Annotated in this window: 46 protein-coding genes, 1 rRNA gene and 1 other RNA gene (1 of these 48 running past the window's edge); 28 read left to right on the forward strand and 20 right to left on the reverse strand. The window is 72.0% G+C overall.

Annotated features, from left to right (window positions below; all coding sequences use genetic code 11):
* Positions 1-92 (forward strand): 5S ribosomal RNA (gene rrf / locus ACFVGW_RS10910); the annotation flags it as partial.
* Positions 93-289: 197 nt separating this feature from the next.
* Positions 290-790, forward strand: a complete 501-nt coding sequence (locus ACFVGW_RS10915; RefSeq protein WP_385851728.1) for a hypothetical protein — start codon at positions 290-292, stop codon at positions 788-790.
* Between the two features lie 34 nt (positions 791-824).
* On the opposite strand, the gene ACFVGW_RS10920 is transcribed toward ACFVGW_RS10915, so the two are convergent.
* Genes ACFVGW_RS10920 through ACFVGW_RS10940 form a run of 5 tightly spaced genes read right to left on the reverse strand, consistent with a single transcriptional unit; the run spans position 825 to position 6,250 of the window.
* The gene (locus tag ACFVGW_RS10920) at positions 825-2,135 is read right to left on the reverse strand and encodes a DUF58 domain-containing protein (RefSeq protein ID WP_385851729.1); all 1,311 of its coding nucleotides are present in this window, start codon (positions 2,133-2,135) and stop codon (positions 825-827) included.
* Between the two features lie 12 nt (positions 2,136-2,147).
* Positions 2,148-3,131, reverse strand: a complete 984-nt coding sequence (locus ACFVGW_RS10925) for an AAA family ATPase (RefSeq protein ID WP_385851730.1) — start codon at positions 3,129-3,131, stop codon at positions 2,148-2,150.
* Positions 3,128-4,327 carry a DUF4350 domain-containing protein gene (locus tag ACFVGW_RS10930; RefSeq protein WP_385851731.1) on the reverse strand — a complete coding sequence of 400 codons (1,200 nt, stop codon included), beginning with the start codon at positions 4,325-4,327 and terminating at the stop codon, positions 3,128-3,130. Before ACFVGW_RS10930 ends, ACFVGW_RS10925 begins: the two co-directional genes overlap by 4 nt.
* Entirely contained in the window at positions 4,324-5,013 is a 690-nt protein-coding gene (locus ACFVGW_RS10935; protein WP_385851732.1) for a DUF4129 domain-containing protein, read from the reverse strand. Before ACFVGW_RS10935 ends, ACFVGW_RS10930 begins: the two co-directional genes overlap by 4 nt.
* Positions 5,014-5,017: 4 nt before the next feature.
* A complete protein-coding gene (locus tag ACFVGW_RS10940) occupies positions 5,018-6,250 on the reverse strand; it encodes a hypothetical protein (RefSeq protein WP_383227882.1) in 1,233 nt (410 codons plus the stop codon).
* A gap of 442 nt (positions 6,251-6,692) precedes the next feature.
* Between ACFVGW_RS10940 and mtrA the strand changes: the two genes are divergently transcribed.
* From mtrA to ACFVGW_RS10970, 6 genes are all read left to right on the forward strand, one after another.
* On the forward strand, positions 6,693-7,370 hold the full coding sequence (gene mtrA / locus ACFVGW_RS10945) for a two-component system response regulator MtrA (RefSeq protein WP_009333493.1): 678 nt from the start codon (positions 6,693-6,695) through the stop codon (positions 7,368-7,370).
* Between the two features lies 1 nt (position 7,371).
* Positions 7,372-9,393 (forward strand): MtrAB system histidine kinase MtrB, encoded by a 2,022-nt coding sequence (mtrB, locus tag ACFVGW_RS10950; RefSeq protein ID WP_385851733.1) that lies wholly within the window; start codon positions 7,372-7,374, stop codon positions 9,391-9,393.
* A 127-nt stretch (positions 9,394-9,520) separates the two neighbouring features.
* Positions 9,521-11,293 carry an LpqB family beta-propeller domain-containing protein gene (locus ACFVGW_RS10955; protein WP_385851987.1) on the forward strand — a complete coding sequence of 591 codons (1,773 nt, stop codon included), beginning with the start codon at positions 9,521-9,523 and terminating at the stop codon, positions 11,291-11,293.
* 135 nt (positions 11,294-11,428) lie between these two features.
* A complete protein-coding gene (locus ACFVGW_RS10960; protein ID WP_385851734.1) occupies positions 11,429-12,220 on the forward strand; it encodes a ComF family protein in 792 nt (263 codons plus the stop codon).
* 294 nt (positions 12,221-12,514) lie between these two features.
* On the forward strand, positions 12,515-13,195 hold the full coding sequence (gene hpf, locus ACFVGW_RS10965; protein WP_385851735.1) for a ribosome hibernation-promoting factor, HPF/YfiA family: 681 nt from the start codon (positions 12,515-12,517) through the stop codon (positions 13,193-13,195).
* Between the two features lie 208 nt (positions 13,196-13,403).
* Positions 13,404-14,159 carry a response regulator gene (locus ACFVGW_RS10970; protein WP_385851736.1) on the forward strand — a complete coding sequence of 252 codons (756 nt, stop codon included), beginning with the start codon at positions 13,404-13,406 and terminating at the stop codon, positions 14,157-14,159.
* On the opposite strand, the gene ACFVGW_RS10975 is transcribed toward ACFVGW_RS10970, so the two are convergent.
* Complete coding sequence (locus ACFVGW_RS10975; RefSeq protein ID WP_385851737.1) at positions 14,152-15,315, reverse strand: winged helix-turn-helix domain-containing protein; 1,164 nt, start codon at positions 15,313-15,315, stop codon at positions 14,152-14,154. The two genes, ACFVGW_RS10970 and ACFVGW_RS10975, sit on opposite strands and share 8 nt — an antisense overlap.
* 73 nt (positions 15,316-15,388) lie before the next feature.
* Positions 15,389-15,970 (reverse strand): GNAT family N-acetyltransferase, encoded by a 582-nt coding sequence (locus ACFVGW_RS10980; protein ID WP_385851738.1) that lies wholly within the window; start codon positions 15,968-15,970, stop codon positions 15,389-15,391.
* Between the two features lie 314 nt (positions 15,971-16,284).
* Between ACFVGW_RS10980 and secA the strand changes: the two genes are divergently transcribed.
* A complete protein-coding gene (gene secA, locus ACFVGW_RS10985) occupies positions 16,285-19,089 on the forward strand; it encodes a preprotein translocase subunit SecA (RefSeq protein ID WP_352187390.1) in 2,805 nt (934 codons plus the stop codon).
* Positions 19,090-19,158: 69 nt separating this feature from the next.
* On the opposite strand, the gene ACFVGW_RS10990 is transcribed toward secA, so the two are convergent.
* On the reverse strand, positions 19,159-19,641 hold the full coding sequence (locus tag ACFVGW_RS10990; RefSeq protein ID WP_385851988.1) for an Rv3235 family protein: 483 nt from the start codon (positions 19,639-19,641) through the stop codon (positions 19,159-19,161).
* A 381-nt stretch (positions 19,642-20,022) separates the two neighbouring features.
* Between ACFVGW_RS10990 and ACFVGW_RS10995 the strand changes: the two genes are divergently transcribed.
* Positions 20,023-20,529 carry a DUF6912 family protein gene (locus ACFVGW_RS10995; RefSeq protein ID WP_383227897.1) on the forward strand — a complete coding sequence of 169 codons (507 nt, stop codon included), beginning with the start codon at positions 20,023-20,025 and terminating at the stop codon, positions 20,527-20,529.
* 45 nt (positions 20,530-20,574) lie between these two features.
* The gene (locus ACFVGW_RS11000; RefSeq protein ID WP_352187393.1) at positions 20,575-21,234 is read left to right on the forward strand and encodes an HAD family hydrolase; all 660 of its coding nucleotides are present in this window, start codon (positions 20,575-20,577) and stop codon (positions 21,232-21,234) included.
* Positions 21,235-21,355: 121 nt separating this feature from the next.
* Here ACFVGW_RS11000 and ACFVGW_RS11005 read toward each other — a convergent pair whose 3' ends face one another.
* Positions 21,356-21,910: a DJ-1/PfpI family protein gene (locus ACFVGW_RS11005; RefSeq protein WP_383227900.1), complete on the reverse strand. Its 555-nt coding sequence runs from the start codon at positions 21,908-21,910 to the stop codon at positions 21,356-21,358.
* A gap of 384 nt (positions 21,911-22,294) precedes the next feature.
* On the opposite strand from ACFVGW_RS11005, the gene ACFVGW_RS11010 reads away from it, so the two are divergent.
* The gene (locus tag ACFVGW_RS11010; protein ID WP_385851739.1) at positions 22,295-27,250 is read left to right on the forward strand and encodes an NAD-glutamate dehydrogenase; all 4,956 of its coding nucleotides are present in this window, start codon (positions 22,295-22,297) and stop codon (positions 27,248-27,250) included.
* A gap of 57 nt (positions 27,251-27,307) precedes the next feature.
* Here the strand turns inward: ACFVGW_RS11010 and ACFVGW_RS11015 are convergent, their stop codons facing one another.
* The 3 genes from ACFVGW_RS11015 to ACFVGW_RS11025 form a co-directional block, all read right to left on the reverse strand.
* Positions 27,308-28,807, reverse strand: a complete 1,500-nt coding sequence (locus ACFVGW_RS11015) for a glycosyltransferase 87 family protein (protein WP_385851740.1) — start codon at positions 28,805-28,807, stop codon at positions 27,308-27,310.
* Between the two features lie 44 nt (positions 28,808-28,851).
* Positions 28,852-29,574, reverse strand: a complete 723-nt coding sequence (locus ACFVGW_RS11020; RefSeq protein WP_385851989.1) for an ABC transporter ATP-binding protein — start codon at positions 29,572-29,574, stop codon at positions 28,852-28,854.
* A gap of 136 nt (positions 29,575-29,710) precedes the next feature.
* The gene (locus ACFVGW_RS11025; protein WP_385851741.1) at positions 29,711-30,649 is read right to left on the reverse strand and encodes an ABC transporter permease; all 939 of its coding nucleotides are present in this window, start codon (positions 30,647-30,649) and stop codon (positions 29,711-29,713) included.
* 114 nt (positions 30,650-30,763) lie between these two features.
* Between ACFVGW_RS11025 and ACFVGW_RS11030 the strand changes: the two genes are divergently transcribed.
* Positions 30,764-31,369 (forward strand): TetR/AcrR family transcriptional regulator, encoded by a 606-nt coding sequence (locus ACFVGW_RS11030; RefSeq protein ID WP_385851742.1) that lies wholly within the window; start codon positions 30,764-30,766, stop codon positions 31,367-31,369.
* Positions 31,370-31,479: 110 nt separating this feature from the next.
* Here ACFVGW_RS11030 and ACFVGW_RS11035 read toward each other — a convergent pair whose 3' ends face one another.
* The 4 genes from ACFVGW_RS11035 to ACFVGW_RS11050 all read right to left on the reverse strand — a co-directional run bounded on the left by ACFVGW_RS11035 (position 31,480) and on the right by ACFVGW_RS11050 (position 38,968).
* On the reverse strand, positions 31,480-32,283 hold the full coding sequence (locus ACFVGW_RS11035; protein WP_383228020.1) for a carbohydrate ABC transporter permease: 804 nt from the start codon (positions 32,281-32,283) through the stop codon (positions 31,480-31,482).
* Between the two features lie 128 nt (positions 32,284-32,411).
* Positions 32,412-33,752: a carbohydrate ABC transporter permease gene (locus tag ACFVGW_RS11040; RefSeq protein WP_385851743.1), complete on the reverse strand. Its 1,341-nt coding sequence runs from the start codon at positions 33,750-33,752 to the stop codon at positions 32,412-32,414.
* Positions 33,753-33,756: 4 nt separating this feature from the next.
* Entirely contained in the window at positions 33,757-35,130 is a 1,374-nt protein-coding gene (locus ACFVGW_RS11045; protein WP_385851744.1) for an ABC transporter substrate-binding protein, read from the reverse strand.
* Positions 35,131-35,254: 124 nt separating this feature from the next.
* Positions 35,255-38,968 (reverse strand): FHA domain-containing protein, encoded by a 3,714-nt coding sequence (locus ACFVGW_RS11050; RefSeq protein ID WP_385851745.1) that lies wholly within the window; start codon positions 38,966-38,968, stop codon positions 35,255-35,257.
* A 431-nt stretch (positions 38,969-39,399) separates the two neighbouring features.
* On the opposite strand from ACFVGW_RS11050, the gene ACFVGW_RS11055 reads away from it, so the two are divergent.
* The 4 genes from ACFVGW_RS11055 (at position 39,400) to ACFVGW_RS11070 (ending at position 44,798) form a co-directional block, all read left to right on the forward strand.
* Positions 39,400-41,097, forward strand: coding sequence for a serine/threonine-protein kinase (locus ACFVGW_RS11055; RefSeq protein ID WP_385851746.1), 1,698 nt, complete (start codon positions 39,400-39,402; stop codon positions 41,095-41,097).
* A gap of 107 nt (positions 41,098-41,204) precedes the next feature.
* Positions 41,205-42,443, forward strand: a complete 1,239-nt coding sequence (locus tag ACFVGW_RS11060; RefSeq protein WP_385851747.1) for a serine/threonine-protein kinase — start codon at positions 41,205-41,207, stop codon at positions 42,441-42,443.
* A gap of 167 nt (positions 42,444-42,610) precedes the next feature.
* Positions 42,611-43,717 carry a peptide chain release factor 2 gene (gene prfB / locus ACFVGW_RS11065; RefSeq protein ID WP_385851748.1) on the forward strand — a complete coding sequence of 369 codons (1,107 nt, stop codon included), beginning with the start codon at positions 42,611-42,613 and terminating at the stop codon, positions 43,715-43,717.
* Between the two features lie 418 nt (positions 43,718-44,135).
* On the forward strand, positions 44,136-44,798 hold the full coding sequence (locus ACFVGW_RS11070) for an LPXTG cell wall anchor domain-containing protein (RefSeq protein ID WP_383227925.1): 663 nt from the start codon (positions 44,136-44,138) through the stop codon (positions 44,796-44,798).
* A gap of 103 nt (positions 44,799-44,901) precedes the next feature.
* Here the strand turns inward: ACFVGW_RS11070 and ACFVGW_RS11075 are convergent, their stop codons facing one another.
* Positions 44,902-45,087, reverse strand: a complete 186-nt coding sequence (locus tag ACFVGW_RS11075; protein ID WP_352187405.1) for a hypothetical protein — start codon at positions 45,085-45,087, stop codon at positions 44,902-44,904.
* A gap of 247 nt (positions 45,088-45,334) precedes the next feature.
* On the opposite strand from ACFVGW_RS11075, the gene ftsE reads away from it, so the two are divergent.
* The 5 genes from ftsE to ssrA all read left to right on the forward strand — a co-directional run bounded on the left by ftsE (position 45,335) and on the right by ssrA (position 49,314).
* Positions 45,335-46,024: a cell division ATP-binding protein FtsE gene (gene ftsE / locus ACFVGW_RS11080; RefSeq protein ID WP_215071052.1), complete on the forward strand. Its 690-nt coding sequence runs from the start codon at positions 45,335-45,337 to the stop codon at positions 46,022-46,024.
* A gap of 21 nt (positions 46,025-46,045) precedes the next feature.
* Complete coding sequence (ftsX, locus tag ACFVGW_RS11085) at positions 46,046-46,963, forward strand: permease-like cell division protein FtsX (protein WP_385851749.1); 918 nt, start codon at positions 46,046-46,048, stop codon at positions 46,961-46,963.
* A gap of 78 nt (positions 46,964-47,041) precedes the next feature.
* On the forward strand, positions 47,042-48,238 hold the full coding sequence (locus ACFVGW_RS11090) for a S41 family peptidase (RefSeq protein WP_385851750.1): 1,197 nt from the start codon (positions 47,042-47,044) through the stop codon (positions 48,236-48,238).
* Between the two features lie 18 nt (positions 48,239-48,256).
* A complete protein-coding gene (gene smpB, locus ACFVGW_RS11095; RefSeq protein ID WP_385851751.1) occupies positions 48,257-48,796 on the forward strand; it encodes an SsrA-binding protein SmpB in 540 nt (179 codons plus the stop codon).
* 125 nt (positions 48,797-48,921) lie between these two features.
* Positions 48,922-49,314: a transfer-messenger RNA gene (gene ssrA, locus ACFVGW_RS11100) on the forward strand.
* Positions 49,315-49,343: 29 nt separating this feature from the next.
* Here ssrA and ACFVGW_RS11105 read toward each other — a convergent pair.
* Entirely contained in the window at positions 49,344-50,687 is a 1,344-nt protein-coding gene (locus tag ACFVGW_RS11105; RefSeq protein ID WP_385851752.1) for an MFS transporter, read from the reverse strand.
* A gap of 28 nt (positions 50,688-50,715) precedes the next feature.
* Between ACFVGW_RS11105 and ACFVGW_RS11110 the strand changes: the two genes are divergently transcribed.
* From ACFVGW_RS11110 to ACFVGW_RS11120, 3 genes are all read left to right on the forward strand, one after another.
* A complete protein-coding gene (locus ACFVGW_RS11110) occupies positions 50,716-51,738 on the forward strand; it encodes a LysR family transcriptional regulator (RefSeq protein WP_385851753.1) in 1,023 nt (340 codons plus the stop codon).
* Between the two features lie 194 nt (positions 51,739-51,932).
* Positions 51,933-53,297 carry a nitrate/nitrite transporter gene (locus tag ACFVGW_RS11115; RefSeq protein ID WP_385851754.1) on the forward strand — a complete coding sequence of 455 codons (1,365 nt, stop codon included), beginning with the start codon at positions 51,933-51,935 and terminating at the stop codon, positions 53,295-53,297.
* A gap of 75 nt (positions 53,298-53,372) precedes the next feature.
* Positions 53,373-54,509, forward strand: coding sequence for a uroporphyrinogen-III synthase (locus ACFVGW_RS11120; protein WP_385851755.1), 1,137 nt, complete (start codon positions 53,373-53,375; stop codon positions 54,507-54,509).
* 27 nt (positions 54,510-54,536) lie between these two features.
* Here ACFVGW_RS11120 and ACFVGW_RS11125 read toward each other — a convergent pair whose 3' ends face one another.
* Together ACFVGW_RS11125 and ACFVGW_RS11130 are read right to left on the reverse strand one after the other, a co-directional pair.
* Positions 54,537-55,019 carry a DUF1772 domain-containing protein gene (locus ACFVGW_RS11125; protein ID WP_385851756.1) on the reverse strand — a complete coding sequence of 161 codons (483 nt, stop codon included), beginning with the start codon at positions 55,017-55,019 and terminating at the stop codon, positions 54,537-54,539.
* Positions 55,020-55,127: 108 nt separating this feature from the next.
* Entirely contained in the window at positions 55,128-55,799 is a 672-nt protein-coding gene (locus ACFVGW_RS11130; RefSeq protein ID WP_385851757.1) for a hypothetical protein, read from the reverse strand.
* A gap of 173 nt (positions 55,800-55,972) precedes the next feature.
* On the opposite strand from ACFVGW_RS11130, the gene ACFVGW_RS11135 reads away from it, so the two are divergent.
* The 3 genes from ACFVGW_RS11135 to ACFVGW_RS11145 form a co-directional block, all read left to right on the forward strand.
* Entirely contained in the window at positions 55,973-56,524 is a 552-nt protein-coding gene (locus tag ACFVGW_RS11135) for a CGNR zinc finger domain-containing protein (protein ID WP_385851758.1), read from the forward strand.
* Positions 56,525-56,619: 95 nt separating this feature from the next.
* Positions 56,620-57,207, forward strand: coding sequence for a sigma-70 family RNA polymerase sigma factor (locus tag ACFVGW_RS11140; protein WP_352187529.1), 588 nt, complete (start codon positions 56,620-56,622; stop codon positions 57,205-57,207).
* Positions 57,204-57,671 carry the 5' portion of a zf-HC2 domain-containing protein gene (locus tag ACFVGW_RS11145; protein ID WP_385851759.1) on the forward strand. The gene runs 405 nt beyond the window's last position, so only the first 468 of its 873 coding nucleotides appear in the window; the start codon lies at positions 57,204-57,206; the stop codon falls past the right edge of the window. Before ACFVGW_RS11140 ends, ACFVGW_RS11145 begins: the two co-directional genes overlap by 4 nt.

A 57,671-nucleotide genomic window follows, 5' to 3' on the forward strand; every position in this document is an offset into this window, starting at 1 on the left:
CGCCCGGTTACATTCCGAACCCGGAAGCTAAGCCTTTCAGCGCCGATGGTACTGCAGGGGGGACCCTGTGGGAGAGTAGGACGCCGCCGAACAATTTTTAGCCTCAACCCCCGGACCAGGTCCGGGGGTTGAGGCATTTTTGCGATCAGCTACTTTTGGCCAAGAGTTGACCGGGCCATGACATCTCATGATCGTCGTGTCACCCTTCGTGGCGCACTCCGAATCCGGGCGGCTCCGCCAGGCGACTCGGGTTCCCCCCACCCACAACGCAGTGGCAAGGAGGAGCGACATGAAGTACACCCCCACACTGAGTGGACTGGCCGCGCTGGTGATCGCGGCCGGCATCGGTGCGTCCACATCGGCGTATGCCGACACCACCGCGGACCTCAAGGTCGACGGCGTGATCGTCGTGGCTGGCAACACCTGCAGCTGGACCAATGCCAGCAGCAGCGCCAACCCGCCGAGCGCGCTCACGGTCGACCGGGCCACGATCAACAAGCCGGGCGGCAATTTGGCCTGCGGCGGGGGCATCACCGCCTCGCTCAACAACAACCCGGCCTTCACCTTCGACGATGCTGCCGGTACCGCGACGACCGACGCCATCGACATCACCGGAAAGCAGTCGTTCGTCTCCTGTCGCTACAAGGCGACCAACATCGTCTGGAACCGCGACGGGGCGACCAGGAAGTATCTGAACAGGCCGTTCACGGCGAGCAAGGTCTCGGGCTCGTTCCTCTGCCCGGGCTCCTTCAGCGCGGCGGCCGGGGAGGCCTCTGTCCTGTTCCGCTGATCCGCGGAAAGAATCGGTGGCCGGTCGCCGGGTGCTACAGGCGGCCGGCCGCCTTGAGCGCGAGATACGCGTCCGCCAGGGCCGGTGGGAGGTTCTCCGGGGTGGCGTCGACGACCGTGACGCCATGCCGGCGGAGCTGGTCCGCGGTGCGGTGGCGCTGGGTCTGAGCCTGGGTGGCGGCTGCCGCCTCGTACACGGCGTCGATTGTGCCGCGGCCGGCGGCCATGCGGTCGGTGTGCGGGTCGGCGACGGATGCCACCAGGACCGTGTGGCGCTGGGTGAGCTGCGGGAGGACCGGGAGAAGGCCCTCCTCGATCGGGGCGGCGTCGAGGCTCGTGAGCAGGACGAGGAGCGAGCGGCGCGGGGCTCGGGCCAGGGCCGTGGCCGCGAGGCCGCGGGCGTCCGTCTCCACGAGTTCGGGCTCGACGGTGGCGAGGGCGTTCACCACGGCGGGCAGGACGTCGCCTGCGGAACGGCCCTGTACGTGGGCGCGGAGACGGCGGTCGTAGGCCAGGAGGTCGACCCGGTCGCCGGCCCGTGAGGCGAGGGCCGTGAGGAGAAGGGCCGCGTCCATGGCGGCGTCGAGACGGGGCACGTCTCCGACGCGGCCGGCCGACGTGCGACCCGTGTCGAGGACGATCAGGATGTGCCGGTCGCGCTCGGGGCGCCAGGTGCGGACGGCGACGGTGTTCTGGCGTGCGGTGGCCCGCCAGTCGATGGAGCGGGTGTCGTCGCCCGGGACGTATTCGCGGAGGCTGTCGAACTCCGTTCCGTCGCCGCGGGTCAGGACGCTGGTGCGGCCGTCGAGTTCGCGGAGGCGGGCCAACCGCGACGGCAGGTGCTTGCGGCTGGTGAACGGCGGCAGGACGCGGACCGTCCACGGCACCGTGTGGTTGCCCTGGCGGGCGGCCAGTCCGAGGGGGCCGTACGAGCGGACGGTGACGCGTGCGGCGTGGCGGTCGCCTCGGCGCGTGGGTCGGAGCGCTGTGGTGAGCGCCCGGCGTTCGCCCGCTGGGACGGTCAACCTCTGTCGGGAGGCGGTCTGTTCGGTGCCGGGGAGCCAACTGCTGGGCGGCCAGGCGTCGCGGAGTTGGGCGCGGAGGCGTCGGCGGGACGGGTTGGTCACGGTGAGCTGTACGAAGGCGCCGTCACCCAGTCGAACTGTTGTGTCACCACTTCGGGTGAACTGGAGCTTTCGCACTGGCGCGGCCATCACGTAGTCGCACAGAATTGCGAGTGAGAGGGGCGCGTTGACCGCGAGCATCCCCGTCCAACTGGGGACGAGGATGCCCACGGGGAGCGATCCGAGGGCGGCGAGCAACGCGGTTCGTCCGGTGAGGGCCATGGGGCGCCGTTCTCAGCGGGGTACGGGGACGTGGGCGAGGATCGAGTTGATGACGGAGTCGGCGGTGACGCCCTCCATCTCGGCCTCGGGGCGCAGTTGGACGCGGTGGCGGAGAGTGGGGAGCGCCAGGGCTTTCACGTCGTCCGGGGTGACGTAGTCCCGGCCGGTGAGCCAGGCCCAGGCGCGGGCGGTCGAGAGCAGGGCGGTGGCGCCTCGGGGGGAGACGCCGAGAGTGAGCGAGGGGGATTCACGGGTGGCACGACAGATATCGACGACGTAGCCGGCGATCTCGGGAGAGACCGAGGTCTTGGCGACGGCATCGCGGGCGGCCTCGAGTTCGGCGGGGCCGGCGACCGGTCGGACTCCGGCGGCCTTGAGGTCGCGGGGATCGAAGCCGTTCGCATGCCGGGTCAGGACGTTGATCTCGTCCGCACGGGAGGGCAGCGGGACCGTCAGCTTGAGCAGGAAGCGGTCGAGTTGGGCCTCGGGGAGGGGATAGGTGCCCTCGTACTCGACGGGGTTCTGGGTGGCGGCGACGAGGAACGGGTCGGGCAGGGGACGGGGGGTTCCGTCGACGGTGACCTGACGTTCCTCCATGGCCTCGAGGAGGGAGGCCTGGGTCTTGGGGGGCGTGCGGTTGATCTCGTCGGCGAGCAGCAGGTTGGTGAAGACCGGGCCCGGCTGGAAGGAGAACTCCGCGGTGCGGGCGTCGTAGACGAGGGAGCCGGTGACGTCGCTCGGCATCAGGTCGGGGGTGAACTGGACGCGCTTGGTGTCCAGTTCGAGCGTGGCCGCGAGCGCGCGGACCAGCAGCGTCTTGGCGACGCCGGGGACGCCTTCGAGGAGGACGTGGCCCCGGCAGAGCAGGGCGACGACGAGTCCGGTGACGGCGGGGTCCTGGCCGACCACCGCCTTCGCGATCTCGGTGCGCAGGGCCTCCAGGGAGGCGCGGGCGCTGTCCGAGTTCGTGGCGGTCTCGGGGGTCGGGGCGCTCATGAGGTGCGTACCTCTCTTTCGAGGGCGTCGAGTTGGTCAGCCAGGCGGATGAGAGCGGCGTCGTCGGCGGGAGCCGGGCCGAAGAGAAGGTCCCTGGCGTCCGTGGTGGTCCCGGAGAGCCGGGCCGAGAGTGCGGGGAGCAGGGTCTCGGGCGCGTGGGCGTCCTGAGCGGCGACGCCGAGAAGAGGGGCGACCCGGGTGCGGGTCGCGGTGCGCAGGACGGTGGCGGCGCGGTCGCGCGCGTTGCCCTTGCGGTAGAGGCGGGCGCGGCCCTCGGTGGCTTCGGATGCGCGGACGGCCACCGGGAGGGGTTCGGTGACCAGCGGGCCCAGGCGTCGGCCTCGCCAGACGGCGACGAGGACGGCGGCGAGGGCGAGTTGGAGTGTGCCCCAGAGCCAGCCCGAGGGGACGAGTGCGAGGAAGCCGCCGGTGGTGCCCTCGGGGGTCTCGCCCTCGGTGGCGGAGGCATCGGAGAGGGAAGGGAGGTACCAGACGAGATGAGGGCGGGAGCCGAGGAGTTGCAGGGCGAGCGAGGCGTTGCCCTGCTGGTCGAGACGCTCGTTGAAGAGGATGTCGGGGGAGCCGAGGAGGACGGTGTCGCCGCCTTCGGGGGCCGGGAGGACGACCAGGGTGGCCAGGCCCCCTCCGGGGTAGCAGGCGGTCGCGCCGGTGGCGTCCGTGATGTATCGCTCGCCGCCGATGTCGACGGGGCCGGCGCTGACGGCGGCGGGGAGGGCGCAGGCGGGTTCGCGGCTCGTCACCGATGTGCTGGTGTCGGCGGTGACGCCGGGAGCAAGGGTGTCGAGCGAGGGACGGCCGGCGCCGACGAGGACGGTGCGGCCGTCGGAGGTGTTCATGGCCTGGCGCAGTGTGGACTGCTGATGGCCGGTCAGCAGGTCCGGTGTCGTGACCAGGAGGGTGCTGTCGCCTCCGGTGGCGGCGGTGACCTCGTCGAGGGTCGTGACCACCTGGAGGGTGACGCCCTGGGCCTTGAGGATCTCGGCGACGGCGCGGCTGCCGTTGGGGTCCGCGGAGCGGGGATCGAGGTGGCCGTGGTGGTCGGTGGAGCGCACGGTCGCGAGGATGACGCCGCCGATGACGACCAGTCCGAGGATGAGGAGGACGACGCGGGCCCGGCCCCAGATCTGGCGGGGACCGAGCGAGGTCGATGTGGTGCTCGTGGGCGGCCGGCTCATGCGGGGGCTCCCGCGGCGTCGGTGTCGAGGGTCGGCCTGGTCCGCTCCAGGGCGGTGTCGAGTTCCTCGACGCGGCGGTACGCGGACTCGTCGGCGGTCCGGCCGCCGTATGTGACGTCGTCGAAGGAGCGGGCCGCGGCGCGGAGTTCGTCGGTGTGCGAGGGCAGGCTGCGTGCCGCCTCGGCGGCTGCCTCGTCGGCCGTGCGGCCGGGGCGGGGGTCGAGGAGGGCGCGCTCCTCGAGGGAACGGACGATCGCCCGCATCCGCTCCTGGAGCGCCTGGTTCCAGCGTCCGGCGGCGGCGTGCCGGGCGGCGCTCGTCCGGTGCTCGTCGGCGGTGCGGGGGCCGTCGTCGAAGAGGGAGTCGCCGGTGGAGGATGCGGGCTGCGGGGTGCCGAGCCGCCACCACAGCGCACCGACCAGGGCGAGCACGACGACGACGATCGCGAGAAGCCCGAGCAGGCCGCCCGGGGTTGCCCCCGAGGCGGCGTCGAAGAGCCCGCCGACCCACTTCCAGAAGCGGTCGAGGCCCCGTTCGAGCAGGCTCGGGTCGTTCTCGTGGTACATCGGCTTGGACAGTTCCCGCTCCGCCGCCTCCCGGGCGGGGACGCGAGGTACGTCCACCGGTACGTCGTCGGCGCCGCGTAGCGGCAGCCGCGCCGTGGTCGTGCCCCCCGTGTGGATCACCCCGTCAGCCTCCGGTGGCGGGGTCGCCGGGGGCGGGTCCGTAGCCGGGGACACCGGCGGCGCGGGCGAGTTCGAGGTCCAGGGCTTCGCGGCGGATGCGCTGGTCGATGTAGAGGAGGACGGTCACCCCGGCCGAGATCGGGTACGCGATCGCGTTGGTGATGACGCCGCCGATGCCGGTGACGATCAGGAAGGTCCAGCCGAACTCGGGGGTGGAGCCCGAGACCAGGCCGCTGAATCCCTGGCCGTCGGCGGCGATCCCGATGATCGCGAACGGGATCGCGATGATCATCGCCATGATGAAGAGCAGCAGCTGCGTGAGCAGCGTGATGCCGAAGATGCGCCACCAGGAGCCCTGGACGAGCTTCGCCGAGCGCTTCAGGGAGGAGACGATGCCCTGCCGCTCCAGCATCAGGGCGGGGGAGGCCAGGCTGAAGCGGACCATCAGCCAGACGACCGCCACCAGGCCGCCGAGAGCGCCGAGGGCGACGAGCGCGCCGCCGGCCTCGTCACCGAGCAGGGTGCCGGGCAGCAGTGCGACGAGCATGACGGCCGCGCCGATCAGGGGCAGCAGCAGGGTCAGCCCGAACAGCTGGAGCAGCCGGGGGCGGGCTTCCCGCCAGGCGGCACCGATGGAGACCGGCCGGCCGAGGACGGCGCGGCTGATGACCACGGTGAGCAGGGCGGCGCTCACGAGGGTGGCCATCAGAAGGATGAGGATCGCCGGGACGGAGGCGATGAGACTCGTCTGCAGCGTGTCGCCGAGCTGAGCCATGGCCTCGCTCGGGCTCGCGTCCGGGTTGATCTCGGGCGGCGTCGGGACGAGGTAGCGCTGGGCGAGGATGTCGGCGACCTGGGAGATCACCGCGACGGTGACCGTGATCGTCAGGACCGTGCGCCAGTAGGTGCGCATCGTGGAGACCGCGCCGTCGAGGATCTCGCCCAGGCCCAGGGGGCGCAGGGGGATCACTCCGGGCTTGGCGGCCGGCGGCTTGCCCCAGTTCCCGTACGGCGGGCGGCCGCCCCAGTTCTGGGCCGGTCCGGGGGCGGGCGGTCCGCCCTGGCCGGGGACGGGGGCGGTCGGCGGGGACCACTGGCCGGCGGGCGGCTGATCCTTGGACCACTGGGGGGCGGAGCCGTTCGCGTCACCGGGCGTGGTGGGCCGGGGGACCCCGGAACCGTCCTGGCCGTCGGAGGGAGCAGATCCGGGCGAGGTCCAGCCCGGAGTGTCGTTCACGGTCGTCCACCTCGAGGAATGGTCGCGGGGCCGGCTCGGAGAGCCGGCGCGGTCTCAGTGGCCGATCCCCGTGCGGGGCGGCGGGCCGTGAGCCATCGTGCCACGAGGGGCCCGCCGGTGGGCCGGGGCCGGTACCACCTTCTGACCTTGGTTTCGGGAGGGCCGGGGCGCAGAAGGGGCGGATGGCCGGTCAGTGCCACAAACGGGGCGCGGAACCCGCCTTTCGGTGGCGGTGAGGGGGTGGGGCCGGATTCGGTCATGGGCCAGGGGAGGGTGCTCGGGGTACGGTTCAGGACGGCCGACGGGGGCTACGGGTCCATGTCTGACATCAACGCCCACGCACAGGGGTGACCTGCGGTGGACGATCACCGACGTTGCCGCTGGTCAGTGAGGTATCTCACCAGCCGCCTTGAGACTGATACGGAAATGGGATGATGTCGATATGAAGGGACGCGTTCTCGTCGTCGACGACGACACCGCACTGGCCGAGATGCTCGGCATCGTGCTGCGGGGTGAAGGGTTCGAGCCGTCGTTCGTTGCGGACGGCGACAAGGCGCTCGCCGCATTCCGCGAGGCCAAGCCGGACCTGGTGCTGCTGGACCTGATGCTGCCCGGCAGGGACGGCATCGAGGTGTGCCGGCTGATCAGGGCCGAGTCCGGCGTGCCCATCGTCATGCTGACCGCCAAGAGCGACACCGTCGACGTGGTGGTGGGGCTCGAGTCCGGGGCCGACGACTACATCGTCAAGCCGTTCAAGCCGAAGGAGCTCGTCGCCCGTATCCGGGCGCGGCTGCGGAGGTCGGAGGAGCCCGCGCCCGAGCAGCTCGCCATCGGCGACCTGGTCATCGACGTGGCCGGCCACTCCGTGAAGCGGGACGGGCAGTCCATCGCCCTCACGCCGCTCGAGTTCGACCTGCTCGTCGCCCTGGCCCGTAAGCCGTGGCAGGTGTTCACCCGTGAGGTCCTGCTCGAGCAGGTCTGGGGCTATCGGCACGCTGCCGACACCCGGCTGGTGAACGTGCACGTCCAGCGGCTGCGCTCGAAGGTCGAGAAGGACCCGGAGCGGCCGGAGATCGTGGTGACCGTCCGCGGTGTCGGGTACAAGGCGGGGCCGAGCTGACATGAGCGTTGGCAGTACTGCTCCGAAGCCCGGGGACCCGGGAGTCCGGACGGGGCGGGCTGCCGGACCGGGACGGGGGGGCTCGCGATTCGGCCGTCTGCTTCAGGACGCGGCGCCGGGTGGGTCCGCCCTCCGGCTCCTCGCGCGTTGGGTGCGGCGTCCGCTGCTCCCCGCCGTACGGCTGTGGCGGCGGAACATCCAGCTCCGCGTCGTCGCGGGCACCCTGCTGATGTCGCTGGGTGTCGTGCTGCTGCTCGGCCTGGTCGTCATCGGCCAGGTGCGTAACGGTCTCCTCGACGCCAAGGAGAGGGCCGCCCAGAGCCAGGCCGCCGGCGGGTTCTCCGCCGCCCAGGACAAGGCGGCGACCACGCCGTCCGGGCCGGGCGGGCAGGAGGGCGGGCGCGCGGGTTCCTCGCTCACCTGGCGTTCCACGCTGGTCGAGCAGCTCGCCAGTGGTGGCCAGAGCGCGTTCAACGTGGTCGCGCTCTCCATGGAGGACTCCGACGGGCCCGCGAGCCGTGGCGCGCGCGCCTCCGGCGAGGTCAACCCGGACACCAGCATCCCCGGCGACCTGCGGCACTCCGTCGCCCAGGGCGCGGGCACGTTCCAGAAGTACACGCGGATCCACTACACCAACGGCAAGGAAGCCGAGTCCGCGCTGGTGATCGGCAAGCGGCTCAACGACGCCGAGGGCACCCAGTACGAGCTGTACTACCTCTTCCCGCTGGCGCAGGAGGAGGACTCCCTCACCCTGGTCAAGGGCACCCTGGCGACCGCCGGGCTCTTCGTGGTCGTCCTGCTCGGGGCCATCGCCTGGCTCGTGGTCCGCCAGATCGTCACCCCCGTGCGGATGGCCGCAGGGGTGGCCGAGCGGCTCTCCGCGGGCCGGCTGCAGGAGCGGATGAAGGTCACCGGCGAGGACGACATCGCCCGGCTCGGTGAGGCCTTCAACAAGATGGCGCAGAACCTTCAGCTCAAGATCCAGCAGCTGGAGGAGCTGTCGCGGATGCAGCGGCGGTTCGTCTCGGACGTGTCGCACGAGCTGCGCACGCCGCTGACGACGGTCCGGATGGCGGCCGACGTCATCCACGAGGCCCGCGTCGACTTCGATCCCGTCACCGCGCGCTCCGCCGAGCTCCTCGGCGACCAGCTGGACCGGTTCGAGTCGCTGCTCGCCGATCTGCTGGAGATCAGCCGCTTCGACGCGGGGGCGGCGGCCCTGGAGGCCGAGCCGATAGACCTGCGCCAGGTGGTACGGCGGGTGATCGGCGGTGCCGAGCCGCTCGCCGAGCGCAAGGGCGGCCGGATCGTCGTCGTCGGCGACGAGCAGCCGGTCGTGGCCGAGGCCGACGCCCGGCGGGTCGAGCGGGTGCTGCGCAACCTGGTGGTCAACGCGGTCGAGCACGGCGAGGGCCGGGATGTGATCGTCAAGCTGGCCGCGGCCGGCGGGGCCGTCGCGGTGGCCGTGCGGGACTACGGGGTGGGACTCAAGCCGGGCGAGGCGACCCGGGTGTTCAACCGGTTCTGGCGGGCCGACCCGGCGCGGGCGCGTACCACCGGCGGGACGGGCCTCGGCCTGTCGATCGCGGTGGAGGACGCGCGGCTGCACGGCGGCTGGCTCCAGGCCTGGGGTGAACCCGGTGGCGGCTCGCAGTTCCGGCTCACCCTGCCGCGCACCGCGGACGAGCCGCTGCGCGGATCCCCGATACCCCTGGAGCCGGAGGACTCGCGGCGCAGCCGTGAGCAGGCTCAGGTCCGGACCCCGGCCCAGGGGCGGACCGAAGGGCGGACGGGGGACGGCGACCGGCGTCAGGTGGCGCTGCCGGTGCAGACCGCGGGCGACCGCCCCGCCCTGCCCGTACCGCCGCGGATGCCGCCGGTGCCGCGGGCCACGGCGGATCCGACGGCGCTGCCGGGCAGTGGCGCCCGGGTCGTCGCCCGGGCGACGACCCAGGCGGAGAGCAGCAGCGAGGCGAGGGCGTCGACGCACGCCGAGGGGGAGGACGGGACACGTGGGCGCTGACTTCCGAGGAGAGCGGAAGGCGGCCGTCGACAGCGGGGCGGCCGCTGCCGCGCGCTCGTCCGCCCGCCCGGTGCGGACGAGCCTGCTGCTGGCGTGCGGGGGGCTGCTGGTGGCCGGCTGCGCGACGATGCCCGACAGCGGGGACGTACAGCAGGTGAAGGCGTCCAATCCGGGCGACTCGCAGGTCCGGGTCTACGCCGTGCAGCCGCGGGAGAACGCGCAGCCCGACGAGATCGTCGACGGCTTCCTGGAGGCGATGACCAGTGACGATCCGGGTTTCGCCACGGCCAGGAAGTATCTGACGAACCAGGCGGCACGGGCCTGGAAGCCGGAGCAGAGCATCACCGTGCTGACGACCGCGCCGGACCGTGAGCAGGCGGACCGGCTCGCCGACGCGGAGAACGAGGGCCGGTCCTATCCGATCCGCGGCCGGCAGATCGCGACCGTGGACGCCCGGCACGCCTACCAGCCGAGGAACCCGGCCGAGTACAAGGACTTCATCCACGTCGTGCAGCAGCCCGCCGCGGACGGCAAGGGCCGGGAGTGGCGCATCGACCACCTGCCGTCCGGGCTCGTCCTCAGCGAGGCCGACTTCCAGCGCAACTACCGTTCCGTCAACACGTACTACTTCGCCTCGGGGGAGGACTGGGTCGTCGCCGACCCGGTGTACATCCGGCAGCGGCAGGACCCGGTGACCCGGATGGATCCGGTGACCCAGACGGTGAAGGCGCTCCTGGAGGGGCCGACGAACTGGCTGAAGCCGGCCGTCGATTCACGCTTCCCGTCCGGTACGGAGCTGAAGGAGGGCGTCACCACGCTCGCGACGGACGACCAGTCCACGCTGAAGGTGCCGCTCAACGCCAAGGCCGACCGGGTGGGCGGGGAGGTGTGCCGGCGGATGGCGGCACAGCTGCTCTTCACGCTCGGCGATCTGACGTCCGTACGGGTCGAGCAGGTGGAGCTCCAGCGGGGTTCCGACGGCGGGCGGCTGTGCGTGCTCTCCAAGGCGCAGGCCGAGGAGTTCGCGCCGGTGCGCGATTCGGGCCTGGCGGAGAACCCGTTCTTCGTCGACGAGCACGGCTCGCTGAAGACGCTGCCGGTCGGTGGCAAGGAGGACGCGGAGGCGGACGTGTCGCCGGGGCCGTTCGGGAAGGGCGCGACGCCGCTGCGGTCGGTCGCGGTCGACCGGGACGAGAGCCGCGCGGCCGGGGTCGGCAAGGACGGGCGCGAGCTGCGCGTGGCGTCGATCCTCACCGACCACGAGCTGCGCCCGGCGCTGGTGACCAGCACCGCGGCCCGGCCCGACGACCGGCTGTCCGCGCCGAGCTGGGACGGCCGCGGGGACCTGTGGGTCGCGGACCGCAACCCCGTGAAGCCGCGGCTGTGGATGGTGCCGGACGGCGAGGGCACACCCGTGGAGGTACGGGCTCCCTGGCTGACGGACGGCGCGCGCGTCCAGTCGCTGCGGGTCTCGGCGGACGGCGTGCGGATGGCCCTCGTCCTGAAGGAGAAGGACGGCAGCACCGCGCTGAAGATCGGGCGCGTGGAGCGCGAGGCCGACGGGGCGGGGGTGACCGTGTCGGTCGCGGACCTGCAGCCGGTGGCGCCGCGCATGGAGGCCGTGACGGCCGTGTCCTGGGCCGGGCCGAGCAGGCTCGTGGTCGTCGGCAAGGAGGCCGGCGGGGTCCAGCAGGTCCGGTACGTCCAGACGGACGGGGCGACCTCGGCGACCTCGGTGCTGCCGGGGCTCAACGGGGTGACGGCGGTGGCCGCGCCCAACGACGACAAGGCCCCGGTGGTGGCCGACTCCGGCAACGACGGCATCGTGCGGCTCGTGCCGGGCGCGAACTGGCAGCGACTGGTCAAGATCGCGGGTTCCTCGCCGGTCTACCCGGGGTAGTCGCCCGACCGGGTGAGCCCGGGGAAAGCCGCACCGTGCCGTGCGTGCGGCACCGTGCCGCCCCTTGTCCACAGGGGGCCGGGGCCGTTGTCCACAGGGGTGGCCGGGCCGGTCCCGCAGGAGGACAGTGGAGCCATGCGGGGGTGGTGGCGCGAGATCGCCGGACTGGTGCTGCCGGTCGCCTGCGGAGGCTGCGGCAGGCCCCGTACGGAGTTGTGCCCGTCCTGCCGGGCGGAGCTGACCGGCCGGGGGCCGCGCCGGGTCCGTCCGCTCCCGGAGCCGGCCGGGCTGCCGCGCGTGCATGCCGCCGCTCCGTACGCCGGCGCCGTGCGTTCCGTGCTGCTCGCGCACAAGGAACGTGGCGCGCTCTCCCTGGCGGGACCCCTCGGGTCCGCGCTCGCGGGCGCCGTGGAAGCCGCTGCCGGGCACTGTGACGGCCCGGGGGCCCTCCCCCTTCTCCTCGTACCGGTGCCCTCGTCCCGTCGCTCGGTGCGGGCGCGTGGCCACGATCCGACCCGGCGCATCGCGCTGGCCGCCGCAGGCCGGTTGCGCCGTCGGGGGCGGGCCGCTCGGGTGATTCCCGTGCTGCGCCAGCGCCGCGGAGTCGCGGACCAGTCGGGGCTCGGCGCGCCTGCGCGGTTCGCCAACCTGGCCGGGGCGCTGGAGGTCGTGGCGGGCGGCGCGCGGCTCGTCGAGCGCGGGCGGGTGGTTCTGGTGGACGATCTGATGACCACGGGAGCCTCGTTGGCGGAGGCGGCGCGGGCACTCGGTGCCGTACACCCGCCGTTCATACCGGGTTTGGACGAAGGCGGAACGGAGAGCCGATTCGTACGGCCCGCGGCCGCGGTGGTCGCCTGTTCGCCACTGTCGTTCGATATAAACCGGAACCGACTGGCGAGTTGCATCGTTGCAGGTGATGAGAGGTGAAAACACCCGTACGGAGGTATGTGGCTGCAGCGGGTGCCGACACCCGACCGAACGAGCTATGTTCGGTTGTGAGGAGTGGCGAATGCTACGCCTCACCGAATGCACGGGTGCGCCTTCAGGACAGGAGTTCAGGGCGAATTAACCTCAGATTGGTGGGGTGGGGATCTCCCCGGCTGGGGAGGAGGAGGTGAACGTCGCCAAGTCCGAGGCTCCGGCATTCACCGGAGTCTGGTGCAAAGGGAGAAGCTCAGCGGCCTAGGAGCCGATCTGAGCGATCCGGGAACGGAGTTCTGCGTGGACATCGTCGTCAAGGGCCGCAAGACCGAGGTGCCCGAGCGGTTCCGCAAGCACGTGGCCGAGAAGCTGAAGCTGGAGAAGATCCAGAAGCTCGACGGCAAGGTGATCAGCCTCGACGTCGAGGTGTCCAAGGAGCACAACCCGCGGCAGGCCGACCGGTCCGACCGTGTGGAGATCACCGTCCATTCCCGAGGCCCGGTCATCCGGGCGGAAGCGGCGGCAGGCGACCCGTACGCAGCGCTCGACCTCGCCCACGGCAAGCTCGAGGCGCGACTGCGCAAGCAGCACGACAAGCGGTACACGCGCCGCGGCAACGGAAGGCTGTCCGCGGCCGAGGTGGCCGACGTGGTGCCGGGCGTGGCCCAGCTCAACGGGAACGGCCAGCTGGTCGCCGAGGAGACCGGTGAAGTGCCCACCACGATGATGGGCTCGATCGAAGTGCAGGGCGAAGGCCCCCTGGTGGTCCGGGAGAAGACGCACAGGGCCGCCCCGATGACCCTCGACCAGGCGCTCTACGAGATGGAGCTCGTGGGACACGACTTCTATCTGTTCGTCGACTCCGACACGAAGCAGCCGAGTGTCGTCTACCGGCGGCACGCGTACGACTACGGCGTCATCCATCTGGAGAGCGACCCGCTCGCCGAGGGTGGCGGCGCCGGTGGTGCCCTCGGCGGCTGACCCACAGCCGCAGGACCACACCCATATCTGTCCGTCACGGTGCCCCTGGAGCGCCCCATGCGCCCCCAGGGGCACCCCCGTGCTCCCACGGGATCACCGCGTCGTCGCCCGGGCATGAAATCATGGCGTGCACGCCAACCTCTGGTCCGAGAGCAGAGGTTGAAGGACCGAACACGAATTCAGGCCACGGCCTTCAGGGGGAGGAACGATGGCGGACAGCTTCGGGCCGGTGCACAGCGGGCGGGAGTCCGATGGCGCGGCCATCCCCGGGGGATCGGAATCGGACAGCGGGGAGTCCCGCAAAGAGCCGATCCGGGTCCTTGTGGTGGACGACCATGCCCTCTTCCGCCGGGGCCTGGAGATCGTCCTCGCCCAGGAGGAGGACATCCAGGTCGTCGGAGAGGCCGGTGACGGGGCCGAAGCCGTCGACAAGGCGGCGGATCTGTTGCCCGACATCGTCCTGATGGATGTCCGGATGCCGAAGCGGGGCGGCATCGAGGCCTGCACCTCCATCAAGGAGGTGGCTCCCAGCGCGAAGATCATCATGCTGACGATCAGCGACGAGGAGGCCGATCTCTACGACGCGATCAAGGCGGGGGCGACCGGATATCTCCTGAAGGAGATTTCCACCGACGAGGTCGCGACCGCGATTCGCGCGGTGGCCGACGGGCAGTCGCAGATCAGCCCCTCGATGGCGTCCAAGCTCCTCACCGAATTCAAGTCGATGATCCAGCGCACGGACGAGCGCCGGCTCGTCCCGGCGCCGCGGCTGACCGACCGCGAGCTGGAGGTCCTCAAGCTCGTCGCGACCGGGATGAACAACCGGGACATCGCGAAGGAGCTGTTCATTTCCGAGAACACGGTGAAGAACCACGTGCGGAACATCCTGGAGAAGCTGCAGCTGCACTCCAGGATGGAGGCCGTCGTCTACGCGATGCGGGAGAAGATCCTCGAGATCAGGTGAGGGCCGCGGTCAGGGCGGGGGTCAGGTCCGGGCGGTTCGTGCGCTCGATCCGTACGGCGTCGCAGCCCACCCACTCGGCCGCCTCGCGCAGCGCCTGCGCCATCGGGCCGACCGCCTTGGGGGTGTCCAGCGACACCTGGCGGGCCACCAGCGTGCTGCCCTCGCGCGCGGGGTCGACCCGGCCCAGCAGCCTGCCGCCCGAGAGCAGCGGCATCGCGAAGTAGCCGTGCACGCGCTTCTGCTTCGGCACGTACGCCTCCAGGCGGTGCGTGAAGCCGAAGATCCGCTCCGTCCGCGCCCGCTCCCAGATCAGCGAGTCGAACGGCGACAGCAGCGTCGTACGGTGCCGGCCGCGCGGCTCGCTCGCCAGCGCAGCCGGATCCGCCCAGGCCGGCTTGGACCAGCCCGCCACCGCGACCGGGACCAGACCCGACGCCTCCACGACCCTGTCGAACTGCTCGCTCTTCAGCCGGTGGTAGTCGGCGATGTCCGCGCGCGTGCCCACGCCCAGCGCCTCACCCGCCTGCCGTACCAGGCGCCGGAGGCACTCGGTGTCGTCCAGGTCGTCGTGGAGCACGGCGCCCGGGATCGCCCGCTCGGCCAGGTCGTAGACCCGCTTCCAGCCGCGCCGCTCGGTGCACACCACCTCGCCGTACATCAGCGCCCGCTCGACGGCGACCTTCGACTCGGACCAGTCCCACCACTCGCCCTTGTTCTTCGCGCCGCCGAGCTCCGTCGCCGTCTGCGGCCCCTCGGTCCGCAGCTGCTTGATCACCGCGTCGTAGGCACCGTCCGGGAGGTGGTGGTACCACTGCGGACGGGAGCGGTAGGCGCGGCGCCGGAAGGCGAAGAGCGGCCACTCCTCGACGGGCAGGATGCAGGCCGCGTGCGACCAGTACTCAAAGGCGTGGACGTCGGTCCAGTACGCCTTCTCGACCGTCGTACGGCCCACGGCGCCCAGGCGGGCGTACGGGATCAGCTCGTGCGAGCGCGCCAGGACGGAGATCGTGTCGAGCTGGACCTGACCCAGGTGGCGCAGGACGCCCCGCACTCCCGCGCGGCGGTCGGGGGCGCCCAGGAATCCCTGGGCGCGCAGGGCGATCCGGCGGGCTTCGTCCGCGGACAGTTCGGCGACGGGCGGCGGCACAGTGGTCATGATCCGCACCCTAGAGGGCGGCACCGACACTCGGGCCCGGACCGGACAGGTCCGGGCGGGCCCGGGGTGGCGCTCAGGCCTCGGAGCGGGCGGCCGGCAGGTAGGGCAGGGGGCTGGGGAGGCCCAGGTCCGAGGGGAGGAGAGCGCCGACCCAGGCGTCCCTGAGGACTCCCTTGTTCGGCAGCGCGGACCGCAGGACGCCCTCGATCCGGAACCCGGCCTTCTCGGCCGTCGCCCGCGAGCCGGTGTTGCCGACCTCGGCCCGCCACTCCAGACGCGTACAGGCCAGGTCGGTGAAGGCCCAGCGGGCGAGGGCGAGGACGCTCTCCGTCATGTAGCCGCGGCCCCGGTGCTCCTTCGCCGTCCAGAAGCCGACCTCCCAGCTCCCCGCGCGCGGGTTGTGCAGGGAGATGGCGGCCAGGATCGGGCCGCCCTCGTGCAGCCGCACGGCGAAGGGGTACTCGGTGTCGTTGCGCCAGCCGTCCGGGACCATGCGGTTCAGGAAGAACTCGGCGTCCTGGAGCCCGTACGGCGACGGAATCGTCGTCCAGCGCTGGATGTCCGGGTCCTGGCAGATGGCGTGGACCTCGGCGGCGTCCTCCGGGCCGAACGGGCCGAGGGTGAGGCGTTCCGTGGTCAGTGTCGTGGGCTCCATGGACGAATTTTGGCCTCGGGGCCCCCATGGGTCGAACACTTTTCGCATCCCGGAAGTCCCACGCCCGGAGCGGACACTTCCGGATCCCGGATACCCGGACCCGCAAACGAACGCTTTTCGGGCCCGGCGGCACCTTCGGAGCGTCTCGTGCGTTCTCATTCCGGGCAGCGGTGACGCTCCGGCCCTTCGGGCCTCCCGACGCGGCGGCGGTCTCGCTTACGATGGCCGTTGCGGTGGGGACCACCTGCCGTGCCCGCGCCCGAGTCCATCACACGACCCAGTGCCAGGCCCGACCGGCAAGGAGACCAGCCTCAGTGTCCGTCTTCAACAAGCTCATGCGTGCAGGCGAAGGCAAGATCCTGCGCAAACTGCACCGCATCGCGGACCAGGTCAACTCCATCGAAGAGGACTTCGTCAACCTCTCCGACGCCGAGTTGCGGGCGCTCACCGATGAGTACAAGCAGCGGTACGCCGACGGTGAGAGCCTCGACGACCTGCTCCCCGAGGCCTTCGCGACCGTCCGCGAGGCCGCCAAGCGCGTCCTCGGCCAGCGTCACTACGACGTGCAGCTGATGGGCGGCGCCGCCCTCCACCTCGGCTACGTGGCCGAGATGAAGACCGGTGAGGGCAAGACCCTCGTCGGCACGCTCCCCGCGTACCTGAACGCGCTGTCCGGCAAGGGCGTGCACCTGATCACGGTGAACGACTACCTGGCCGAGCGCGACTCCGAGATGATGGGCCGCGTCCACAAGTTCCTGGGCCTGAAGGTCGGCTGCATCCTGGCCAACATGACGCCGGCCCAGCGTCGCGAGCAGTACGCCTGCGACATCACGTACGGCACGAACAACGAGTTCGGCTTCGACTACCTGCGCGACAACATGGCGTGGTCCAAGGACGAACTCGTCCAGCGCGGCCACAACTTCGCCTGTGTCGACGAGGTCGACTCCATCCTGGTCGACGAGGCCCGTACGCCGCTGATCATCTCCGGCCCGGCCGACCAGGCCACCAAGTGGTACGGCGACTTCGCGAAGCTGGTCACCCGCCTCTCCCGCGGCGAGGCCGGCAACCCGCTCAAGGGCATCGAGGAGACCGGCGACTACGAGGTCGACGAGAAGAAGCGGACCGTCGGCATCCACGAGTCCGGCGTCGCCAAGGTCGAGGACTGGCTGGGCATCGACAACCTCTACGAGTCGGTGAACACCCCGCTCGTCGGGTACCTGAACAACGCCATCAAGGCCAAGGAGCTGTTCAAGAACGACAAGGACTACGTCGTCATGGACGGCGAAGTCATGATCGTCGACGAGCACACCGGCCGTATCCTCGCCGGCCGCCGCTACAACGAGGGCATGCACCAGGCGATCGAGGCGAAGGAAGGGGTGGACATCAAGGACGAGAACCAGACGCTCGCCACGATCACCCTGCAGAACTTCTTCCGCCTCTACGACAAGCTCTCCGGCATGACCGGTACGGCCATGACCGAGGCCGCCGAGTTCCACCAGATCTACAAGCTGGGTGTCGTCCCGATCCCGACGAACAGGCCGATGATCCGCAAGGACCAGTCGGACCTGATCTACCGGACCGAGGTCGCCAAGTTCGCCGCCGTCGTCGACGACATCGCGGAGAAGCACGAGAAGGGCCAGCCGATCCTCGTCGGTACGACGTCGGTCGAGAAGTCCGAGTACCTCTCGCAGCAGCTCTCCAAGCGCGGCATCCAGCACGAGGTGCTCAACGCCAAGCAGCACGACCGTGAGGCGACGATCGTCGCCCAGGCGGGCCGCAAGGGCGCCGTCACCGTCGCCACGAACATGGCCGGCCGAGGCACCGACATCAAGCTCGGCGGCAACCCGGACGACCTCGCCGAGGCGGAGCTGCGCCAGGCGGGCCTGGACCCGGTCGAGCACGTCGAGGAGTGGGCTGCGGCCCTTCCCGGCGCCCTGGAGCGTGCCGAGAAGGCCGTGAAGGCGGAGTTCGAGGAGGTCAAGGACCTCGGCGGGCTGTACGTGCTGGGCACCGAGCGCCACGAGTCGCGCCGGATCGACAACCAGCTGCGCGGCCGTTCCGGCCGTCAGGGCGACCCGGGCGAGTCCCGCTTCTACCTCTCCCTCGGCGACGACCTGATGCGGCTGTTCAAGGCCCAGATGGTCGAGCGCGTCATGGCCATGGCCAACGTGCCGGACGACGTGCCGATCGAGAACAAGATGGTCACGCGCGCCATCGCCTCCGCGCAGTCCCAGGTCGAGACCCAGAACTTCGAGACGCGTAAGAACGTCCTGAAGTACGACGAGGTCCTCAACCGCCAGCGTGAGGTCATCTACGGCGAGCGTCGCCGCGTCCTGGAGGGCGAGGACCTGCACGAGCAGATCCAGCACTTCATGGACGACACGATCGACGACTACATCCGCCAGGAGACCGCCGAGGGCTTCGCGGAGGAGTGGGACCTCGACCGGCTCTGGAACGCGTTCAAGCAGCTCTACCCGGTGAAGGCGACCGTGGACGAGCTGGAGGACGCGGCCGGCGACCGCGCGGGCATCACGGCCGAGTTCATCGCCGAGTCGGTCAAGGACGACATCCACGAGCAGTACGACGCCCGGGAGAAGTCGCTGGGCTCAGACATCATGCGCGAGCTGGAGCGTCGCGTGGTCCTCTCCGTGCTCGACCGCAAGTGGCGCGAGCACCTCTACGAGATGGACTACCTCCAGGAGGGCATCGGCCTGCGCGCGATGGCGCAGAAGGACCCGCTGGTCGAGTACCAGCGCGAGGGCTTCGACATGTTCACCGCGATGATGGAGGGCATCAAGGAGGAGTCCGTCGGCTACCTGTTCAACCTGGAGGTCCAGGTCGAGCAGCAGGTCGAGGAGGTCCCGGTGCAGGACGCGGCTCCCTCCCTCACCAAGGACGCGGTGCCGGCTCCCGCCGGACGTCCGGAGATCCGCGCCAAGGGCCTGGAGGCTCCGCAGCGCCCGGACCGGCTGCACTTCACCGCGCCCAAGGTGGACGGTGACGGCAGCGTCGTCGAGGGCGACTTCGTGAGCGAGGACGCCGGCGCCGGAGACGGGCTGACGCGCGCGGAGCGTCGCAAGGCGCAGAAGAGCAGCGGCGGGCGTCGCCGCAAGAAGTAACCCCCCTGGTGGGGAGGAGGGGCCGGGCACCTGGTGAGGTGGCCGGCCCCTTCGTCTTGGCCGGGACGGTCATCGACCGGCCGTCCGGGACTGGGCGGGCACGCGCGCGTGGAGGCCGTCCAGTTCGACGGCGGCGCAGCGCCAGCGGCGGTCGGCGCCGAGTTCGAGGCGGAAGGCCATGGCGCGTACGCCCCGGTCCGTGGCGATGCTGGCGAACGCCTCCAGGGCGTCCTGGGCGGGCTGGGCCCGGCAGCTGCGGAGCACGGGGCGGATGCCCGGACCTCCGAAGGGGGTCGTGGGGGCGAGCTGGACCAGCTGCTCGTACGCCTCTCCCACGGTCTGGCCCAGCATCCAGTGCACGGGCCGCTGACCGCTCAGGACGAGCAGCAGGCGCTCGGCGAAGTGGGCGTGGGTCGGGAGGACGCGCGGTGCCGTACGGGCGGGTGGGGACGCCGTTCCGGGGCGGGTGCCGGCGGCGCCGCGGGGGCGGGTGCCGGCAGGTCCGCGGGGTGCGGAGCGGGGGCGGGGCGTCCGGGGGCGGGTCGCGGCCAGGGCAGTGGCCAGGGCCGTAGCCGGGGCCGTAGCCGTAGCCGTAGCCGGGGCCGTGGCCATGGTCGTGGCCTCGGGCGTACGGGTCGTCGTGGTGGCGATGTCCATGAGTGGTCCCCGATCCCTCGCGCCCGGTGTTCTACCGGGCGGTAACTTCTGTTGGGGATCTTGTACGGGTGCGGTTCGCGGCCTCGCAAGGCGGCGGGGACGTCCGCGCGGCCGTTCGGCGGATTCACCTATCAGAGTGAGGGAGCGGCTCTCCGGGTCTTCCGGCGCGGGGTGCGGGGATGCCTCGGGTGGACCGGCGAGACGGCCTCCTGGGGACCCCGAAGGGGGACTCCGCACGTATCCTGAGGGCGTTTCCGACTACGAAAGCGGCCAGCCATGCGCGTGTACGTCCCCCTGACCCTCCCCGGTCTCGCACAGGCGCACAAGGCGGGCGAACTGGGCCCCGGCCCGCTGACCGCCTACGCCGTGACCCCCGCGCTGCGCGAGTGGTACGTCTCCGACGACATCGAGGAGCTCGAGTACGCGGCGCTGAGCCGGGCCGCGGCCGCATCGCTGCGGCAGCTCGCCGGGGACCCCTCGGCCGCGCGGCGCCGGATCGTCGTCGCCGTCGACGTGCCGGACAAGGACGCCGTCGTGGACCCGGACCGCGGGCTGGACGCGAGCTCGCTGGGCGAGGTCCGCGTCGCCGGAGCCGTACCGCTGGCCAAGGCGGCCGCCGTGCACGCCGACGCGGACGACGCGGAGGCGGACGTCTCGGCGGCGGCGGACGCGCTGGGCGCGGCGGACCAGGGCGACGACGACGCTCAGTTCACGGTGGACGGGGCCGAGGACCACGAGCTGCTCTGGTTCGGGATCCAGGAGATCCCGGGGCTGCTGGGCTGAGGCCGGACCGGGGGTTCTGTCGGTGGGGCCCGGTACCGTCTTGGCATGGGGAAGCACGGGAAGCACCTGGTCTGGGACTGGAACGGCACGCTGCTCGACGACATCGAGGCGGTCATCGGCGCGACGAACGCGGCCTTCGCCGAGCTGGGGCTCGAACCGATCACGCTGGCGCGGTACCGGGATCTGTACACCGTTCCCGTGCCGAAGTTCTACGAACGGCTGATGGGGCGGCTGCCCACGGACGCCGAGTGGGTCCTGATGGACGGCGCCTTCCACCGGCACTACTGGCAGCGGGCCGAGGCGTGCGGACTGACGGCCGGGGCGGCGGAGCTGCTGGCCGCGCGGCAGGAGTCCGGGTTCACACAGTCGCTGCTCTCGCTGGCGCCGCACGCGGAGCTGGTCCCGCTGGTGCGGAGGCACGGGATCGAGGCGCGGTTCGTGCGGGTGGACGGGCGGATCGGGTCGTCCACGGAGGGGAAGTCGGCGCACATGGTGCGCCACCTGGCGGCGCTCACGGGCGTGCCCCCGGAGCGGGTCGTCGTCATCGGTGATGCCGCCGACGACGCGCGGGCGGCGGCGCACGTGGGGGCGCGGGCGGTTCTGTACACCGGGGGGTCGCACAGCCGGGCGTCGCTGGAGGCGGCGGGGGTGCCGGTGGTGGACTCGCTGGCGGAGGCGGTCGCGGTGGCGGAGGAGCTGGTCTAGGGCGGCCGGATGGGCTGCGGGGGCGCGTGACCGCCCGGTGCGGGTGCGCCCGGCCTTTCGGCCGGGCTGATCGCTCCCACCACCCTCACCACCCGCAGCCCTCCCGCGGGCCGGTCTGCGGTCAGGCCGTCTCGCGCAGGACCTTCAGGAACTCTCGCATCCAGGCCGGGTGGTCCGGCCAGGCCCGGGAGGAGATCAGGGTGCCGTCCACGACCGCCTCCGTGTCCTGGAACGTGGCGCCCGCCGCCTGCATGTCCAGTTCGAGCGCGGGGTACGACGTGACCCTGCGGCCCTCCAGGCCGCCGATCGCCGCCGTCAGGAGCGGACCGTGGCAGATCTGGGCCACCGGCTTGTCCGCGTCGAAGAAGGACTTCAGGATCTTGCGGAGCTCCGGGTCGTTGCGGAGGTACTCCGGCGCCCGGCCGCCGGGGATCACCACGGCCACGTAGTCGCCCGGGTCCACCTCCGAGAACGCCAGGTCCGCGGGCCAGCTGTACCCCGGCTTCTCGGTGTACGTGTCGTAACCCGGCTCGAAGTCGTGCACCACGAACCGCAGCTGCTTGCGCGCCGGGGCCGCGATATGGACCTCGTACCCCTCCTCGAGGAGGCGCTGGTAGGGGTACATGACCTCCAGCGACTCCGCCGCGTCCCCGGTCACGATCAAGATCTTTGCCATGGCGACTCCCGGATCTCGGATCTCGGCTCCCTGCCACAGGACACTGTGTCGCTGTCCATAACGTCAAACTTCCACCCCCTCTTTTGTACACATACGGACCATGACGATCGGGGGGGCGGGAGCGATAGGCTTTTCCCGTGATCAGCGCGATACGCCGAGGGGGCAGCGAAGCCCCCGGCCATCGCCCGGAGCGCCACGGCGTCCGGGCGGACATGGCGTTCGCCGATTCTCCCGTCCTGGGCACGGCGCCAGAAATGGCCGATAACGGCTCGGACATCTCTCATCGCGGCATAACGTCGACTCCGACCGGTAACACCGCGTCGTGGCGTTGTGTCCTTTCTTCCACCGACGTCACGCAACGGCGCGCGACAGGAGCCAGAGGACATGCAGACCAAGCTGGACGAAGCCAAGGCCGAGCTGCTCGCACGGGCCGCCCGGGTAGCTGAGACCGGCCCGGTCGGGGGGCAACTTCCGACGGGGCCCGAGAACGGGAAGCGCCCGGACGGGGACACCGTGCTCGACTACCTCCAGCGCTACTACCTGCACACCGCGCCCGAGGACCTCACCGACCGGGACCCGGTGGACGTCTTCGGCGCCGCTCTCTCGCACTACCGGCTCGCGGAGACCCGACCCCAGGGCACCGCGAACGTCCGCGTCCACACCCCGACGGTCGAGGAGAACGGCTGGACCTGCAGCCACTCCGTCGTCGAGGTCGTCACCGACGACATGCCCTTCCTCGTCGACTCCGTGACGAACGAGCTGTCGCGCCAGGGCCGCGGCATCCATGTCGTGATCCACCCGCAGGTCCTGGTCCGCCGCGACCTGACCGGCAAGCTCATCGAGGTCCTGACCACCGAGCCCAAGGGCGATCTGCCCCACGACGCGCTCACCGAGTCCTGGATCCACGTCGAGATCGACCGCGAGACCGACCGCGCCGACCTCAAGCAGATCACCACCGACCTGCTCCGCGTCCTGAACGACGTCCGCGAGACCGTCGAGGACTGGGAGAAGATGCGCGACGCCGCGCTGCGCATCGCCGAGGAGCTCCCCGGCGAGCCCACCGCCGACGATCTGCGCCCCACCGAGGTCGAAGAGGCCCGCGAGCTGCTGCGCTGGCTCGCCGCCGACCACTTCACCTTCCTCGGCTACCGCGAGTACGAGCTGGTCAACGGGGACGCGCTGGCCGCCGTCCCGGGCACCGGCCTCGGCGTCCTGCGCTCCGACCCCCAGCACGGCGGCGACGAGGTGCACCACGCCCCCGTCTCGTCCTCCTTCAGCCGGCTGCCCGCCGACGCCCGCGCCAAGGCGCGCGAGCACAAGCTGCTGATCCTCACCAAGGCCAACAGCCGCTCCACCGTGCACCGCCCCTCGTACCTCGACTACGTGGGCGTGAAGAAGTTCGACGCCGACGGCAACGTGGTGGGCGAGCGGCGCTTCCTCGGCCTGTTCTCCTCGGCCGCGTACACCGAGTCCGTCCGCCGGGTTCCGGTCATCAGCCGCAAGGTCCAGGAGGTCCTGGACGGCGCCGGCTTCTCGCCGAACAGCCACGACGGCCGCGACCTGCTCCAGATCCTGGAGACGTACCCCCGCGACGAGCTCTTCCAGACCCCGCCGGACGAGCTGCGCGAGATCGTCACCAGCGTCCTGTACCTCCAGGAGCGGCGCCGGCTGCGGCTCTACCTGCGCCAGGAGGAGTACGGCCGGTTCTACTCGGCCCTCGTCTACCTGCCGCGCGACCGCTTCAACACGACGGTCCGTGAGCGGCTGACCGACCTCCTCAAGGAAGAGCTCCAGGGCACCAGCGTGGACTTCACGCTGATGAGCACCGAGTCGGTGCTCACCCGGCTGCACTTCGTCGTCCGTGTCGCCCCCGGCACCGAGCTGACCCAGCTCACCGACTCCGACCGGGAGCGCATCGAGGCCCGGCTCGTCGAGGCCGCCCGTTCCTGGGCCGACGGCTTCGCCGAGGCGCTCAACGCCGAGACCGGCGAGGAGCGCGCCGCCGAGCTGCTGCGCAAGTACGGCAACGCCTTCCCCGAGGGCTACAAGGCCGACCACTCCCCGCGCGCCGCCGTGGCCGACCTGGTCCACCTGGAGCAGCTGCGCCACTCCGGCAAGGAGTTCGCGCTCTCGCTGTACGAGCCCGTGGGCGCCCGTCCCGGCGAGCGACGCTTCAAGATCTACAAGTCCGGCGACCAGATCTCCCTCTCCGCCGTCCTGCCGGTGCTCAACCGGCTCGGCGTCGAGGTCATCGACGAGCGTCCGTACGAGCTGCGCTGCTCCGACCGTACGCACGCCTGGGTCTACGACTTCGGTATGCGCATGCCCGCCCCGACCGCCAACGGCGCCTCGTTCAGCGACGACGCCCGTGAGCGGTTCCAGGAGGCGTTCGCCGCGACCTGGACCGGAGACGCCGAGAACGACGGCTTCAACTCGCTGGTCCTGAGCGCCGGGCTGACCTGGCGCCAGGCCATGGTGCTGCGCGCCTACGCGAAGTACCTGCGCCAGGCGGGCGCGACGTTCAGCCAGGACTACATGGAGGACACCCTCCGCAACAACGTCCACACCACCCGGCTGCTCGTCTCGCTCTTCGAGGCCCGGATGTCGCCGGAGCGCCAGCGCGCCGGCGTCGAGCTGATCGACGCGCTCCTGGAGGAGCTGGCCGCCGCCCTCGACCAGGTCGCGAGCCTGGACGAGGACCGCATCCTGCGCTCCTTCCTCACCGTCATCAAGGCGACCCTGCGGACCAACTTCTTCCAGGACGCGGCGGACGGTGCCCCGCACTCCTACGTGTCGATGAAGTTCGACCCGCAGGCCATCCCCGACCTCCCCGCGCCCCGCCCGGCGTACGAGATCTGGGTGTACTCCCCGCGTGTCGAGGGCGTCCACCTGCGGTTCGGAAAGGTCGCCCGAGGCGGCCTGCGCTGGTCCGACCGCCGTGAGGACTTCCGTACCGAGATCCTCGGCCTGGTCAAGGCGCAGATGGTGAAGAACACCGTCATCGTGCCCGTCGGTGCCAAGGGCGGCTTCGTCGCCAAGCAGCTCCCGGACCCGTCCGTAGACCGCGACGCCTGGCTGGCCGAGGGCATCGCCAGCTACAAGACCTTCATCTCGGCGCTGCTCGACATCACCGACAACCTGGTCGCGGGCGAGGTCGTCCCGCCCGCGGACGTCGTCCGCCACGACGAGGACGACACCTACCTCGTCGTCGCCGCCGACAAGGGCACCGCGACCTTCTCCGACATCGCCAACGAGGTCGCCGTCTCCTACGGCTTCTGGCTCGGCGACGCCTTCGCCTCGGGCGGCTCGGCCGGCTACGACCACAAGGGCATGGGCATCACCGCCCGCGGCGCCTGGGAGTCCGTCAAGCGGCACTTCCGCGAGCTCGGCCACGACACCCAGACCGAGGACTTCACCGTCGTCGGCGTCGGCGACATGTCCGGCGACGTCTTCGGCAACGGCATGCTGCTCTCCGAGCACATCCGCCTCGTCGCGGCCTTCGACCACCGCCACATCTTCATCGACCCCACCCCGGACGCGGCCGTCTCGTACGCCGAGCGGCGCCGTCTCTTCGAGCTGCCCCGCAGCTCCTGGGCCGACTACGACACCGAGCTCCTCTCCGCGGGCGGCGGCATCCACCCCCGTACCGCCAAGTCGATCCCGGTCAACGCGCAGATGCGCGCGGCCCTCGGCATCGAGGCCGGCGTCACCAAGCTGACCCCGGCCGAGCTGATGCAGGCGATCCTCCACTCGCCCGTCGACCTGCTGTGGAACGGCGGCATCGGTACGTACGTCAAGGCGTCCACCGAGTCGAACGCGGACGTCGGCGACAAGGCGAACGACGCCATCCGCGTCAACGGCGAGGCCCTGCGGGTCAAGGTCGTCGGCGAGGGCGGCAACCTGGGTCTGACCCAGCTCGGCCGCATCGAGTTCGCCCGCAAGGGCGGCGCGGACGGCGAGGGCGGCAAGGTCAACACCGACGCGATCGACAACAGCGCCGGCGTGGACACCTCCGACCACGAGGTCAACATCAAGATCCTGCTCAACGGACTCGTCACCGACGGCGACATGACCGTGAAGCAGCGCAACAAGATCCTCGCCGAGATGACCGACGAGGTCGGCGCGCTCGTCCTGCGCAACAACTACGCGCAGAACGTCGCCCTGGCCAACGCGGTCGCCCAGTCGCCGTCCCTGCTCCACGCCCACCAGCGCTTCATGCGCCGCCTGGGCCGCGACGGCGCCCTCGACCGCTCGATCGAGTTCCTGCCCAACGACCGGCAGATCCGCGAGCTGCTCAACAACAGCAGTGGCCTGAGCCAGCCGGAGATCGCGGTCCTCCTCGCGTACACCAAGATCACGGTGGCCGACGAGCTGATCGGCACCGAGCTGCCGGACGACCCGTACCTGTGCGGACTGCTCCACGCGTACTTCCCGACGCAGCTGCGCGAGAAGTTCACGGACGCGGTGGACAGCCACCCGCTGCGCCGCGAGATCATCACCACGATCCTGGTCAACGACACCGTCAACACCGGTGGCTCGACCTTCCTGCACCGTCTCCGGGAGGAGACCGGCGCGTCGATCGAGGAGATCGTCCGCGCGCAGACCGCCGCCCGCGCCATCTTCCGGCTGGGCGAGGTCTGGGACGCCGTCGAGGCCCTCGACAACCGGGTGCCGGCCGAGATCCAGACCCAGATGCGGCTGCACTCCCGCCGACTCGTCGAGCGCGGTACCCGCTGGCTGCTCGGCAACCGGCCGCAGCCGCTCCAGCTCGCCGAGACGATCGAGTTCTTCGCCGAGCGTGTGGGGGAGGTCTGGGGCGAGCTGCCGCAGCTGCTGCGCGGCGCGGACCTGGAGTGGTACCAGTCGATCCTGGAGGAGCTGACCTCCATGGGCGTGCCGGAGGAGCTCGCCCTGCGGGTCGCCGGCTTCTCCTCCGCCTTCCCGACGCTCGACATCGTCGCGATCGCGGACCGCACGGCCAAGGAGCCGATGGCGGTCGCCGAGGTCTACTACGACCTTGCCGACCGGCTGCGGATCACCCAGCTCATGGACCGCATCATCGAACTGCCGCGCGCCGACCGGTGGCAGTCGATGGCCCGTGCCTCCATCCGCGAGGACCTGTTCGCCGCGCACGCCGCCCTCACGGCCGACGTGCTCGCGGCGGGCAACGGGACCTCGACGCCGGAGGAGCGGTTCAAGGCCTGGGAGGAGAAGAACGCGGCGCTCCTGGGCCGGGCGCGCACCACGCTCGAGGAGATCCAGGGCTCGGAGACCTTCGACCTGGCGAACCTGTCGGTGGCGATGAGGACCATGCGCCAGCTGCTGCGCGCACACAGCTAGCCGTCGTCCGCAGGTACGTGTGAAGGGCCCCGCCGGTCGTCCGGCGGGGCCCTTCGCTCATGACTCCTGTGAGTGTGAGTGTGAGTGCGAGTGCGAGGGTGACTGTGAGGTCGGCGGCGGTGCCGCCCGCATGGTCGAGACCCACAGCCGGCGCGCGGCCAGCAGGGCGCAGGCGAGCAGCAGCCCGTTGCGGACCACCATGACGGCGACGCCCGGGAAGGAGCCGGCGACCACGTCGTCGTACAGGACCGGGTACGCGAGCGAGCTCAGTCCGGCGGCCGGAAGGAGCAGCAGCGCGACGGGCCGCATCACGGTCCGGCGCGAGGTCAGACAGACGGCGGCGAGCCCGAGCAGCCAGATCAGGTACTGCGGGCTGATCACCCGGCTCGTGACGGTGAAGAGCAGGACGGCGGCGAGCGCCGCGTCCAGCGGGGTCGCCGCCGTCCAGGTGCGCGCCCGCAGCCGCCAGACCAGCAGCCAGACGAAGGCGAGGACGGTCAGGAGCAGCGCGATCCGGCCCACGGTGGAGACGTACGGGCCGACGTACTCGAAGGCGCCGTACCGGTACTGGGCGCGGCCCGGCCAGACGCCGGCCGACTGGGCGAGCGCGAGCGCGGTGCCGCCCACCGACTCGATCTGGACACCCCGGCTGCCCTGCTGGCGCAGGAAGCCGAGCGAGTGCGAGAAGAAGAGCGCGAGGGTCGCGAGGAGCACGGCGGCCGTGGTGGCGGCGGAGGTCCAGGCGTCGCGGGTGGTACGGCCCCGGGGCGTGCCGATCAGGGTGAGCGCAGGCCACACCTTGACGAGCGCGCCGAGCCCCGCGAGGACGCCGCCGAGCAACCCGCCGAGGCGGGGGACGGCGGGCGTGCGGGAGGTCAGCGCGAGCAGGGCGAGGACGGCGAGGGCGGTGACCTGGACGTCGTACCGGGCCAGCGGGATGTGCAGGAGCAGCGGGAGGCCGCAGACCCAGATCCAGGCCCCGTGCGTGACGCGGCTGCTGTCGGCGCGGGCGAGGGCGAGCGTGACGGCGGCGTCGGCGAGGAGCGTCAGGGCGACGAAGGCCTGGAAGTAGGTGAGCCAGGGCAGCAGGCCGGGGGACATGATCACCAGGCCGGCGCCGGGCGGGTACTGCCAGGTGACGTCGTTCACGGGGAAGGTGCCGTGGCCGAACTGCCGGTACCAGTGCTGGTAGAGGACGTACACCTCGCGGCCGACCCCGCCGACGCCCAGGCTGTCGCGCGCCAGGAGCAGCAGCATGCCGGCGCGGGTGAGGGTCCAGACGACGGTGAGGGCGAGGGCGGGTCCGCGGCCGACGTTGACGAAGCTGGCCGAGGTGAAGGTGTCCGAGTCGAAGGGAGAGCCGGTGAGGGAGGGGGGTGGCGGGGCGCAGGTGGCCTTGACGGCCGTGCCGGAGCTCGGTCCGGCCTGCGGGCCGGAGACCGAGCCGGAGGCCACGCCGGGGTCCAGGCCGGAATCCAAGCCGGAGTCCGGGGCGGAGTCCGGGGCGGCGTCCGGGCCGGGCGGGGGCGGCGGGGTGCGGTCGCGATGCGTCGTCATCGAACCGCACTCTATTGCCGTTTGGGGTGATTCCAGATGTTTTGTCAGCCCTTCTTGGTGAACGCCTCGTACGCCGCCACCACCTCCTTCGCCGGACCGTCCATCCGCAGCGTGCCCGCTTCCAGCCACAGCGCCCGGTCGCAGGTCTGGGTGATGGTGGAGTTGGAGTGGGAGACCAGGAAGACGGTGCCCGCCTCGGCCCGCAGCTCGTCGATCCGCTCCTGGCTGCGGCGGCGGAACCGGGCGTCGCCCGTGGACAGCGCCTCGTCGATCAGCAGGACGTCGTGACTCTTCGCCGCCGCGATGGAGAAGCGGAGCCGGGCGCCCATGCCGGAGGAGTACGTCCGCATCGGCAGCGAGATGAAGTCGCCCTTGTCGTTGATCCCGGAGAAGTCGACGATGTCGTCGTAGCGGGCGTCGACCTCCGCGCGCGTCATGCCCATCGCGAGCCCGCCCAGGATCACGTTCCGCTCGCCGGTCAGGTCGTTCATCAGGGCCGCGTTCACCCCGAGGAGGGAGGGCTGGCCGCGGGTGTAGATCCGGCCCCGGTTGACGGGCAGCAGGCCCGCGACGGCCTTGAGGAGGGTGGACTTCCCCGATCCGTTCGAACCGATCAGGCCGATCGCCTCGCCCCGGTACGCGGCGAAGCTGACGCCCTTGACCGCGTGGACCGTGCGGGCGCCGGGGGAGGCGCGGCGGGTGAAGATCCGGTTGAGCGCGGAGGTGGCGCTGCCCTTGCCGGTACGGGCGCCGTTGACCGTGTACATGATGTGGACGTCGTCGGCGACGACGGTGGGGACGCGCTCGGGCCGCGCCGGCGTCGGGGTCGGGGCCGGGGCCGGGGCTGCGGCCTCGGCCAGGGTCGGGGTCGGGGTCGGGGTCGGGGTCGTCGTCAGGGTCTGTTCAGCCACGGCCGTACGTCTCCTCTGCCTTCCAGAAGTAGATGAACCCGCCCACGAAGGCCACCAGCGCCCAGCCGGCGCCGAGTGCCCAGATGTGCGGCGGCAGGCGGTCCGCGGTGAAGCTCTCGATCAGCGCGAAGCGCATCAGGTCGATGTAGACGCTCGCCGGGTTGCACTGCAGGACCGTGATCGCCAGGTCGGGGATCCGGCCGCTCCGCGCCAGATGGTCGAGGGACCACATGACCCCGGAGGCGTACATCCAGGTGCGGAGCAGGAACGGCATCAGCTGCGCGAGGTCCGGTGTGCGGGCGGCGAGCCGGGCCATGACGAGCGCGACCCCGGCGTTGAAGAGTGCCTGGAGGAAGAGCGCGGGCACGGCGAGCAGCCAGCTCGCGCGGGGGAACTCGCCGAAGCAGAACAGGATCCCGACGAGTGCGCCGAGCGAGAGCATGAGCTGCTGGAGCTGTTGCAGTGCCAGGGCCAGGGGGAGGCTCGCCCGGGGGAAGTGCAGAGCCCGGACGAGTCCGAGGTTCCCGCTGATCGCCCGGGTGCCGGTCATGATCGACTGAGAGGTGAAGGTCCAGACGAAGACGCCGGTGATCAGGAACGGCACGTAGTCCGGGATGCCCTCCTGGACGTTCATGAGGATGCCGAAGATCAGGTAGTAGACCGCCGCGTTGAGCAGCGGGGTCATCACCTGCCAGAGCTGGCCGAGCTTCGCGTGGCTGTACTGGGCCGTCAGCCGGGCGGTCGCGAACGCGGAGATGAAGGCGCGGCGCGACCAGAGCTGTCCGACGTAGGCGGGGAGCGTCGGGCGGGCGCCGCTGACCGACAGGCCGTGGCGCAGGGCGAGCGCGCGCAGGTCCTCCGGGGCCCGGGAGTCGGGTTTCGTGAGCGTCTCGGTGGTCACGAGGTCGCTTTCGACGAAGGGGCGGGACATCGAGAACGACGGAACGGGTCCGTATCGTCGCTACGGCGAGAGTAGGACGTACGGACGTCGCAACGCAACCGTTCCGTCGTGACGTGCAGGCACACGGTTGGTTAGGATCCGCCCATGACGACACGCCCCGGATCCCCCCGCCGCGCCCCCGCGGGAGCCGCCGTGCTCCGGGAGGACGTGACCGAGGCCATCCGCGCCGCCGTCTTCGAGGAGCTGGCCGCCGTCGGCTTCGCCCGTATGTCCATCGAGGGCATCGCGCGCCGCGCGGGCGTCGGCAAGACCGCCGTCTACCGCCGCTGGAAGTCGAAGCTCTCGCTCGTCCTCGACCTCCTCGGCGCCTTCGCCACCCAGGGACTGCCGGCGCCGTCGACCGGTTCGCTGTACGGGGACGTGCGCGCGCTCCTCGAGGTCGGCTCGCACGCCCTGCGCCACCCCGTGGCCTCCCAGGTCATCCCGGACCTTCTGGTGGAGGCCGCCCGGCAGCCGGAGATCGCCGACGCGATCAAGGCCGCCCTGCTCGACGGCCAGCAGGGCGTCGTCGCGCAGATCGTCCGCGAGGCCGTGTCACGCGGCGAACTGCCGGACGGCACGGACCCGGAGCGCGCCCTCGACCTGATCGTCGGGCCGCTCTACTGGCGGCTCGTGGTGGTGCGCGGCGAGCTGCCGAAGGGGTACGTCGACGACCTCGCGCGCTCGGCGGTGGCGGCGCTCACGGCGTAGCGGCCGCCACTCGGCTCATGGCGCAGCGACCGCCACTCGGCTCACGGTACGGCGGCCGCCACTCGGGTCACGGCACGGCGGTCGCCACTCGGGTCACGGTACGGCGGCCGCTACTTGACCGCCCCCGCCATCACCCCCGTGACGAACTGCCGCTGGAAGGCGAAGAAGACGGCCAGCGGGATCACCATCGACAGGAACGCGCCCGGTGCGAGCACGTCGATGTTGTTGCCGAACTGCCGTACCTGTTGCTGCAGGGCCACCGTGATCGGTGGCGACTCGGAGTCCGCGAAGATCAGCGCGATCAGCATGTCGTTCCAGACCCACAGGAACTGGAAGATGCCGAGCGAGGCGATCGCCGGCCCGCCGAGCGGCAGGACCACCCGGGTGAAGAGGCGGATCTCGCCCGCCCCGTCCAGCCGGGCCGCTTCGAGCAGCTCCTTCGGGATCTCCGCGAAGAAGTTCCGCAGCAGGAAGATCGCGAAGGGCAGTCCGAACGCGGTGTGGAAGAGCACGACCCCGAGCGTCGTCTCGAAGACGCCGATGGCGCCGAAGAGCTTCGACACGGGCACGAGCGCGACCTGAACCGGCACCACGAGCAGCCCGACGACCACCAGGAACCACCAGTCGCGGCCGGGGAAATCCAGCCAGGCGAAGGCGTATCCGGCGAGCGATCCGATGACGAGGACCAGGAGCGTGGCCGGGACGGTGATCTGGATCGTGGAGACGAGGGACCGGGTGATGGTCTCGTTGGAGAGCAGGGCCGAGTAGTTCTCGACGGTCAGCTGGGCCGGGGAGGTGAAGACCTGCCACCAGCCGCTCTCGCTGATGTCGGTGGGTCCGCGGAGCGAGGAGAGCAGCAGCCCGACCGTCGGCATCAGCCAGAAGAGGCCGACGAGGACGAGGAAGATCCGCATCGCGCCGCCCGCCGCCCGCGCGGCCAGCCGGGCGCCGAGCGGGGGCACCGGGCGCGCCGTGGACGCGGGGACCGGCCCGGCCCCGCCCCGGGCGGCGACCCGGGCCTTGCCGTTCGTGTTCGTCGCCGTCACCTTCGGGCCTCCCTTCGCATCCGGCGGATGTTGAACGCCATCACCGGGATCACCAGCAGGAGCAGCAGGACGGCGATCGCGGAGCCGACCCCGAGATCCGCGTCCGTGCCGAAGGACGAGCGGTACAGCTGGAGCGCCAGCACGTTCGCGTCGTCCTGCGCCGAGCCCGGCGCGATGATGAAGACCAGGTCGAAGATCTTCAGTACGTTGATCATCAGGGTGACGAGGACGACGGCGAGGACCGGCGCGAGCAGCGGGACCGTGATCCGGCGGAACACCTGCCACTCGTTCGCCCCGTCGACGCGCGCCGCCTCCATCAGCTCCCGTGGCACGCTCGCCAGACCGGCCGCGATCAGGACCATCGCGAACCCAGCCCACATCCACACGTAACTGCCGATGACCGCCGGGGTGACGAGCGAAGGCCCCAGCCACTCCACGCCGTTGTACTGCTCGCGGAAGTTGCTCGCGGGCAGCCGCAGGAGCGCGCCGTCGGCGGAGGCGGGGAGCGTGAACGAGCCGTCGGCCGCCGCCCGTGTGGTGGCCACCACCGTCCCGTCCTTCACCGCCTCGATCCGCAGCCCCTTGAGCCCGACCTCCTTCGGGTCCACGACGTTCGGCTTCCCGCCCCCGCCCTTGGTGAAGTCCAGCCACGCGGTCCCGGTGATCCCGCCCTCCCGCGGAGGCCGCGGTTCGTGCGCCGGGCGGGCGTCCTTCGGCATCTGCGCCGGTGCGACCCCGATCAGCGGGAGCCGCGCGGGCTCTCCCGCACGGACCGGGCTCTCGGTGACGTACGCCCCGCCGCCCGCCGCCCGAAGCGGGTGGACCGGCAGCGGGCGCGCCCGCGGGAAGCCGGAGGACTCGGCGAAGGTGTCGTGGACACCGACCCAGACGGCGTTGGCGACACCGCGGTCCGGATCCTGCTCGTACACCAGCCGGAAGATGATCCCGGCGGCCAGCATCGAGATCGCCATGGGCATGAAGACGATCAGCTTGAACGCCGTGCCCCAGCGGACCCGTTCGGTGAGCACCGCGAAGATCAGGCCGAGGGCGGTCGCGACGGCCGGGGCGACGACCGCCCAGATCGCGTTGTTCCGGACGGCCGTGAGGATGGTGTCGTCGGTGAAGAGGGCGACGTAGTTGTCGAGTCCGGCGAAGGAGTCGCCGGACGAGTCGAAGAACGACCGCTGGACGGAGTACCCGATGGGGTAGACGACGAGCGCGCCGAGCAGGACCAGCGCGGGGAGGAGGAACCCCGCCGCGACGGTCCTGCGCGTGCCCGTGACCGTGGGGGCCGTGGAGGCCCTGGGCGCCTTGGGAGCCCTGGACGCGGACGTCACGGCGTCAGTTCTTGTACGCCTTGGCCGCGTCGGCCTCCAGGCGTGCCTGGGTCCCCGCGATGTCCTTCGGGTTCTTCAGGAAGTCCTGCAGCGCCTTCCACTCGCCCTTGCCGGGGGTGCCGCCGAAGGACTGCGGCATCTGGTCGGACATGTCGAAGCGGAAGTCGTCCCCGGACTCCAGGAGCGCCTTGGCGATCTCGCGCTGGACGTCGTTCGGGTACGCGCCCGGGTCCATGTTCCTGTTCGGCGAGAGGAAGCCGCCCGCGCCCGCCCAGATCTCGGCCGCGTCGGGGGAGGCGAGGAAGGTCAGCAGGGCCTGGGCGCCCTTGGTGTCCTTCAGGGCCACCGCGGCGTCGCCCCCGGTGACGACCGGGGACGTGGAGCCGACCGCGGGGAAGGGGAAGACCTTCGCGTCCGTACCGATCTTCGCGCTGGTCTGCGCGATGTTGACGGCCGAGAAGTCGCCCTCGAAGACCATCGCCCCCTTGGGCTGGTCACCGCCCGTGAAGGTCTGGGTGACCGAGGCCGGGAACTCCGTCTGCAGCGCGCCGGCCGCGCCGCCCGCGATCAGCTCCGGCTTGCCGAACAACTCGGCGAGGGTGGTCAGCGCCTGGGTGACGGACGCGTCGGTCCACTTGATCTCGTGCTTGGCGAGCTGGTCGTACTTGGCCGGGCCCGCCTGGGACAGGTAGACGTTCTCGAACCAGTCGGTGAGCGTCCAGCCGTCCGCGCCGCCGACGGAGACCGGCGTGACGCCGGAGGCCGAGATCGTCTCCGCGGTGGTCAGGAACTCCTTCCAGGTCTTGGGCTCGGTGGCGCCCGCGTTCTCGAAGGCGGCGTTGTTGTACCAGACCAGGGACTTGTTGGCGGCCTTGAAGTACACGCCGTACTGCGTGCCGTCGACGGCGCCGAGGTCCCGCCAGCCCTTGGAGTAGTTCGCGGCCAGCTGCGCCTGGGCGTCGGGGCCGGCCGGCTTCAGCCACTTCTGGGCGGCTGCCTGCTGGATCGCGCCGACCTGGGGGAGCATCGCGACGTCGGGCGGGGAGCCTCCGGCGATCTTCGTGCCGAGGAAGTTCACGATCGGGTCCTGGGCGGGCACGAAGGTGACGGTGGCGCCGGTGCGCTTCTCGAACTCCGTCAGGACCTTGGTGAAGTTCTCCTGCTCCGGGCCCGTCCAGACGGCGGCGACCTCGATCTTCTCGCCCTTGAGGGAAGGCAGCTTCAGGGAGCCGTTCGACGTGGCCGGCGGGCCGGGTTCCCTGGTCCCCTCACCGGTGTCCTCGCCGCCGCCACAGCCGGCGAGCGCCAGTGCGAGGGTGAGCGCGGTGACCGTGACGACGGCCGGTGCGGCCCTGCGTGTACGAAGAGTTGTACGCATTTCTGCCCCGTCTCTCCTGTGCGCGGTGCGTGTCCCGTGCGCTCAGGTCTACGCCGGGGGCACCGGCCCCGCAATACCGCCTTCCGTGGCAAGTGGGCGATCTTGATCGGCTCGTGACGTGCCGTCAGGAGCGGGTCGCGGGCGTGAGGGGGGAGATCGGGCCGGCGTCCAGGGAGCGTGCGGCACGGTCGAGAGCGCTGGCGAGGAGGGCCAGATCGGTCGGGCCGTTGCCGAGTTCGCGGACGGGTCTGCGGGTGGGCGGGTCGCCCATCCGCTCCCACTCCAGCGGGACGACGGTCGGGCGGAGGGTCGCCGTACGCGGGATGCGGCCGGTGACCCGGCCGGCCTGGAACGGGGTGACGCGGCCGTCCGGGTGGCCGAGCCGTCCCCGGCCGGGCGCGGGATCGTCCGGGCCCGGCGCGACGGGCGGCGCGTCGAGCACGATCCGCAGGCGGCCGCCGGGTCCGTGGGCCAGCTCCGTGTCCGCCGTCCGGTCGGGGCGCGCGGAGGTCGCGACCAGGTGCACGCCGAGGCGCGCACCACCGCGCGCCACGGCTTCGAGGGCCCGTACGACCGACCCGGCGGCGGGCCGCCCGGGCGAGCCGAGCGCGGGCGCGACGAGCGCGTCGAAGTCGTCGACGAGCACGACGAGCCGGGGCAGTGCGGCGGCCCCGTCACCCGCTCGCGGATCGTGCTCCCGACCGGGGCGCGGAACGAGACCGGCGACCGGCTGCCCGGGTTCCTCGGCCGTGGCGGACCGGACGCCATGTCCGCCGTCCCGCTCGGCGAGGTCGTCCGCGCCGGGGCGCGGGACGCGGTGGTCGGCGCCGGTGCGGGTCGTACGGCCGCTGGGGTGGTACGTGAGGTCCTCGGCGCCCGCGCCGGTGCGGGGCGTCCGCCCGCTGGGGAGGTACGTGAGGTCGTCGGCGCCCGTGCGGGGCGTGCGCCCGCCGGGCCGGTCGCCGAGGGTGCCGTCGCCGGTGCGCGCCGTCCGGCCGCTGGAGCGGTGGGCGAGGTCCTCGGCGCCCGAGCCGGTGTTCCGGTCGGCGGCGCTTCGGCCGGGGGCGGTCCGGTCCTGGGTGGTCCGGTCCGGGTTGGTCCTGTCCGGGGTGTCCGAGCCCGGGCGGTCGCCGACCAGGCCCTCGCCCGTGCGCAGGGTGCGGCCGCTGGGACGGCCGGCGACGTCGGCGGCGCGGGCGTCGGGGATCCGGGCGTCTGGGATCCGGGCCGTCGCGCGGGCGCCCTGGGGCATCGTCTCCGCGGCGCTCGGGCCGCGCTGGCCGATCATGCGCGCCGCCGCCTGACGGTCCGCGAAGTGTCCGTCGCCCAGGATCTCCGCCCGGCGCTTCAGCTCCGCGCCCAGCGCCTGGGCGAACTCCCGCATCCGTACCGGGTCGGAGGCGACCAGATGCTCCGTGACGTGCGGCAGCTCCGTGCACGCCGCGAGACCCTCGCCGCGCTCACCGCCCGCGCCGTCGACAAGGAGCAGCCCCAGCCGGTCAGGACGGCCGCCGGCGGCGAGCGACGCCGCGATGGAGCGCAGCAGCTCCGTGCGACCGCTGCCCGCGGGTCCCTCGATCAGCAGATGGGGGCCCTCCTCCGTGAGGTCGACCGAGACCGGTCCGCGCGGACCGGCGCCCAGGACGGCCGTCCCGTCGCCCGCCGCCGCCCACCGCGCCAGCAGTGAGGCGGGCGTGGCGCGGGCGAGGCCCAGCTCGTCCAGGAGCCGGGCGGAGCGGGGCAGCGCCGTCGCCGCCGTCCGTCCGTGGGTGGCGGGGGCGTCCGTGCGCAAGGGCGCGACCGCTCGTCCGAACCGCTCGGCCCAGGCGACCGACACCGCGTCCACCACGCCGACGGTCCCGTGACCCGCGGCTCGGCCACCCGCCGTGCGCAGCAGCCGCAGCGCCGTCGCCACGTCACCGCTCAGCAGGGCGACCGCCCCGCACTCGCGGAAGGCGAGGGAGGCGGCGCACGCGCTCTCGTACGTCGCCGCCACCGGGGAGACCGGCGACGCGGCCGGCGCCTCGGCCAGACAGATCAGGTGGATGCCGGCGGCCGCTCCCGCCCCGGCGAGCCGCGCGGTGGTCTCGCGCAGCGCCGCCGACCCGGGGTCGCCGTCCACGACCACGACCGTGACCGGTCCTTCGTACCGCGCCGCGGCCTCCGTGACCGCCGCGCGGTCGGCGCTCGGCCAGCCGGGTCCGAGCGGGCCGTCGTCGAGCCGCCGGGTGAGCTCCGCCGTACGGGCATGGGCCTGGTCGCGGTCGTACGCGAGGAGCAGGCGGCAGTCCTGGCCGTGCGCCGGACGCAGATGCGGGAGCCAGCCGAGCCAGCCCCAGGCCCGGCGCCGCTCCTCCAGGGAGCGGCTCCGGTCCGCGCTGATCAGCACGATCTCCAGATCGGCGGGGGAGTGCAGGGCGGCGAGCTGGGCGACCACGGAGCGGGCGAGACCGGCCAGCCGGTCGCCGGGGCCCGCGAGCCCCAGGGAACCGGCCTCGCGCAGCCCGACCGTGACCGGCACCCCGGACAGCTCGGCGCGGTCGGTCGTGCCGAGCCGGACGACGAGGGCCTCGGGATGGTCCTGGCCGCGCTCCCAGAGCCGCGGGCCGGGGCCGAGGGCGGTGAGCAGCACGGCGGCCGGGTCGGGCCAGGTCTCGGGGCTCGGCGCGGGACCGGGGGCCCGCTCGGCATCGAACCCGGCTCCCGTTCCGGACCCGGCTTCGGCGTCCGGGCCGAGGCCGGCGCCGGGGTCCGGCAGGTCCTCCCTGGCACCGGCGAACCGGCGCGCCCACGCTCCTATGCCCCGCTTGCCCCGCGAGGGGGCGGCCTGGCGCGGGGTCTGACGGGTCCTGCTGTGCGCCTCGACCCCCGCGCCCTCGCCGTCCTCCGGCTCCTCGGCACGCGCGTGTGCGGGCGAGCCGCCGTGCGTCGCGTCGGCGGAGAGGGAGAAGGCGCCGCCGCCCCCGAGAGCCGTGCCGGGGCCGGTACCGAGAGCCGTGCCGGGACCGCTACCGGCGGCGGCCGTACCCGTACCGCTGGTGCCCGGTGCCGTACCGGTACCGCCGGTGCCGGGTGCCGTACCCGTACCGCTGGTGCCCGGCTCCGTACCCGTCCCGCGGTGCGCGGGTCCGGATCCTGGTCCGGCAGGGGAGCCGGACGCGGTCTCCCGTCCGTCCCCGCTCGCCGTCCCGAGGTTCACCCGCAGGTGGCCCTCGCCGTCCGGGGTCGTCGGCAGGGAGTCCGTACCCGGATCGCCCGGGCCCGTCAGGCGCAGGGCCGACTCGCCGAGGCGCAGCACGGCGCCGGGCGCCAGCCGGACGGGGCGGTCGCCGACCGCCGCACCGTCCAGCGTCGTCCCGTTCGTGGAGCCGAGGTCCGCGACCGTGACCCGGCCGTCGTCCCCGACCGTGACCGTGCAGTGCACCCGGGAGACGTCCGGGTCGTCGAGCGGGACGTCGGCGTCCAGGGAGCGGCCGATTCCGACCGGGCCGCGGTGCAGCAGGTGCACACCGCCCGCGTCGGGGCCCGCGACCACGTGGAGCCGGGCCGAGGTGGCCTCGTCCGGCCGGTCGTCCTCGCCGGGGACGTGGAGCGTCAGCACCGCCCCGTCGACCAGCGGGGGCTCGCCGAGCGAGCAGCGCCGTGCGTCGAGCCGCTCCCGGCCCGCGTACAGCACGGTCGAACCGGAGAGGGACGTGTCGGGCCCGGAGACGGCCGCGGCCAGATTGGAGGCCACGGCGGCCAGCGCCGTCCCCGCCGGAGCGGTGACAAGCACGTCGCAGGCGCGCCCCGCGCCGTGGCCGGCGTGCGGCGCGAGGACGGTCAGCCGGATCTGCATCGCCGTCAGCGGTCCCTTCTGCGCGTGGTGCCCGGCAGGGGGACCGCCCGGTGCCTCCCCCCACCCGGCACGGACACGTCGTCCGGTACAGGTCGGCACGGCGCGGGGGCTCCCGACCCTCGACGCGCGTGCTGTGTGCATCCTCGCACCTGCCGCTGACAACCCGCCCGCGGGTCGCCTCCAAGTGATCTTGAATGGTCGGCTGTGGACGTAAAAGTGCCTGGTTGAGTACGCCTTCCGACCCCCACGGCAACCACCCGTGCGCCACGAGCGTCTTGTTTTCGGACAAGTCCGGCGCGGGAATCAGCCGTCTTGTGATCGACCCCCGACCCGTTCGGCGGCACTAAAGTGGGTCGGACACCCGGACGGGTCACAACAGACGACAGGGACCCCGGGACCCCCAGGACCACGATCAGCAGGGAGCGCGTGACGTGCGGCCAATCGGCAGCAAGTACCTGCTCGAGGAGCCGCTCGGACGCGGCGCCACGGGCACCGTCTGGCGAGCCCGCCAGAGGGAGGCCGCGGGCGCCGAGGCGGCCGTGCAGGGCCAGCCCGGCGAGACCGTGGCGATCAAGGTCCTCAAGGAGGAGCTGGCCAACGACGCGGACATCGTGATGCGCTTCCTGCGCGAGCGGTCCGTGCTGCTCCGGCTCACCCACCCCAACATCGTGCGCACCCGCGACCTGGTCGTCGAGGGCGATGTCCTGGCGCTGGTCATGGACCTCGTCGAGGGCCCGGACCTGCACCGCTACATCCGCGAGAACGGCCCGCTCACCCCGGTCGCCGCCTCGCTCCTCACGGCCCAGATCGCCGACGCGCTCGCCGCCAGCCATGCCGACGGCGTCGTCCACCGCGACCTCAAGCCCGCCAACGTGCTGCTCGCCGAGCAGGGCGGCCAGATGCACCCGATGCTGACCGACTTCGGCATCGCGCGCCTCGCCGACTCCCCGGGCCTGACCCGTACGCACGAGTTCGTCGGCACGCCCGCGTACGTCGCGCCGGAGTCCGCCGAGGGCCGTCCGCAGACCTCCGCCGTGGACATCTACGGCGCGGGCATCCTGCTCTACGAGCTGGTCACCGGCCGTCCCCCGTTCGCCGGCGGCACGGCCCTCGAAGTGCTGCACCGCCATCTCAGCGAGGAGCCGCGGCGCCCCTCGACGGTCCCTGGCCCGCTCTGGACGGTCATAGAGCGCTGCCTGAGCAAGGACCCCGACCGGCGTCCCAGCGCCCAGAACCTGGCCCGCGGTCTGCGTGCGGTCGCGGCCGGCATCGGCGTGCACGCCACGCCCGCGCAGATCGAGGCCGCCGACGGGGTCGGCGCGCTGCTCGCGCCCGATCCGGCGCCCGCGCCGGTCCCGGAGACCCCCGGCGCCGCTGATCCGACCCAGGTGCTGCCCAGCGGGGCGGGCTCCCACTTCGACCCCGCCGCGCCGACCAGCGTCATGCCGACGAGCGGCCCGGCCGGTGGCATGAACGGCGGCGCCGACCCGACCGCCGTGATGCCTCCCGTACCGCCGCAGCCGCCGCAGGGCGCGCCGGGCGAGGAGCAGCCGCACCCCTGGCAGAACCAGCTGCGCGCGGCCCGCGACCGCAACGAGCAGACGCAGGTCCAGTACCTGGACCCGAGCGAGGACCCGCTGCGCCGCCGTCCGCAGCGCCAGCCGCAGCACCCGCAGCGCCCGCAGGGGGCTCCGCAGCAGTACCAGCAGCCCCAGCAGCCGCCCCGGTACCAGCAGCAGCCGCCGCAGCAGCAGTACGCGCCCCAGCACCCCCCGCAGCAGCAGTACGCGCCGCCCCAGCAGGCGTACAACCCGCCGCAGCAGCGCCCGCAGGCCCCGCAGCCGCCGGCTCCCCGCGAGCCGCGGCCGCCGCGTCAGCGCGGCGCCAACCCCATGCGGATCCCCGGGCTGGGCTGTCTCAAGGGCTGCCTCTTCTCGGTCATGCTCTTCGTCGTCGCGGGCTGGCTCATCTGGGAGCTGACCCCCCTCCAGAGCTGGATCGCCGAGGGCAAGGGCTACTGGGAGGCCCTCGGTGACGGGATCTCGTCCTTCACCGACTGGGTCTCGGAGCTCGCCGACTCGGGCTCCGGCTCCGGGAGTGGTACTACTACCGGCGGTACGGGGCAGTAGTACTGCCGATTTATCGACTTCCGAGGGGTGATTTCCCTTCGGAGGTGACGACCGGCGGCTGCGGACGCGTAACTTTGACGCGTCCGCCAGCCGCTGAGGGAGCAGTCTTGGCACGGAAAATCGGCAGCCGCTACACGGCCCACCAGATCCTCGGTCGGGGCAGCGCCGGCACGGTGTGGCTCGGCGAGGGCCCCGAGGGCCCCGTCGCCATCAAGCTGCTGCGCGAGGACCTGGCCTCGGACCAGGAGCTCGTCGGCCGCTTCGTCCAGGAGCGCACCGCCCTCCTCGGTCTCGACCACCCCCGGGTGGTCTCCGTCCGCGACCTCGTCGTCGACGGCAACGACCTGGCCCTCGTCATGGACCTGGTCCGCGGCACGGACCTGCGCACCCGCCTCGACCGCGAGCGCAGGCTCGCCCCCGAGGCGGCCGTCGCGATCATCGCCGACGTAGCCGACGGACTCGCCGCCGCACACGCCGCCGGAGTCGTCCACCGGGACGTCAAGCCGGAGAACATCCTGCTCGACATGGAAGGGCCGCTCGGCCCCGCCGGCGCCCACCCGGCGCTCCTCACCGACTTCGGGGTCGCCAAGCTCATCGACACCCCGGGCCGCACCAAGGTGACCCGGATCATCGGTACGCCGGACTACCTGGCCCCGGAGATCGTCGAGGGCCTGCCGCCGCGCGCCGCGGTCGACATCTACGCTCTCGCGACCGTCCTGTACGAGCTCCTGGCCGGCTTCACACCCTTCGGCGGCGGCCACCCGGGCGCCGTGCTGCGCCGCCACGTCACCGAGACCGTCGTCCCGCTGCCGGGCATCCCCGAGGAGCTGTGGCAGCTGATCGTCCAGTGCCTGGCCAAGGCCCCGGCCTCCCGGCTGCGCGCCTCCGAGCTGGCCAGCCGGCTGCGCGAGTGCCTGCCGCTGCTGGCCGGACTGCCGCCGCTGGACGTGGACGAGCCCGACGACGCGGAGCAGCAGACGCCGGAGCCGCGCGAGGAGGACCCGTACCCGACGGGCGGCGCAGGCGCCGCCCCGCGCCGGGCCGCCGTCCCTCTGGTCCCCGGTGCCGCTCCCGACTCCAACCGGGACACCCACACCTCCATGCGCGTCCCCGCCCCCGACGAGCTCGCGGGCGGCCCCCTGGGCACCGCCCGGGCCCCGCGCTCGGCGAGCGCACGGCGGCCCGGCTCGGCCCGCCACAAGGCCGGGACGGTCCGCAAGCGCCGGATCACCCTCTCGATCGCGGCGGTCGTCGTCGCGGGCGCGCTGGGTGTGGGCGGGTACCTGGCGACGGCCGAGGACGGCGACGCCCCGCCGCAGGACTCGAAGACGTCGACGGAGCCCTAGGTCGTGTCCGGAAAGCCTCGCCTGGCTCGCGGCGCCCCGCGGGCGGACGGCGATACTCTCCGGACACTCCCTGGCGGCCGCCCCATGCCGCCCGCCGCCGCACCCCGCCGCTCGTCGGGCACGACCGGCGGGCCCTGGCATTTGCGGTGAGCCGTTACGCTGGACGCGTGGCAGTCGTCGATGTATCCGAAGAGCTGAAGTCCCTCTCCTCGACCATGGGGTCGATCGAGGCCGTACTGGACCTCGAACAGTTGAGGGCCGACATCGCCGTGCTCGAAGAGCAGGCCGCGGCCCCGTCCCTCTGGGACGACCCGGAGGCGGCGCAGAAGATCACCAGCAAGCTTTCGCACCTCCAGGCCGAGGTCCGCAAGGCCGAGGCCCTGCGCGGCCGGATCGACGACCTCGGGGTGCTCTTCGAGCTCGCCGAGGAGATGGACGACCCGGACACGCGCGCCGAGGCGGAGACGGAGCTGGTCGCCGTCCGCAAGGCGCTGGACGAGATGGAGGTCCGTACGCTCCTCTCCGGCGAGTACGACGAGCGCGAGGCGCTGGTCAACATCCGCGCCGAGGCGGGCGGCGTCGACGCGGCCGACTTTGCGGAGCAGCTCCAGCGCATGTACCTGCGCTGGGCCGAGCGGCACGGCTACGGCACGGAGATCTACGAGACCTCGTACGCGGAAGAGGCCGGCATCAAGTCGACCACCTTCGTGGTCAAGGCGCCGTACGCGTACGGCACGCTCTCGGTCGAGCAGGGCACGCACCGTCTGGTCCGCATCTCCCCGTTCGACAACCAGGGCCGTCGCCAGACCTCGTTCGCGGGCGTCGAGATCCTGCCGGTCGTCGAGCAGTCCGACCACGTCGAGATCGACGAGTCCGAGCTGCGCGTGGACGTCTACCGCGCCTCGGGCCCCGGCGGCCAGGGCGTCAACACCACGGACTCGGCGGTGCGCATCACGCACATCCCGACGGGCATCGTCGTCTCCTGCCAGAACGAGCGCTCCCAGATCCAGAACAAGGCGAGCGCCATGAACGTCCTCCAGGCCAAGCTCCTCGAGCGCCAACGCCAGGAGGAGCGCGCCAGGATGGACGCCCTGAAGGGCGACGGCGGCAGCTCCTGGGGCAACCAGATGCGCTCGTACGTCCTGCACCCGTACCAGATGGTCAAGGACCTCCGTACGGAGTTCGAGGTCGGCAACCCGCAGTCGGTCCTCGACGGCGAGATCGACGGCTTCCTCGAGGCGGGCATCCGCTGGCGCAAGCAGCAGGAGAAGTAACCCGTACGCCGCTTCACCGCGATGGGCCCCGCACGCACGCGTGCGGGGCCCATCGCGCTTCTCGCCCACCGCGCCTCTCCCCCCGCAGGCCCTCCCAGGCCCTCCCAGGCGTTCGCGGGCGCAAGCGGAAAGCGGGACTGCGGGACGCTTTGTCGACAAGGGAACTGCCCTTGGCGGGGCGGTAGTTCCACGTTTACGTCACAGTTGCATCCCCGCATGGCGGGCAACTCATGATCTTTCGGGCATCGCACGCGCAACGACCTTGACGCGTACTCGGAAACTCGGAAGGGTGGCACGCGGCATGCGTATCTATGGGGCGTGTGTGAACGGGGGCTGGTTGAGTGATCACGCCGCCCCCGTGCCCGTTGCCCCGAGCGCGGCTCCATGACGAGATTGAGCTACTGGGGGTAGCAGCCAGATGACGAAGAAGACGCGCATTCGCGTTGCGCGAATAGCTGCCGGTGCGATCATCGCCGCCGGCGCGTCGCTCACCGCGGCGGGCGCGGCCTCGGCTGTGGGTGTCGATCTGACGATCGGTGTCCAGGCCGAGCTGCCGGAGGTCGACCCCACCTGCATCCCGGGCACGCCCGGTTGTGAGGAGACCCCGCCCACCACGCCGCCGGTGACCACGCCGCCGGTCACGACCCCGCCGGTGACGACTCCGCCGGTGACCACGCCGCCGGTGACGACTCCGCCGGTGACCACGCCGCCGGTGACGACCCCGCCGGTCACGACTCCGCCGGTGACCACGCCGCCGGTCACGACCCCGCCGGTCACCACGCCGCCGACGACGCCGACCACCCCGGGTGAGACGCCGTCGCCGACGACGCCGAGCGACGACTCCACCGACGACGCCGGCACCTGCACCGTCGACCTCGACGGCGCCGAGTGCGTCAACAACCCCGACACCGACAACGCCGGCTCGCAGCCCGTCGAGCAGGGCAAGGCCAAGGAGGAGCTGGCCGAGACCGGCGCCGCCGAGACCTCGTTCCTGATCATCGGCGCCGCGACCATGATCGCCGGTGGCATCGGCTTCCGGATGCTCCCGCGTCTGGTCGGCGGTGGCCGCGCCGCCGTCTGAGCGGTTCGGTGACCGTCAGGTCGTAGAAGCATGAAGAAGAGGGCCGGGGGGCGTACCCCCGGCCCTCGTTCGTCTCCGGCTCGTATGCGGAGCCGCGGAAGCCCTACGCGCTCTGCAGTGCGGCGAGCAGCGCCACCATCGCCACCAGGGCGACCACGAGCGCCAGCAGCATCGCCGGGGTCAGGCCCGCCGACGGGTCGAGGCGTTCCCGGTTCGCGCGGCAGACGGGGCAGCGGCCCTCCGCGACGGGGGCCGCGCAGTTGGCGCACACCAGTCGGTCATAGGTCATGCGCTCTCCTCCTCCCGCACTGGGGTCCACACCTAGGACAACGCCCGGTGGTACCCGAGCGTTCCCCCTACCACTCTGCCAGTTCCGAGGCGTTTCGGCGCGCCCCGTCGGATTACACCCGGATCGCATCGCTTCCGCCCCGAAGGGCGAAAAGGATAAAGCACGCAAGCCGGGACCGCGACTGCGCGCCCCATCTCCGGTCGCGTAAGGTCGCGCACACCTACTCCCGGCCGACCGTGGTGCATCCGTGATCCGATTCGACAACGTCTCCAAGTCCTATCCGAAGCAGAACCGCCCCGCGCTCCGGGATGTATCCCTGGAGATCGAGAAGGGGGAGTTCGTCTTCCTCGTCGGTTCCTCCGGCTCCGGAAAGTCGACTTTTCTCCGGCTGATCCTGCGCGAGGAGCGCTGCAGCCATGGCCAGGTGCACGTCCTCGGCAAGGACCTCGCCCGGCTGTCCAACTGGAAGGTGCCCCACATGCGGCGCCAGCTCGGAACCGTCTTCCAGGACTTCCGGCTGCTGCCCAACAAGACCGTGGCCGAGAACGTCGCCTTCGCCCAGGAGGTCATCGGCAAGCCGCGCGGCGAGATCCGCAAGGCCGTGCCCCAGGTCCTCGACCTCGTCGGCCTCGGCGGCAAGGAGGACCGGATGCCCGGCGAGCTCTCCGGCGGTGAGCAGCAGCGCGTCGCCATCGCCCGCGCCTTCGTCAACCGCCCGATGCTGCTGATCGCCGACGAGCCCACCGGCAACCTCGACCCGCAGACCTCCGTCGGCATCATGAAGCTGCTCGACCGCATCAACAGGACAGGGACCACCGTCGTCATGGCGACCCACGACCAGAACATCGTCGACCAGATGCGCAAGCGCGTCATCGAGCTCGAAAAGGGCCGCCTCGTCCGCGACCAGGCGCGCGGCGTCTACGGATACCAGCACTGAGCAGGTAGGGGATAGAACACCATGCGCGCTCAGTTCGTGCTCTCCGAGATCGGCGTCGGCCTCCGGCGCAATCTCACGATGACCTTCGCCGTCATCGTCTCCGTGGCCCTCTCGCTCGCCCTGTTCGGCGGTGCGCTGCTCATGCGCGAGCAGGTCAGCACGATGAAGGACTACTGGTACGACAAGGTCAACGTCTCCATCTTCCTCTGCAACAAGAACGACGCGGCCACCTCCACCAAGTGCGCCAAGGGCGCGGTGACCGCACAGCAGAAGGAGCAGATCGAGGCCGATCTGAAGAAGATGGACATCGTCGAGACCGTGCACCACGAGTCCACCGACGAGGCCTACAAGCACTACAAGGAGCAGTACAGCGACACCGCCATCGCGTCGGTCATCACGCCCGACCAGATGCAGGAGTCGTTCCGGGTCAAGCTGGACGACCCGGAGAAGTACAAGGTCGTCGCCACCGCCTTCGCCGGGCGGGACGGCGTGGAGTCCGTCCAGGACCAACGCGGCATCCTGCAGAACCTCTTCGACCTGATGAACGGCATGAACGTCGCAGCGCTCGGCGTCATGGCGCTGATGCTCGTCATCGCGTTGATGCTGATCGTCAACACGGTGCGCGTCTCGGCCTTCAGCCGACGGCGTGAGACCGGCATCATGCGGCTGGTCGGGGCCTCCAGCTTCTACATCCAGATGCCGTTCATCATGGAGGCGGCCTTCGCAGGCCTCCTCGGCGGCGCCGTCGCCTGCATCATGCTCCTGGTCGGCCGGTACTTCCTCATCGACCACGGCATCGCGCTCGCCGAGAAGATGCAGCTCGTCAACTTCATCGGCTGGGACGCCGTCCTCTCGGTGCTGCCGCTCGTCCTCGTCATCGGCCTGCTGATGCCGTCCCTTGCGGCCTTCGTCGCGCTGCGCAAGTACCTCAAGGTGTGAGAAGAGACCCCTGAGTGCCCCGGGCGCCGTACGGCCAACCACCGTACGGCGCCTTTCGCTTGTCCTAGAGTGGGCGCCATGTCGGCCGTCGACCCGGGCTCCCGCCCCGACCTCTGTCTCCGGCCCCGCGGAGTTCTCCGCGGGGCTGCCCTGACGCTGGTCTTCGCCGGAGTGCTCGCCACGGCCGCCGCCACCGGCTCCCTGCCCCGGCAGGAGGCCGCCTCCGTGAAGCGCGCCCCCCAGGCCGCCGCGCACGGCACGGTAGACCCGGCCGACCTCTCCCGCGCCGCCGCCGAGGCGATGGCCGACGGCAAGTCCGGCCAGCAGGCCGCCGAGGAGTTCGTCAGCCGCAGCGGCGACCGCTGGGGCGCGGTCTACGGCCCCGCGGAGTTCGAGGAGTTCGAGCAGGCCCTCGACGGCTCGTACACCGGCGTCGGACTCTCCGCGCGGAAGGCGGACAGCGGCCGCATCGAGATCAGCCGCGTCCAGACCGGCGGACCGGCCGCCCTGGCCGGGCTGCGCGCGGGCGACCGCCTCGTCGCCGTCGACGGACGCGACACCGCCGCCCTCTCCGTCTCCGAGGTCGTGTCCCTGCTGCGCGGCGACGGCGCCCCGGCCGGCTCCACCGTCGCCCTCGGCGTCGAACGCGGCCGCTCCGCCTGGACGCAGACCCTCACCCGGGCCCGGCTCGCCACCGACGACGTCACCGTGCGCCGCCTCGACGACGGGACGGTACTGATCAAGGTCACGGCCTTCACCAAGGGCGCGGGCCAGCGGGTACGGGACGCGGTACGGCGCGCCCCGGCCGGCGCCGGAGTCCTCCTCGACCTGCGGGGCAACGCCGGCGGACTGGTCGCCGAGGCCACGGTCGCCGCCTCCGCCTTCCTGGACGGCGGACTGGTCGCCACCTACGACGTCGACGGCGAGCAGCGCGCGCTGTACGCGCAGAGCGGCGGCGACACCCGGCGGCCGGTGGTGGCGCTGGTCGACGGGGGCACGATGAGCGCCGCCGAGCTGCTCACCGGGGCCCTGAAGGACCGCGGCCGGGCCGTCACCGTCGGCTCGCGCACCTTCGGCAAGGGTTCGGTGCAGATGCCGAGCACGCTGCCCGACGGCTCCGTCGCCGAGCTGACCGTCGGCCACTACCGCACCCCCTCGGGCCACGGCGTCGACGGCCTGGGCATCACACCCGACCTGGTGGTCAGCGACACCACGGGCGAGCGGGCCGAGAAGCGGGCGAGGACGGTATTGAGTGGCCTCGGAGGGGGCTCGTAGTGCGAAAATGGCCGCACTATGGCAAAGGGACTCGTGAACGTGCAGGGCAAGCCTGCCAAGAAGAAGGACCCGGACAAGGGTCCTGAGCGCAAGATCATCGCGCAGAACAAGAAGGCGCGCCACGACTACCACATCATCGACACCTACGAGTGCGGTGTGGTGCTCATGGGCACCGAGGTGAAGTCGCTCCGGATGGGCCGGGCGTCGCTGGCCGACGGCTTCGTGCAGATCGACCGGCACGAGGCGTGGCTGCACAACATCCATGTGCCCGAGTACACGCAGGGCAGCTGGACCAACCACTCGGCGAAGCGGAAGCGCAAGCTGCTCCTGCACCGCGCCGAGATCGACAAGCTGGAGGCGAAGTCCCAGGAGACGGGTCACACGATCGTGCCCCTCGCCCTGTACTTCCTGAAGGGCCGCGTCAAGGTCGAGATCGCGCTCGCCAAGGGCAAGAAGGAGTACGACAAGCGGCAGACGCTGCGGGAGCAGCAGGACACCCGCGAGACGAACCGGGCGATCGCGGCGGCGAAGCGCCGCCAGCGGGCGGCGGCCGTCTAGACCGTGCCGGCGGCCGCGCGGACCCCGTCCGGCCAGGGCCCCTTAATACGCTGGCAACCGTACGCGGTCGTCACGTACCATGGGACCCGCACCTCACAGCGGGTGCACGTTTGAAAAATCAACATGGGGATGATCGGTTTCGACAGCGGATGTCGAAGCAGGGGAAGCGTGTCGAGGAAGCGGCAATGATCTCGTAAACCATATGTCGCAACCAATAATCGCCAACTCCAAGAGCGATAACTCCCGCTTCGCCCTCGCTGCCTAATTTTAGGTAACGAGCAGAAGCCTCTGTGAGGAGCGTCAGCCCGGGGATGGTCCCGACCCGGATCCTGGCGTCATCAAGGGATCTAAACCTCTAGCCCCGGTCACGGGGGCCTGAGGGAAATCAAACAGTGACTGAGCCCGTCGGAGACTTGTCCGCGTGATCTCCGGGGCTGAGAAACTCCTAGCGGACTGCACACGGAGAAGCCCTGATTCTGCACCGTTGGACGCGGGTTCGATTCCCGCCATCTCCACTCATCCCATGTGGGCAGAGGCCCGGCAGTCGTCACGACGACCGCCGGGCCTCCGTCATTTCCCGGGCCGTCTCGCCCGCGAGGGCCAGCGCCGCCGCGGCCGTCGGGATCAGGAACGCGTACACCGTCGACGGGGCGTGCTCCGCCGCCCAGCCGCCGGTCGCCGAGCCGACCGCGACACCGGCGAGGAGCGCGGTCACCGCAAGGGTCATGCCCTCGTTGAGCCGGCCCGCCGGGGTCAGGCGCTGGACCAGGGCCATGCCGGTGACCATCGTCGGCGCGGTCGCCATGCCCGCCACCAGCAGCCCGGCGGCCAGGGCGAGCAGGGAGCCGGCCGCGGCGCCCAGGAACGGCATCGCCATCAGACAGGTCATCGCCACGAGGCAGGTGCGCAGCCGGCCCGAGCGTCCGGTGCGGCCGTAGACCAGCCCCGCCGCGCAGGAGCCCGCGGCCTGCAGGGCCAGGATCGGTCCGGCTGCGGGTCCGTCCACGTGTGCGAGCGTCACGACCTCCATCGCGCCGAAGACCGCGCCCATGGTGAGGAAGACGCCGAGCAGGGGCAGGGTGCCGGCCCGGCGCAGGAGGGAGCCGGGCGCGGTGGCGGAGCGGGGCGTGGCCGGGGGCTCGGTGGAGCGCTGGGCGGTGAAGACCAGCACGCCGGTGAGGAGCAGGACGGCGCCGGCCAGCGTGCCCGCCTCCGGGAAGAGCGCCGTGCACAGGAACGCGGCCAGGACCGGGCCCAGCATGAAGCACAGCTCGTCGACGGCCTGCTCGAAGGCGTTGGCCGTGTGCAGGGTGGAGGGCTCGTGGCGGAGGAGATGGGCCCAGCGGGCCCGGGACATCCCGCCCGTGTTGGGGCTGGTCGCGGTCGCGGCGTAGGCGACGAACAGCGTCCAGGCCGGTGCCCGGTGGTGCACGCACAGGAGCAGGGCCAGCGAGCCGAGCGCGGCCAGCGCCGCGGCCGGGACGGCGACCCGGGCCTGCCCGTACCGGTCGACGAGCCGCGCGGTCCAGGGGGCCACGACGGCGATGGCGGCCATGCCGGTCGCGGTGACGGCTCCGGCGAGCGCGTACGAGCCGTACGCCCCCGCGATCATGATCACCGCGCTGACGGTGAACATTCCCATCGGGAGCCGCGCGACGAGGTTCCCGAGGGTGAACGCGCGGGCGCCGGGGACGGCGAAGAGCCGCCGGTACGAGCCGGGGGCGGGGGCGTCGGTGATGCCGGGACCGGAGGCACGGGCGGTGGTGCGGGCCGGGGCGGAGGGGGCGGCCGGGGCGGCCAGGGGGGAGGGGGCGGCGGAGGACTCCGGCTCGCGGTAGCGCGGGGCGAGCGCCGGGCCCGCCGGGGTGAGCATGAGGTCGTGATGCGGCATGCACCCAGCCTCCGGGGAGCCCCGGGCCATGGTCCAACACCTGATCCGTGGCCATTCACGCACCCGTGTTGTTAAATGCCGGGTGGTCACTTCGTACGACATCGAACCCCGGCTGCTGCGCGCCTTCACCGCCGTCGCCGACGAGCTGCACTTCACGCGCGCCGCGGCCCGCCTGTACGTCGCCCAGCAGGCCCTCTCCCGCGACATCCGGCGGCTGGAACGGGACCTGGGCACGGACCTGTTCGTACGGACGACCCGACAGGTCACGCTCACCCCGGACGGCACGCGGCTCCTCCCGTACGCCCGCAGGGTGCTGGCCGCCTGCGACGAACTCGCCGACGCCTTCCGGGCGGTCGCGAGGCCCCTGCTCGTCGATCTCAACAGCACCGGGCTCCCCGCCCAGGGCGACGTCATGGAGCGGGCCCGTGAACTCGCCCCCGAGCAGGAGCTGATGGCCCGCTACGAGAACGGGCTGACGTGGGCCGCCGCCGAGATCCTCGCCGGTCGCCTCGACGTGTCCTTCGGGCGGTACGGCGGGCTCGACGCGTCCACACGGGGCCGGCTCGCCGCGCAGTTCGTCCGGTACGAGGCGATGGCGGTCGTGCTCCCCGACGACCACAGGCTCGCGGACCTGGCGGAGGTGCCGCTGGCCGCGCTGGAGGGCGAGAGCGTCTACGCGGGCGCGGGCAACGACCGCACCCCGGAGTGGACCGACCTGGCCGCCCGGCTCTTCGAGGGGCGCGGCATCTCTGTCGCGCCGCCCGCGCCGATGGCGGTGGGACCGGAGGAGTTCCGGCGGATCATGGCCAAACTCCGCACCCCCGTCCTCGCGGTCGTCGGCTTCCCGCCGATGGAGGGCTCCGTGCTGCGGCCCCTCGTCGACCCCGTACCGCTCTCCCCGGTGAGCCTCGTGTGGCGCAAGGGGCTGCGCCACCCCGGCCTGGACGCGCTGCGGTCCGCCGCGGCCGAGATCGGCGCGCGGGAAGGGTGGCTGGACCGGCCCGCGGACTCCTGGCTCCCGCACGGCGAACCGGGCGTGCCGGGGGCCTGAGCAGCCGGGCGGCCGGGCCGGCGGGCGCCGGGGGAGCGGAACCCCGTACTCACACCGGAGCCGCGCGGCGGGTGAGAGCAAGGTTCCGTACCCGTCACCTTCAGCCACCGGCCCGAAACGCGGCCTCCCTAGGGTCGTGCCCCAAGAGGTCCGGAGCATCTGACGCTCGGGACCCGACACCGTGGAGGTACGTGATGGGCGGCCGGTGGATCGAACGGTGGGAGCCGGAGGACGAGACCTTCTGGCGTGACCAGGGAGAGCGGATCGCGCGGCGCAATCTCGTCTTCTCCGTGCTCTCCGAGCACATCGGGTTCTCCATCTGGAGCCTGTGGTCGGTCATGGTCCTGTTCATGGGGCCGCAGTACGGCATCGACCCGGCGGGGAAGTTCTTCCTGATCGCGACCGCCACCTTCGTCGGCGCGCTGATCCGCGTCCCGTACACCTTCGCCGTCGCCCGCTTCGGCGGCCGGAACTGGACGGTCTTCAGCGCGCTGCTGCTCCTCCTGCCGACGGGCGTCGCCTTCGCCGTGATGGAGCCGGGCACCTCGTACCAGACCTTCCTGCTGGTCGCCGCGCTCACCGGGGTCGGCGGAGGCAACTTCGCCTCGTCCATGACCAACATCAACGCCTTCTTCCCGCTGCGGAAGAAGGGCTGGGCGCTCGGCCTGAACGCGGGCGGCGGCAACATCGGCGTCCCCGTCGTCCAGCTCGTCGGGCTGCTGGTCATCGGCACCGCCGGAGCCGTGCACCCGAGGATCGTCCTCGGTGTGTACATTCCGCTGATCGTCGTCGCGGCCCTCTGCGCCGCGCTCTTCATGGACAACCTCGCCCCGGTGAAGAACGACACCGGTGCCGCGAAGGAGGCCGTCAGGGCGGGCCACACCTGGATCATGGCCTTCCTCTACATCGGCACCTTCGGTTCCTTCATCGGCTACAGCTTCGCCTTCGGGCTCGTCCTGCAGACCCAGTTCGGGCGCACTCCGCTCCAGGCCGCGTCGCTCACCTTCATCGGCCCGCTCCTCGGCTCGCTGATCAGGCCGTTCGGCGGCTCCCTCGCCGACCGGCACGGCGGCGCCCGCATCACGCTCGCGAACTTCGGCGGGATGGCCGTGGCGACCGGTGTGGTCGTCTACGCCTCCGTCATCGAGTCGCTGACCGTCTTCCTCGTCGGTTTCATCGCCCTCTTCGTCCTCAGCGGTCTCGGCAACGGCTCCACGTACAAGATGATCCCGGCGATCTTCCTCGCACAGGGGCACCGCAAGGGGCTGTCGGGCGAGGCGGCGGAGGCGTACGGACGCAGGCTCTCCGGGGCCGCCATGGGGCTGATCGGAGCCGTCGGCGCGCTCGGCGGGCTCGGCATCAACCTTGCCTTCCGGCAGTCCTTCCAGACCGCCGGCACCGGCACCGCGGCCTTCGTCGCCTTCCTGCTCTTCTACGCGGCCTGCATGGTCGTCACCTGGGCGGTATACCTTCGCCGGCCCGCGGTCGTCCCGGACACGGCCGAGGGCGCGGATGCCCAGGGCGAGCCGGCGTCGCAGCGCGGATACGCCGAGGTGTGAGCGGAAATGGTCCGTAACGGCCAGGAAATACCGGCGAACCGAGCCTGTCACGGATCCACGTCAGGCTCGGTCGTCATGAACGAGCAAGAGCAGGGTCCCCTCGCGGGGTTCACCGTCGGGGTCACCGCCGCTCGGCGCGCAGACGAGCTGAGCACGCTTCTCCGTCGCCGGGGCGCGGCCGTGGTCCACGGCGCGGCGCTGCGGATCGTGCCGCTCGCGGACGACACGGAACTGCTCGCCGCCACGAAGGATCTGCTGGACCACGCCCCGGACGTCGTCGTCGCCACGACGGCGATCGGCTTCCGTGGCTGGATCGAGGCGGCGGACGGCTGGGGTCACGGCGAGGCGCTCCTCGACCGCCTGCGGGGCGTGGAGCTGCTCGCCCGGGGCCCCAAGGTCAAGGGGGCGGTACGGGCGGCGGGGCTCACCGAGTCGTGGTCGCCGTCCTCCGAGTCCATGGCCGAGGTGCTCGACCGGCTCCTCGCCGAGGGGGTGACGGGGCGTCGGATCGCGCTCCAGCTGCACGGGGAGCCGCTGCCCGGGTTCGTGGAGGCGCTGACGGCGGGCGGCGCGGAGGTCGTCGGCGTACCGGTCTACCGGTGGATGCCGCCCGAGGACATCGGCCCCCTCGACCGGCTCCTGGACGGGATCCTGTCCGGCACCCTGGACGCGGTGACCTTCACCAGCGCACCGGCCGCCGCCTCGCTGCTGACGCGGGCGGAGGACCGGGGAGCGCTGGACGCGCTCCTCGAAGCGCTGCGCCACGACGTGCTCGCGGTCTGCGTGGGGCCGGTGACGGCGCTGCCGCTCCAGGCGCACGGCATCGGCACGTCGCAGCCCGAGCGCTTCCGGCTCGGGCCGCTGGTGCAACTGCTCTGCCAGGAACTGCCGTCCCGGGCCCGTACGCTCCCGGTGGCGGGCCACCGGATCGAGATCCGCGGGCACGCGGTCCTCGTCGACGGCTCCCTGCGGCCCGTCCCGCCGGCCGGGATGGCGCTGCTCACCACGCTGGCGCGGCGGCCCGGCTGGGTCGTCTCCCGCGCCGACCTGCTGCGTGCCCTGCCCGGCGCGGGCCGCGACGAGCACGCGGTGGAGACGGCGATGGCCCGGCTGCGGACGGCGCTCGGCGCGCCGAAACTGATCCAGACCGTGGTCAAGCGCGGGTACCGGCTGGCCCTCGACCCGGTGGCGGACACGAAGTACGACGAGTAGGGGCGGGCCCCGCCGCGCCGGGCGCGGTCACCTCACCCGGCGGACGGCGAGCGCGCGCAGCAGGCAGACGAAGCCCGCCGTCGTCAGGACCGCGCGGACGAGGTTCCAGGCCACCCACGGGGCCTCGAAGTCCGCGCGGGCCCGTACCGGGTCCGTCGCCGCGGCGAGGGCGTCGTTGAGCGGGACGTTCACCGCCGAGGTGACCGCGAAGACCGCGACGTACAGGACCAGCGCCGCGATCCCCCAGACCCGCGCCGGCGTGCCCCGCAGCTGCCACGCGGCGACCGCCGTAAGGATCAGCGCGCCGAAGAACGGCGTGAAGAAGACCGGGTTCTGGATCACGTCGTTGATGTTCCGCATCACCTCCACGAACACCCGGTCGTCGCTGCGCGCGAGCGCCGGCATCACCGAGCACACGTACGCGAACCACACCCCCGCGATCAGTCCCGTCGCCACCGTCGCCGCGCCGAGTACCGCCCCGGCCGCCGTCCCACCCCTGTTGTCCGTCATGACACCCAGTCAAGCGCCCCGGGCCGGGCGGCACCATGGACGAGCGTCCAGGCTCCATACGCGAGCGTCCACGGCGAGGCCCGGAGCCGTGGCCCCCCCACGCTCCCGTCAGCCGCACTCGCTCACCGGGCAGAGTTCCGCCTCGCCGTATCCGGGCAGCAGCCCGATCTCCCTGCGCAACTCCTCGCGCCGCGCGTCGGACAGATCCTCGGAGAATCGGATCTCCAGGTACGAGCCGGCGTCCGACTCCGATCCGGTCACCTGGGTCGCTCCGAACGGCGCGAGCCGCTCCTCGACGTCTCCGAGGCCCTGCGGAGCCCCCGGTTCGGCGGCGGCACGGAAGGTGCGCGGCTCCGCGAGGGCGGGACCGATCTGGAAGTGCCAGAGGTAGAAGCCGCCGAGCGCGAGCATCGCGGTCGTCAGCAGGGCTCCGACGCCGTAGGTCACCTTCGTGGCGACCGGTCGAGCGCGCGGGTCCGCGAGCACGGCCAGCAGCAGGAGCACCGCGGAGGGCCAGAACAGGAACATCCCGAGGAAGACGCCGAGCGCCCCCCAGACGAGGAGCAGCACGCCGATCGTCACGGCGGCGCCCCGGAAGGCGACGCGACTGTACGCGAGGGAGAGCGGGAACGCCGTGGAAGCCCCGGTCAGGACGAACACCACGGCGAAGTACGAGTCCAGCCCCCACAGCGTGACCGGTGCGGCGGCGACGACCGCGCACACCGCCAGCGCCCGTTGTCCCCCGTGGATGCTCGTGCCGCTCTTCCGCCCGATCTCCATGACCGCCCCCAGCCGCATAGTTGAACGTGTTCATTTGAACGCGTTCAAGGTAGCAGGGCCGCGCGGCGGTCGCGATGCGTTCCGGACGGGTCGCGACGCCCTCTAGCCGGACCGGGTGTTCGGGAGCACTCTGGTCGGGCGCCCGCATCCGACCGCGAGGTGGTGACAGGGTCATGACCGTACGGTTCGACTCCGGCCGCATCTGCCTTGATCTGGCCGATCAGCCGCTCGCCCACACCCAGGCGCTCGACCGCTTTCTGCGCACCACCGGGCTCGTCCCCGCCGTCGTGCCCCTCCGTGCCCTCGACGCCGGCTGGGTCGTACGCTTCCGCGAACTGCGCGACTGTGTCGTCGAGCTGGTCCACGCCCAGCTCGACGGGCGGCGCGCCGGGCCCGCCCTGGAGCGGCTCAACGCCCTCGCCGCGGCCTCCGCGCCCCCCGCACCCCGCGCCGTGCGCACCGAAACCGGCGGGCTCGTACGGGCCTTGAGCGTCGAACCCGACTGCCGTGCGCTGCTCGCCGCCGTCGCGCGCGACGCCGTCGACCTGCTCACCGACCCGAACGCCCGCGCCCTGCTGCGCCGTTGCGAGAGCGACGACTGCCGCCGCTGCTACCTCGACACCTCGCGCGGACGCCGGCGCCGCTGGTGCTCCAGCGAGGCGTGCGGAAACCGGGAGCGCGTTGCCCGGCATCGGGCAGCCCGGCGGGCGAAGGCGACCGTCTGAAGAAACCCGTGAAAAACTTCGCACGGCGTTGAGTCGAACCCGTCCGCGCTCCGTACCTCTCCACGACAGACAGGGTCTCGACCGGGAGGTTCGTGGTGCGCAAGGATGCGGCCGTGGCCGATGAACGTCCGCATCGGGCCCGGCATCGCAGCGAGGTGTCACGCCACCGACCCGACGTCCCTGACGAGGAGTTGATGCGTGCTCTCTACCGCGAACATGCCGGGCCCCTGCTCGCCTACGTACTTCGCCTCGTCGCCGGCGACCGCCAGCGTGCCGAGGACGTCGTGCAGGAGACACTCATCCGTGCCTGGAAGAACGCCGGCCAGCTCAACCGGGCTACCGGCTCCGTCAGACCTTGGCTGGTGACGGTTGCCCGGCGCATCGTCATCGACGGCCACCGAAGCCGGCAGGCCCGGCCCCAGGAGGTCGATCCGTCACCGCTCGAGGTCCTGCCCGCGGAGGACGAGATCGACAAGGCGCTGTGGCTGATGACGCTCTCTGACGCTCTCGACGATTTGACACCCGCCCACCGGGAAGTGTTGGTCGAGACCTACTTCAAGGGGCGTACGGTCAATGAGGCGGCCGAGACCCTCGGCATACCTGCCGGGACCGTGCGTTCCCGAGTGTTCTACGCACTTCGTTCCATGAAAATCGCGCTGGAGGAGAGGGGGGTTTCGGCATGAGCAGCGGCATGACACCGCCGCACGACGCCGCGGGTGCGTACGTACTCGGCATCCTGGACGATGCCGACGCCGCCGCCTTCGAGGCGCATCTGGCGGGTTGCGAGCTCTGCGCCGCGCACGTGGAGGAGTTCGCCGGCATGGAGCCGATGCTCGCCATGCTGGCGGACGCGGGCACCGCACCGGCCGCCCCCTTCGGCCCGACGTCGATCGATCCGTACGCCGACAAGGCCTTCGACGACTTCGCGCCCCGGCCGCCCGCCCCGCCCGGCCCCCGCCGGGCCCAGGGCGCCCCCGTCCCCCTCCACGCCGTCGGCGCCCAGCCCGGACCCGAACTGCTCGACCGGCTCATCGACGAGGTCGGTGCCAAGCGCGCGAACCGGCGCCGCCGCTCCTTCTACCTCGTCGCGGCCGCCGCCGTGCTCGTCGTCGGCGGCCCCGCCGTCGCCGTCGTCGCCACCTCCGGC

It is taken from the genome of Streptomyces sp. NPDC127129, from assembly GCF_042671585.1.
In the GTDB taxonomy this organism is placed as follows: Bacteria; Actinomycetota; Actinomycetes; order Streptomycetales; family Streptomycetaceae; genus Streptomyces.

Coding starts and splice junctions, on each gene's coding strand:
- ACFVGW_RS11010 (WP_385851739.1), top strand. CDS start 22,295: ATGCAGACCAAGCTGGACGAAGCCAAGGCCGAGCTGCTCGCACGGGCC.
- ACFVGW_RS10980 (WP_385851738.1), bottom strand. CDS start 15,970: ATGGAGCCCACGACACTGACCACGGAACGCCTCACCCTCGGCCCGTTC.
- ACFVGW_RS10920 (WP_385851729.1), bottom strand. CDS start 2,135: ATGGCCCTCACCGGACGAACCGCGTTGCTCGCCGCCCTCGGATCGCTC.
- ACFVGW_RS10995 (WP_383227897.1), top strand. CDS start 20,023: ATGCGCGTGTACGTCCCCCTGACCCTCCCCGGTCTCGCACAGGCGCAC.
- ACFVGW_RS11070 (WP_383227925.1), top strand. CDS start 44,136: ATGACGAAGAAGACGCGCATTCGCGTTGCGCGAATAGCTGCCGGTGCG.
- ACFVGW_RS11120 (WP_385851755.1), top strand. CDS start 53,373: ATGAACGAGCAAGAGCAGGGTCCCCTCGCGGGGTTCACCGTCGGGGTC.
- ACFVGW_RS11135 (WP_385851758.1), top strand. CDS start 55,973: ATGACCGTACGGTTCGACTCCGGCCGCATCTGCCTTGATCTGGCCGAT.
- smpB (WP_385851751.1), top strand. CDS start 48,257: ATGGCAAAGGGACTCGTGAACGTGCAGGGCAAGCCTGCCAAGAAGAAG.
- ACFVGW_RS10925 (WP_385851730.1), bottom strand. CDS start 3,131: ATGAGCGCCCCGACCCCCGAGACCGCCACGAACTCGGACAGCGCCCGC.
- ACFVGW_RS11105 (WP_385851752.1), bottom strand. CDS start 50,687: ATGCCGCATCACGACCTCATGCTCACCCCGGCGGGCCCGGCGCTCGCC.
- ACFVGW_RS10960 (WP_385851734.1), top strand. CDS start 11,429: ATGCGGGGGTGGTGGCGCGAGATCGCCGGACTGGTGCTGCCGGTCGCC.
- ftsX (WP_385851749.1), top strand. CDS start 46,046: ATGCGCGCTCAGTTCGTGCTCTCCGAGATCGGCGTCGGCCTCCGGCGC.
- ACFVGW_RS11030 (WP_385851742.1), top strand. CDS start 30,764: ATGACGACACGCCCCGGATCCCCCCGCCGCGCCCCCGCGGGAGCCGCC.
- mtrA (WP_009333493.1), top strand. CDS start 6,693: ATGAAGGGACGCGTTCTCGTCGTCGACGACGACACCGCACTGGCCGAG.
- ACFVGW_RS10970 (WP_385851736.1), top strand. CDS start 13,404: ATGGCGGACAGCTTCGGGCCGGTGCACAGCGGGCGGGAGTCCGATGGC.
- ACFVGW_RS11005 (WP_383227900.1), bottom strand. CDS start 21,910: ATGGCAAAGATCTTGATCGTGACCGGGGACGCGGCGGAGTCGCTGGAG.
- ACFVGW_RS11130 (WP_385851757.1), bottom strand. CDS start 55,799: ATGGAGATCGGGCGGAAGAGCGGCACGAGCATCCACGGGGGACAACGG.
- ACFVGW_RS11075 (WP_352187405.1), bottom strand. CDS start 45,087: ATGACCTATGACCGACTGGTGTGCGCCAACTGCGCGGCCCCCGTCGCG.
- ACFVGW_RS10915 (WP_385851728.1), top strand. CDS start 290: ATGAAGTACACCCCCACACTGAGTGGACTGGCCGCGCTGGTGATCGCG.
- ACFVGW_RS11045 (WP_385851744.1), bottom strand. CDS start 35,130: ATGCGTACAACTCTTCGTACACGCAGGGCCGCACCGGCCGTCGTCACG.
- ACFVGW_RS11050 (WP_385851745.1), bottom strand. CDS start 38,968: ATGCAGATCCGGCTGACCGTCCTCGCGCCGCACGCCGGCCACGGCGCG.
- ACFVGW_RS11000 (WP_352187393.1), top strand. CDS start 20,575: ATGGGGAAGCACGGGAAGCACCTGGTCTGGGACTGGAACGGCACGCTG.
- ACFVGW_RS11090 (WP_385851750.1), top strand. CDS start 47,042: ATGTCGGCCGTCGACCCGGGCTCCCGCCCCGACCTCTGTCTCCGGCCC.
- ACFVGW_RS11125 (WP_385851756.1), bottom strand. CDS start 55,019: ATGACGGACAACAGGGGTGGGACGGCGGCCGGGGCGGTACTCGGCGCG.
- ACFVGW_RS11025 (WP_385851741.1), bottom strand. CDS start 30,649: ATGTCCCGCCCCTTCGTCGAAAGCGACCTCGTGACCACCGAGACGCTC.
- ACFVGW_RS10930 (WP_385851731.1), bottom strand. CDS start 4,327: ATGAGCCGGCCGCCCACGAGCACCACATCGACCTCGCTCGGTCCCCGC.
- ACFVGW_RS10955 (WP_385851987.1), top strand. CDS start 9,521: ATGCCCGACAGCGGGGACGTACAGCAGGTGAAGGCGTCCAATCCGGGC.
- ACFVGW_RS11035 (WP_383228020.1), bottom strand. CDS start 32,283: ATGCGGATCTTCCTCGTCCTCGTCGGCCTCTTCTGGCTGATGCCGACG.
- ACFVGW_RS11115 (WP_385851754.1), top strand. CDS start 51,933: ATGGGCGGCCGGTGGATCGAACGGTGGGAGCCGGAGGACGAGACCTTC.
- ACFVGW_RS10975 (WP_385851737.1), bottom strand. CDS start 15,315: ATGACCACTGTGCCGCCGCCCGTCGCCGAACTGTCCGCGGACGAAGCC.
- ACFVGW_RS11015 (WP_385851740.1), bottom strand. CDS start 28,807: ATGACGACGCATCGCGACCGCACCCCGCCGCCCCCGCCCGGCCCGGAC.
- mtrB (WP_385851733.1), top strand. CDS start 7,372: ATGAGCGTTGGCAGTACTGCTCCGAAGCCCGGGGACCCGGGAGTCCGG.
- ACFVGW_RS11020 (WP_385851989.1), bottom strand. CDS start 29,574: ATGTACACGGTCAACGGCGCCCGTACCGGCAAGGGCAGCGCCACCTCC.
- ACFVGW_RS11110 (WP_385851753.1), top strand. CDS start 50,716: ATGGTCCAACACCTGATCCGTGGCCATTCACGCACCCGTGTTGTTAAA.